The organism is Glutamicibacter sp. JC586, from assembly GCF_009805585.1.
GTDB lineage: Bacteria > Actinomycetota > Actinomycetes > Actinomycetales > Micrococcaceae > Glutamicibacter.
On sequence record NZ_VHIN01000002.1, the window covers coordinates 518354 to 575384 of the forward strand.

General features: G+C 56.7%; 57 protein-coding genes and 4 pseudogenes (1 of these 61 only partly in view). 30 read left to right on the forward strand and 31 right to left on the reverse strand.

Annotation, left to right across the window (positions count from 1 at the left end; genetic code table 11):
- Window positions 1-104 precede the first annotated feature (104 nt).
- The 3 genes from FJV47_RS02575 to FJV47_RS02585 all read right to left on the reverse strand — a co-directional run bounded on the left by FJV47_RS02575 (window position 105) and on the right by FJV47_RS02585 (window position 2235).
- Window positions 105-791 (reverse strand): VOC family protein, encoded by a 687-nt coding sequence (locus FJV47_RS02575; RefSeq protein ID WP_159609734.1) that lies wholly within the window; start codon window positions 789-791, stop codon window positions 105-107.
- 53 nt (window positions 792-844) lie between these two features.
- Window positions 845-1612: an isocitrate lyase/phosphoenolpyruvate mutase family protein gene (locus FJV47_RS02580; RefSeq protein WP_235026306.1), complete on the reverse strand. Its 768-nt coding sequence runs from the start codon at window positions 1610-1612 to the stop codon at window positions 845-847.
- Between the two features lie 83 nt (window positions 1613-1695).
- Window positions 1696-2235: a GNAT family N-acetyltransferase gene (locus FJV47_RS02585; protein ID WP_159609736.1), complete on the reverse strand. Its 540-nt coding sequence runs from the start codon at window positions 2233-2235 to the stop codon at window positions 1696-1698.
- A 187-nt stretch (window positions 2236-2422) separates the two neighbouring features.
- Between FJV47_RS02585 and FJV47_RS02590 the strand changes: the two genes are divergently transcribed.
- From FJV47_RS02590 to FJV47_RS02600, 3 genes are all read left to right on the forward strand, one after another.
- A complete protein-coding gene (locus FJV47_RS02590) occupies window positions 2423-2719 on the forward strand; it encodes a Fe-S cluster assembly protein HesB (protein ID WP_159609738.1) in 297 nt (98 codons plus the stop codon).
- A gap of 116 nt (window positions 2720-2835) precedes the next feature.
- Complete coding sequence (locus FJV47_RS02595; protein WP_159609740.1) at window positions 2836-3936, forward strand: DNA alkylation repair protein; 1101 nt, start codon at window positions 2836-2838, stop codon at window positions 3934-3936.
- A 186-nt stretch (window positions 3937-4122) separates the two neighbouring features.
- On the forward strand, window positions 4123-4656 hold the full coding sequence (locus FJV47_RS02600) for a hypothetical protein (RefSeq protein WP_159609742.1): 534 nt from the start codon (window positions 4123-4125) through the stop codon (window positions 4654-4656).
- On the opposite strand, the gene FJV47_RS02605 is transcribed toward FJV47_RS02600, so the two are convergent.
- Window positions 4653-5180 carry a 2'-5' RNA ligase gene (locus tag FJV47_RS02605; protein WP_159609744.1) on the reverse strand — a complete coding sequence of 176 codons (528 nt, stop codon included), beginning with the start codon at window positions 5178-5180 and terminating at the stop codon, window positions 4653-4655. The genes FJV47_RS02600 and FJV47_RS02605 overlap by 4 nt on opposite strands.
- Before the next feature lie 12 nt (window positions 5181-5192).
- Window positions 5193-5750: a DUF5655 domain-containing protein gene (locus FJV47_RS02610; protein ID WP_159609746.1), complete on the reverse strand. Its 558-nt coding sequence runs from the start codon at window positions 5748-5750 to the stop codon at window positions 5193-5195.
- Window positions 5751-6047: 297 nt separating this feature from the next.
- On the opposite strand from FJV47_RS02610, the gene FJV47_RS02615 reads away from it, so the two are divergent.
- The 4 genes from FJV47_RS02615 (at window position 6048) to FJV47_RS02630 (ending at window position 9647) form a co-directional block, all read left to right on the forward strand.
- Window positions 6048-6659, forward strand: coding sequence for an alpha/beta fold hydrolase (locus FJV47_RS02615; protein ID WP_235026307.1), 612 nt, complete (start codon window positions 6048-6050; stop codon window positions 6657-6659).
- 83 nt (window positions 6660-6742) lie between these two features.
- Complete coding sequence (locus FJV47_RS02620) at window positions 6743-7891, forward strand: acetyl-CoA C-acetyltransferase (protein ID WP_159609748.1); 1149 nt, start codon at window positions 6743-6745, stop codon at window positions 7889-7891.
- 29 nt (window positions 7892-7920) lie between these two features.
- Window positions 7921-9117, forward strand: a complete 1197-nt coding sequence (locus tag FJV47_RS02625) for an acyl-CoA dehydrogenase family protein (protein ID WP_159609750.1) — start codon at window positions 7921-7923, stop codon at window positions 9115-9117.
- A gap of 65 nt (window positions 9118-9182) precedes the next feature.
- Window positions 9183-9647 carry a phage tail protein gene (locus tag FJV47_RS02630; protein ID WP_159609751.1) on the forward strand — a complete coding sequence of 155 codons (465 nt, stop codon included), beginning with the start codon at window positions 9183-9185 and terminating at the stop codon, window positions 9645-9647.
- Between the two features lie 206 nt (window positions 9648-9853).
- Here the strand turns inward: FJV47_RS02630 and FJV47_RS02635 are convergent.
- The 4 genes and pseudogenes from FJV47_RS02635 to FJV47_RS02650 all read right to left on the reverse strand — a co-directional run.
- Window positions 9854-10084: pseudogene (locus tag FJV47_RS02635) on the reverse strand (IS3 family transposase); the annotation flags it as partial.
- A 96-nt stretch (window positions 10085-10180) separates the two neighbouring features.
- Entirely contained in the window at window positions 10181-10870 is a 690-nt protein-coding gene (locus FJV47_RS02640) for a thioredoxin domain-containing protein (protein ID WP_159609753.1), read from the reverse strand.
- A 188-nt stretch (window positions 10871-11058) separates the two neighbouring features.
- On the reverse strand, window positions 11059-12987 hold the full coding sequence (locus FJV47_RS02645; protein ID WP_159609755.1) for a cation-translocating P-type ATPase: 1929 nt from the start codon (window positions 12985-12987) through the stop codon (window positions 11059-11061).
- Complete coding sequence (locus tag FJV47_RS02650; protein WP_159609757.1) at window positions 12984-13352, reverse strand: helix-turn-helix transcriptional regulator; 369 nt, start codon at window positions 13350-13352, stop codon at window positions 12984-12986. Before FJV47_RS02650 ends, FJV47_RS02645 begins: the two co-directional genes overlap by 4 nt.
- A gap of 165 nt (window positions 13353-13517) precedes the next feature.
- Here FJV47_RS02650 and FJV47_RS02655 point away from each other — a divergent pair, with 165 nt between their 5' ends.
- The 4 genes from FJV47_RS02655 (at window position 13518) to FJV47_RS02665 (ending at window position 16444) form a co-directional block, all read left to right on the forward strand.
- Complete coding sequence (locus FJV47_RS02655; RefSeq protein ID WP_159609759.1) at window positions 13518-14078, forward strand: recombinase family protein; 561 nt, start codon at window positions 13518-13520, stop codon at window positions 14076-14078.
- Between the two features lie 225 nt (window positions 14079-14303).
- Window positions 14304-14834 (forward strand): transposase family protein, encoded by a 531-nt coding sequence (locus tag FJV47_RS16530; protein WP_235026308.1) that lies wholly within the window; start codon window positions 14304-14306, stop codon window positions 14832-14834.
- A gap of 130 nt (window positions 14835-14964) precedes the next feature.
- Entirely contained in the window at window positions 14965-15534 is a 570-nt protein-coding gene (locus FJV47_RS16535) for a Mu transposase C-terminal domain-containing protein (RefSeq protein ID WP_235026309.1), read from the forward strand.
- A 28-nt stretch (window positions 15535-15562) separates the two neighbouring features.
- Window positions 15563-16444 carry an AAA family ATPase gene (locus tag FJV47_RS02665; RefSeq protein ID WP_235026310.1) on the forward strand — a complete coding sequence of 294 codons (882 nt, stop codon included), beginning with the start codon at window positions 15563-15565 and terminating at the stop codon, window positions 16442-16444.
- Between the two features lie 26 nt (window positions 16445-16470).
- Here the strand turns inward: FJV47_RS02665 and FJV47_RS02670 are convergent.
- The 3 genes and pseudogenes from FJV47_RS02670 to lhgO all read right to left on the reverse strand — a co-directional run.
- Window positions 16471-17695 (reverse strand): annotated as a pseudogene (locus FJV47_RS02670) (transposase); the annotation flags it as partial.
- Window positions 17696-18025: 330 nt separating this feature from the next.
- Window positions 18026-19090, reverse strand: coding sequence for an IS110 family transposase (locus FJV47_RS02675; RefSeq protein WP_159609763.1), 1065 nt, complete (start codon window positions 19088-19090; stop codon window positions 18026-18028).
- A 1526-nt stretch (window positions 19091-20616) separates the two neighbouring features.
- Entirely contained in the window at window positions 20617-21870 is a 1254-nt protein-coding gene (gene lhgO, locus FJV47_RS02685) for an L-2-hydroxyglutarate oxidase (RefSeq protein WP_159609765.1), read from the reverse strand.
- A gap of 58 nt (window positions 21871-21928) precedes the next feature.
- On the opposite strand from lhgO, the gene FJV47_RS02690 reads away from it, so the two are divergent.
- A complete protein-coding gene (locus FJV47_RS02690) occupies window positions 21929-22657 on the forward strand; it encodes a GntR family transcriptional regulator (RefSeq protein ID WP_159609767.1) in 729 nt (242 codons plus the stop codon).
- A gap of 14 nt (window positions 22658-22671) precedes the next feature.
- Here the strand turns inward: FJV47_RS02690 and FJV47_RS02695 are convergent, their stop codons facing one another.
- On the reverse strand, window positions 22672-24150 hold the full coding sequence (locus FJV47_RS02695; protein ID WP_159609769.1) for an NAD-dependent succinate-semialdehyde dehydrogenase: 1479 nt from the start codon (window positions 24148-24150) through the stop codon (window positions 22672-22674).
- Window positions 24151-24299: 149 nt separating this feature from the next.
- Between FJV47_RS02695 and FJV47_RS02700 the strand changes: the two genes are divergently transcribed.
- The 4 genes from FJV47_RS02700 (at window position 24300) to FJV47_RS02715 (ending at window position 28789) form a co-directional block, all read left to right on the forward strand.
- Entirely contained in the window at window positions 24300-25622 is a 1323-nt protein-coding gene (locus FJV47_RS02700) for an MFS transporter (RefSeq protein ID WP_159609773.1), read from the forward strand.
- 94 nt (window positions 25623-25716) lie between these two features.
- Window positions 25717-26823, forward strand: coding sequence for a zinc-binding dehydrogenase (locus FJV47_RS02705; RefSeq protein ID WP_159609775.1), 1107 nt, complete (start codon window positions 25717-25719; stop codon window positions 26821-26823).
- Window positions 26824-27166: 343 nt separating this feature from the next.
- The gene (locus tag FJV47_RS02710) at window positions 27167-27649 is read left to right on the forward strand and encodes a helix-turn-helix domain-containing protein (protein WP_159609777.1); all 483 of its coding nucleotides are present in this window, start codon (window positions 27167-27169) and stop codon (window positions 27647-27649) included.
- 72 nt (window positions 27650-27721) lie between these two features.
- Window positions 27722-28789, forward strand: coding sequence for an IS30 family transposase (locus FJV47_RS02715; RefSeq protein ID WP_159609779.1), 1068 nt, complete (start codon window positions 27722-27724; stop codon window positions 28787-28789).
- A 41-nt stretch (window positions 28790-28830) separates the two neighbouring features.
- On the opposite strand, the gene FJV47_RS02720 is transcribed toward FJV47_RS02715, so the two are convergent.
- The 3 genes from FJV47_RS02720 to FJV47_RS02730 form a co-directional block, all read right to left on the reverse strand.
- Window positions 28831-29142, reverse strand: coding sequence for a putative quinol monooxygenase (locus tag FJV47_RS02720; protein WP_159609781.1), 312 nt, complete (start codon window positions 29140-29142; stop codon window positions 28831-28833).
- Complete coding sequence (locus FJV47_RS02725; RefSeq protein ID WP_159610075.1) at window positions 29135-29698, reverse strand: type 1 glutamine amidotransferase domain-containing protein; 564 nt, start codon at window positions 29696-29698, stop codon at window positions 29135-29137. Before FJV47_RS02725 ends, FJV47_RS02720 begins: the two co-directional genes overlap by 8 nt.
- A 565-nt stretch (window positions 29699-30263) precedes the next feature.
- Window positions 30264-32909, reverse strand: coding sequence for an excinuclease ABC subunit UvrA (locus FJV47_RS02730; RefSeq protein ID WP_159609783.1), 2646 nt, complete (start codon window positions 32907-32909; stop codon window positions 30264-30266).
- 550 nt (window positions 32910-33459) lie between these two features.
- Between FJV47_RS02730 and FJV47_RS02735 the strand changes: the two genes are divergently transcribed.
- Window positions 33460-34653 carry an alcohol dehydrogenase catalytic domain-containing protein gene (locus tag FJV47_RS02735; RefSeq protein WP_159609785.1) on the forward strand — a complete coding sequence of 398 codons (1194 nt, stop codon included), beginning with the start codon at window positions 33460-33462 and terminating at the stop codon, window positions 34651-34653.
- A gap of 847 nt (window positions 34654-35500) precedes the next feature.
- On the opposite strand, the gene nhaA is transcribed toward FJV47_RS02735, so the two are convergent.
- Window positions 35501-37315: a Na+/H+ antiporter NhaA gene (gene nhaA / locus FJV47_RS02740; RefSeq protein WP_370514908.1), complete on the reverse strand. Its 1815-nt coding sequence runs from the start codon at window positions 37313-37315 to the stop codon at window positions 35501-35503.
- 37 nt (window positions 37316-37352) lie between these two features.
- A complete protein-coding gene (locus FJV47_RS02745; RefSeq protein ID WP_159609789.1) occupies window positions 37353-37706 on the reverse strand; it encodes a hypothetical protein in 354 nt (117 codons plus the stop codon).
- Between the two features lie 163 nt (window positions 37707-37869).
- Between FJV47_RS02745 and FJV47_RS02750 the strand changes: the two are divergent.
- The 5 genes and pseudogenes from FJV47_RS02750 (at window position 37870) to FJV47_RS02770 (ending at window position 40785) form a co-directional block, all read left to right on the forward strand.
- Window positions 37870-38300 (forward strand): annotated as a pseudogene (locus tag FJV47_RS02750) (LexA family protein).
- Window positions 38282-38509, forward strand: a pseudogene (locus tag FJV47_RS02755) (DNA polymerase V subunit UmuC); the annotation flags it as partial. The pseudogenes FJV47_RS02750 and FJV47_RS02755, both read left to right, overlap by 19 nt.
- A gap of 288 nt (window positions 38510-38797) precedes the next feature.
- Window positions 38798-39481, forward strand: coding sequence for an MSMEG_4193 family putative phosphomutase (locus FJV47_RS02760; protein WP_159609791.1), 684 nt, complete (start codon window positions 38798-38800; stop codon window positions 39479-39481).
- Between the two features lie 12 nt (window positions 39482-39493).
- Window positions 39494-40021: a DUF3090 domain-containing protein gene (locus FJV47_RS02765; protein WP_159609793.1), complete on the forward strand. Its 528-nt coding sequence runs from the start codon at window positions 39494-39496 to the stop codon at window positions 40019-40021.
- A complete protein-coding gene (locus tag FJV47_RS02770) occupies window positions 40018-40785 on the forward strand; it encodes an SCO1664 family protein (RefSeq protein WP_159609795.1) in 768 nt (255 codons plus the stop codon). Before FJV47_RS02765 ends, FJV47_RS02770 begins: the two co-directional genes overlap by 4 nt.
- A 20-nt stretch (window positions 40786-40805) precedes the next feature.
- Here FJV47_RS02770 and FJV47_RS02775 read toward each other — a convergent pair whose 3' ends face one another.
- Genes FJV47_RS02775 through FJV47_RS02785 form a run of 3 tightly spaced genes read right to left on the reverse strand, consistent with a single transcriptional unit; the run spans window position 40806 to window position 42436 of the window.
- On the reverse strand, window positions 40806-41312 hold the full coding sequence (locus FJV47_RS02775; protein WP_159609797.1) for a GNAT family N-acetyltransferase: 507 nt from the start codon (window positions 41310-41312) through the stop codon (window positions 40806-40808).
- The gene (locus tag FJV47_RS02780) at window positions 41309-42031 is read right to left on the reverse strand and encodes a bifunctional 2-polyprenyl-6-hydroxyphenol methylase/3-demethylubiquinol 3-O-methyltransferase UbiG (RefSeq protein WP_235026311.1); all 723 of its coding nucleotides are present in this window, start codon (window positions 42029-42031) and stop codon (window positions 41309-41311) included. The genes FJV47_RS02775 and FJV47_RS02780 overlap by 4 nt, the downstream gene beginning before the upstream one ends.
- A gap of 15 nt (window positions 42032-42046) precedes the next feature.
- On the reverse strand, window positions 42047-42436 hold the full coding sequence (locus tag FJV47_RS02785; RefSeq protein WP_159609799.1) for a VOC family protein: 390 nt from the start codon (window positions 42434-42436) through the stop codon (window positions 42047-42049).
- Between the two features lie 112 nt (window positions 42437-42548).
- Here FJV47_RS02785 and FJV47_RS02790 point away from each other — a divergent pair, with 112 nt between their 5' ends.
- Window positions 42549-43052, forward strand: coding sequence for a DinB family protein (locus tag FJV47_RS02790; RefSeq protein ID WP_159609801.1), 504 nt, complete (start codon window positions 42549-42551; stop codon window positions 43050-43052).
- A gap of 31 nt (window positions 43053-43083) precedes the next feature.
- Here FJV47_RS02790 and FJV47_RS02795 read toward each other — a convergent pair whose 3' ends face one another.
- The 7 genes from FJV47_RS02795 to FJV47_RS02830 all read right to left on the reverse strand — a co-directional run bounded on the left by FJV47_RS02795 (window position 43084) and on the right by FJV47_RS02830 (window position 49277).
- Window positions 43084-43272: an RNA-binding protein gene (locus tag FJV47_RS02795; RefSeq protein WP_159609803.1), complete on the reverse strand. Its 189-nt coding sequence runs from the start codon at window positions 43270-43272 to the stop codon at window positions 43084-43086.
- Between the two features lie 9 nt (window positions 43273-43281).
- Window positions 43282-44328, reverse strand: coding sequence for a GNAT family N-acetyltransferase (locus FJV47_RS16540; RefSeq protein ID WP_235026312.1), 1047 nt, complete (start codon window positions 44326-44328; stop codon window positions 43282-43284).
- Between the two features lie 27 nt (window positions 44329-44355).
- Window positions 44356-45660, reverse strand: a complete 1305-nt coding sequence (locus FJV47_RS02810; protein ID WP_159609805.1) for a HAMP domain-containing sensor histidine kinase — start codon at window positions 45658-45660, stop codon at window positions 44356-44358.
- A complete protein-coding gene (locus tag FJV47_RS02815) occupies window positions 45657-46316 on the reverse strand; it encodes a response regulator transcription factor (protein ID WP_200831930.1) in 660 nt (219 codons plus the stop codon). The genes FJV47_RS02810 and FJV47_RS02815 overlap by 4 nt, the downstream gene beginning before the upstream one ends.
- Before the next feature lie 67 nt (window positions 46317-46383).
- The gene (locus FJV47_RS02820) at window positions 46384-47619 is read right to left on the reverse strand and encodes a hypothetical protein (protein WP_200831931.1); all 1236 of its coding nucleotides are present in this window, start codon (window positions 47617-47619) and stop codon (window positions 46384-46386) included.
- 452 nt (window positions 47620-48071) lie between these two features.
- Window positions 48072-48536: an SRPBCC domain-containing protein gene (locus FJV47_RS02825; RefSeq protein ID WP_159609809.1), complete on the reverse strand. Its 465-nt coding sequence runs from the start codon at window positions 48534-48536 to the stop codon at window positions 48072-48074.
- A gap of 108 nt (window positions 48537-48644) precedes the next feature.
- Entirely contained in the window at window positions 48645-49277 is a 633-nt protein-coding gene (locus FJV47_RS02830; RefSeq protein ID WP_159609811.1) for a hypothetical protein, read from the reverse strand.
- Window positions 49278-49680: 403 nt separating this feature from the next.
- On the opposite strand from FJV47_RS02830, the gene FJV47_RS02835 reads away from it, so the two are divergent.
- The 3 genes from FJV47_RS02835 (at window position 49681) to FJV47_RS02845 (ending at window position 52012) form a co-directional block, all read left to right on the forward strand.
- On the forward strand, window positions 49681-50598 hold the full coding sequence (locus tag FJV47_RS02835; protein ID WP_159609813.1) for a DUF2268 domain-containing protein: 918 nt from the start codon (window positions 49681-49683) through the stop codon (window positions 50596-50598).
- A 20-nt stretch (window positions 50599-50618) separates the two neighbouring features.
- On the forward strand, window positions 50619-51413 hold the full coding sequence (locus FJV47_RS02840; RefSeq protein ID WP_159609815.1) for a MerR family transcriptional regulator: 795 nt from the start codon (window positions 50619-50621) through the stop codon (window positions 51411-51413).
- Window positions 51414-51508: 95 nt separating this feature from the next.
- Entirely contained in the window at window positions 51509-52012 is a 504-nt protein-coding gene (locus tag FJV47_RS02845) for a GNAT family N-acetyltransferase (RefSeq protein ID WP_159609817.1), read from the forward strand.
- A 376-nt stretch (window positions 52013-52388) separates the two neighbouring features.
- Here the strand turns inward: FJV47_RS02845 and FJV47_RS02850 are convergent, their stop codons facing one another.
- The 3 genes from FJV47_RS02850 to FJV47_RS02860 form a co-directional block, all read right to left on the reverse strand.
- On the reverse strand, window positions 52389-53546 hold the full coding sequence (locus FJV47_RS02850) for a low temperature requirement protein A (protein ID WP_159609819.1): 1158 nt from the start codon (window positions 53544-53546) through the stop codon (window positions 52389-52391).
- Between the two features lie 102 nt (window positions 53547-53648).
- Complete coding sequence (locus FJV47_RS02855; protein ID WP_159609821.1) at window positions 53649-53978, reverse strand: nuclear transport factor 2 family protein; 330 nt, start codon at window positions 53976-53978, stop codon at window positions 53649-53651.
- Between the two features lie 30 nt (window positions 53979-54008).
- Entirely contained in the window at window positions 54009-54764 is a 756-nt protein-coding gene (locus FJV47_RS02860) for an SDR family oxidoreductase (protein WP_159609823.1), read from the reverse strand.
- Window positions 54765-54828: 64 nt separating this feature from the next.
- Between FJV47_RS02860 and FJV47_RS02865 the strand changes: the two genes are divergently transcribed.
- From FJV47_RS02865 to FJV47_RS02880, 4 genes are all read left to right on the forward strand, one after another.
- On the forward strand, window positions 54829-55521 hold the full coding sequence (locus FJV47_RS02865; protein ID WP_159609825.1) for a TetR/AcrR family transcriptional regulator: 693 nt from the start codon (window positions 54829-54831) through the stop codon (window positions 55519-55521).
- Window positions 55522-56320: 799 nt separating this feature from the next.
- A complete protein-coding gene (locus FJV47_RS02870) occupies window positions 56321-56566 on the forward strand; it encodes a type II toxin-antitoxin system Phd/YefM family antitoxin (RefSeq protein ID WP_159609827.1) in 246 nt (81 codons plus the stop codon).
- 3 nt (window positions 56567-56569) lie between these two features.
- Window positions 56570-56827: a type II toxin-antitoxin system RelE/ParE family toxin gene (locus FJV47_RS02875; RefSeq protein WP_159609829.1), complete on the forward strand. Its 258-nt coding sequence runs from the start codon at window positions 56570-56572 to the stop codon at window positions 56825-56827.
- Window positions 56824-57031 carry the 5' portion of an alpha/beta hydrolase gene (locus FJV47_RS02880; RefSeq protein ID WP_159609831.1) on the forward strand. It continues 707 nt past the right edge of the window, so 208 of the gene's 915 nt are visible here — the first part of the coding sequence; it begins with the start codon at window positions 56824-56826; its stop codon lies off the right edge, out of view. Before FJV47_RS02875 ends, FJV47_RS02880 begins: the two co-directional genes overlap by 4 nt.

The following is a 57031-nucleotide window of genomic DNA, read 5'->3' on the forward strand; positions in this document are numbered from 1 at the left end:
ATTATTTATGTCTTTGATATCCGCTCCAACTGCCGTACTTCTCATTACGGATCGACGTATCCGTGAACGATATTCATTCTACGGAAGCGGAAGATGCGTCGAATCTATTCGGTAGGCGCGATATACGGCAGGATACAGAATTCGTTTCCGGAAGGGTCTTCAAACACCCTCCAGGGCAGTGTTCCCCAGCCGCGTTCCAGCTCTTGGCCTCCCCCGACACGAATCTGTTCGAGAATAAGATTCAGGTCGTCTTCAGCCCCCAAACGAAGATCGAGGTGGACACAGCTCTTCTCAGTGGTCTTCTGGTGCGCTTCTTGCACGATCACTAATTGCGGACCATCACCACCTGGGTGCGCCAAGATGTTGGGGGCCTTAGCGGTAGCACTAAGTCCGGTCACGTTGGACCAAAATTCAGCATCTCGTTGCGGATGGGCGCTGTGAATTTCTACTGCCGCAAGACGAAACTGGCCAGAGCCGTCGCCGGGCTTCAAAACAAAGTAGTCTCGACCGGCGACGTCCTGAAGTTTCTTTCGAGAGCCGGTATAGCTCACCGACTTCATGTAGTCCTCGTGAGCAGACTCGATAACGATGGGGAAAAAACGTTGGTGTGAGCCGCTAGTTTCCTCGACCGTGGGAAAGCACAAATCAAGGTAGCGTTCATCAGAAAACACCAGTCGTGTCTCGAATCCCCCTGAGTTATCGCTCAGGGTTTCACCACGTAGTAGTTCTTCCCAAAAGACTCCGTGCTCATGCGGTGCCGCCGCATCAAAGACCAAGTTCTCCCAGTACACGTTCGCTCCCCGTAGTAGTTACCTAAGGCATCAAGGACCAACCATTTTAGATGCTAGCTTTGACGCCATGAAGCGAGCTGCTGCGAGGAGACTTCAGCTAGCCACTTCTGCCATAACGGACCGAAGCTCACTCGACGAACTCCAAGATCGCGCAAGGCCGCCAAATCACCAGCCGCGTGGGCGGTGACTGGATGCGCGGTGACGTTTACCGGAATCGATACCGCCTGAACTACTTGTTTGACCTGATCTGCGCTGGAAAGTGCTACCGGGTACACGCTGCGCGCGCCGGCTTCTTCTAGCAATTTAATACGCGCGATCGCTTCGGCCAGCGGGTCGGAGAACTGCTCGGTCAGCTTCACTGCATCGGTTCGACCGTTGATGACAAAGTCGACGCCCGCTGCGTCAGCGGCCTGACGAACCCCGTTGATGTAGTCGGCATGCTCTTGACGTTCGCGCACGCGCTTTCCTTCGCCGTGCACAACATCTTCAAGGTTGACGCCCACCGCGCCAGCAGCAAAGACGCGTTCAAAGAGTTCCTTGGGTTCCAGCCCGTAGCCTGATTCCACATCGGCGCTCACTGGAACCTCGACCGAGCCGGTGATCCGCTGAACAACAGCAAGATAATCTGCGAAATCCATTTGCTCGCCATCGGCGCTGCCAATTGAATCTGCAACCGGGTGGCTACCTATGGTCAGAGATTCAAACCCAGCGTCTTGAGCCAGTGAGGCGCTGAACGTGTCCCATACGGTGGGCATGACCAGAAGCTGGCCGGAATCGTGCAGGCGGGCAAGGGTTGTGGCGCGTTCTTCAAATACTGACAAGGTGACCTCCGAGAGAAAGTGGTTCGTGCTCAGTCTACGTAGCCAGTCGATCATTCCAAGGAGCTGAAACAAACTCTCAGCAACTACCTCGGATAAAGGCCGGTTCTCTCACTCTCAACCGCGAACACTAACGTTTCATTCCTACCCTTGGCCGCAGGGGCAGACTCTGGCCTGCGGTCAAACAATTTCAGACCCGCCTTTTCAAGTACTCGAATGGATCCAATGTTCCGAGCATCGCAGGTTGCAAGAATTCGCTGAAGTCCTAATTGGCTGATGCCAAGGTCAACGAGCATCTGGGCAACTTCGGTGCCAATCCCCTGACCCCAATAGTCCTGGTGCAGGGTGTAGCCTAGCTCGCCAATTTGTTGTGCCTCATCAGTGACCCACACCGAAGCAGAGCCAATGACATTCCCGTCAAAGCAGACAGCTAAGAGCAGCCTGTCCTCCCGCCTCATCAGAGCATCAGCCAGAAAGTGGGCAGACTCCTCAAGGCTGTTCGGACCCCAGAGTGAATACCGGCTTACCCGTGGATCGCCAGCGTAGGCGTGTACGGCTTCAAGGTCCGTTTCGGTGAAGTCGGCGAGCGCCAGATGCGAACTGCCTGCCCTGATAACTCGTTTCACAACTCTCCTTTGTTCACACGCTTACCGACAGTTTATGGGTTCGGGTGCGGACCCTATCGGAGAAAGTCTGCGCGAGCGAAGGATATTTCGTAGCTATTAAGCGGGGTTGAGATTCGTGGCAATTTTTGGAATCGTGGCACCCACATGCCCTGACCTTGGTATGTCCGCAACCGGAAGGAGAGCCATCGTGCTCGCACTGACCGATCAAGCTGCATCCATCGTGACCGCAATCGTCACTAACCAGTCCGAAGCCGAAAAAGCTGGCCTACGCATCCATCAGGCTGAGGGAACGAACGCTCCCGAGGAAGCGGCCTTCGCAATTCAGATCGTTCCTGAGCCAGAAGAAACTGACACTGTAGTTACCTCTGAAGGTAGCCCCGTCTACTTGGACGAGCTCGTGGCAGATGACCTAGAAGACAAGGTCCTCGACGCAGCAGTTGACGAGCAGGGTGGCGTCAGCTTCCAAATTTTGGTTCAGAACTAATCCTTCTTAACCACACCCCATAGACTTCCAGTGAGAGTCGCCTTTTTCAGGTGGCTCTCACTGTGCTTAACCACCAAAGATTCGCAGTTGGCTTCGATCCGGTAAAGAATGTCTATATGCCTTTTGCTGATCAACTTATCGGTGTAGACGTCGCCGAAGAACTGGTGCGCGAACTTCACGCGGTGGACCCACACAACGCGTTGCAGAATCTAAAAGCTGCGGTCTCAATTTTGGAACCGTTGAGCCTTCGTGAACGTTCGGACGCTTTGCGAGATGCTCTTCTTGCGGATTACCCATTGTCTTACCTCCAACTGGTTACGCCCATCAAGTCCGCTCAAACTTCGCAGTCTTTTACCGGGTGGATGATCTGGCCAGTAACTTCAGCCGTAGCCACACGGGCAGCCAGCGAGAATAGCGCAGAAGCATTTGACGATGCCATGACGGTGCTGGCCGAGCTCACCTCGCGGCTTACTTCAGAATTCGCCTTACGTGTTTTGCTCAAACATGATCTTGAACGTGCTCTCGCCCTCGTAACTCAGTGGACGTCTTCTCAGGACGAACATGTGCGTCGTCTTGCAAGTGAAGGGACTCGTCCGTTCTTACCGTGGGCGGTGCGTGTGCCCGAAATTATTCAGCATCCTGCGATCACCATTCCCATTCTTGATGCCCTGTACAAGGACGAGAGTGAGTATGTGCGCCGGTCAGTAGCTAATCACCTCAACGATCTGAGTCGCAATGAACCCGAGCTCGTGATTCAGACGGCTGGACGTTGGCTAGACTCCCCTGCCCCGACCACCGAAAAACTGGTGAGGCACGCACTGCGTACGTTGATCAAGCGAGGCAATCCCCAGGCTCTCGCGCTGCTTGGCTTCGGCACACCCACCGTTGAAATCGACGGCCCCGTAGTTCCGGATGCCCACGTACCTTGGGGCGGAACGCTGAACTTCACAGCGAGCATACGCAACAGTGGCTCACAGCCTTCACAGCTTGCGGTGGACTATATTGTGAACCACCTCAAGGCCAACGGTTCGACAACCGCCAAGGTCTTTAAGCTGACCACGCGCACGCTCGCTCCGGGCGAGGTCATGACGATTGAGCGGTCGCACTCGTTCAAGGCGATCACCACCCGGCGCTATTATCCTGGTACGCATTCTGTGGCGCTCCAAGTCAATGGAGTACCGACTACGGCTACTGAGTTCGAGCTACGTGCCGAGTGAACGTACGCTAGCCACGCATTACAAGGAGATTAGATGGCTGAACCAGCCGAAGCGAAGCAATGGACATCGATTAATCGCCGACTGCTCTACATCGCCCTGGGCTGTACCGGGTTAGCGACTGTGGCGATACTGATGTCTGCCGTCAACCTCCTGGCGGCTGGATCGACGGATAATAGACCGTGACCCGTGACCCGTGACGGGTATCTTGCCGGTGTTATGGTGGCCGGCGTTGCAATGATGTATCACTGCCTCGCAGTGAATTTTGAGCGCAACGACTCAGGCCTACCGATAGAGGGTCTGCGACGACTACTGATGACTTCTACAATTTATGCCATCGTGATCCAGCTTGTTTTTATGCTGGTGTGGCCGTTGGCTGTGGACACAAAAACTTTCGGAGAGCCACTTGCCGCGGTCTATCTGTCCGATCCCTATGGCTTCGTTGTCACCGCGCTATTTGTTGTTACTGCTTTCTTTTGGCAGTCTTTGTCGCTCGTGGGATTGAGCTCTCGAAAAACGCTCGGCTTGATCTTGGGGTTTGTGTACCTCTTCGCGATTGCCGGGCTCACAACGTGGCAGGGAGTCGTGAACTTCAGCGCTCCTGCAGATCAGGCGAATCTTGACCTTTGGCTGATTTTGTCCGTGCTTGGTGTGGCCCTTCAGCCGGTCGCTGGAATTCTTGTCAAACGCAATATCGAAAGACATCGGTTAGATCCCTTCTAACCGTTGGCCGTGGTGCTCAGAGAGGTGGAATATGGATGAAATTCTTGGCTGACCGATTTCCAATGGCCTGCCTGACTCGCGGTGAGTTCCCGGCCGACTCGCGCGCTGAGCTCATCGAGGGCACGCACGTACTCGGGAACTATTTCTTTTGGCAGACGAAGACCCATGGTCAGATGTGGAGTCCATCGCGGGCCTCGGCCTTCCGGATTCAGCGCGCTAATCTCACGGGCAGCGATTTCCAGCTCATCAGAAGTCTCCAATAACCAGGCGACGCTCTGTTTGCGCTTGGTTCCGAAAATGACGGTACCGACCCGGGAGAAGTTAGCCGGCACGAGAGCCGGCATAAGTTCAGCGGCACGGTCGGTTACCTGACTCGGGAGTTTCGGTGCAAAAGTGATGCTGATATGAGGAGTTTGATTCTGCCGGGGAAACCCGCGCCGCTCTAGTTCCGTGAAAATCCCGCGAACATTCTCCTCATGTGCGGCGCTCAAGTACAGCAAGATATTTTCGGGTGATCTACTCATCTAGTCCACCACCTACAGGTTGCTTCGATATGCTTGCCCCAGCCAGTCCATTAGTTCGTCATCCAGATCATCGGCGATGTGTCGGCCGACCCTGGTCGTGACACTACTACCTAATCGGCTGCCCGGAGGTAACAACCGGGACGAGGTCGGGGCTTGTTCCCAGCGCAACCCCAGATCCAACCGGTTCTTGGTCACTGGTGCGAGAACTGCGAACGTTCGACGCTGGGCTTGCAGCCCGGTGAAAGTCTTACGGGCCTGAACGACAACATCCCCAATGTCTGAAAGTCTGGACATCAGGGTGTCGTAAATTTCGCGCAGTTGCTGTCGATCAGCGAATTGCGTGTCGACGAGTTCCTGTGCTGTTTTGGTGAAAAAGTCGGGATACCCGAAGCACTCGTGCACCAAGAGCATCTGACTGTACCCGGTGACACCCTGCTCGTTACGGGGATCGATCTCAGCCACCCGGTCATTCCAGGTCTCCAGCTTCTGTCCCTTCTTACTTTCAAGCATCTCCATCTGCCACTGGCGCATTTCTTGCCAAGAGCGTGCTTGCTGATTGCCGGTTCCCATGGTGCGATGATAACAAGCAGTTGCTGACTTGTTTGACGCTCAATGAGGAGTAATCGACAGGGCAATACAAGAAGTTAATGGCGTAAGACTGGGCGTCGAAAGCTTTGGTGACCCATAGCATCCACTCATACTCAGTGTTGGTGGGACCACCATGCTTTCCTGGCCTGATCAGTTATGCGAAAAGTTGGCTGCATTCAACAAACACGTTGTTCGCTACGATTTACGTGACTGTGGAGAATCAACGACCGTGAATCCGATGGACCCCCCTATAATCTGCGCGATCTGGCAAAAGACGCCGTGGCGCTGGCACGGAGTCTGGATGAACGTCCTGCGCATTTGGCCGGCATCGGTATCGGCGGCATGATCGCCCAAGTCGCGGCGTTGGATTTTCCTGACAGCTTCAGCACGTTGACCCTCTATGGGACGCGTCCAGTGGCACCTGGACCGGTGGATGATGATTTACCTGATCATGACCAGCAGATCATGCGAATACTGTTTTCTTCGGCTCTTCCTGACTGGACTGATCGTAAGGCTGTAGCTGAGCACGCCGCTGCGGGTGCGTTAGTCCTCGGCGATGATCCAGACCAAGCGCGAGAACTTGCTGAACGCATGTGGGACCGCACGGCTGAAAACACGCCACCTGCCCATATGGCGAACCAAATGGGCATCGTCTTTTCTAAAATTGACTGTTCTCCACGGTGGCGCGAACGCCTCGGTACGCTCAAGCAACCGACCCTTGTGGTTCACGGTGGTAAAGACCCTTTCTTCCCCGTAGGTAACGGCAAAGCTATAGCACGGGAAATCCCCGATGCGCAGCTACTTGTTTTGGAGAACGCATCGACGGCTATCCCTAGTGATCACACCGATCGCATTGCTGCAGCCATGATGGAACGAGAAATTTCCGAGTGATCAAACTCTAGACAACAGCCTCGGATTTGGGCATTGTTGGTCAAACTCAGACTTATTGCACGTGAACAATTTGGAGGAACCTCATGGGCGAGGCCTACATCATCGACGCACTTCGAACTCCCGTAGGACGACGGGGAAAGTCTTTGGCCCAGCTCCATCCACTAGATCTTGCCACTGCGCCACTGGCTGAACTGGTGGAACGCAACAACATTGATTCCGAAGAATATGACGAGATCATTCTCGGATGCATCGATCAGCTAGGCCCACAATCCATGGATGTCGCGCGCAATGCCTGGTTAGCTGCCGGATTATCGGACCACGTCCCGGGAACCACTATTGAACGCCAGTGCGGATCCGGACAGCAGGCCGTGTCCTATGCCGCCCAGGCGGTGATGAGCGGAACTAGTGATCTTGTAGTAGCCGGCGGTATTCAATCAATGTCCAGCATTCCGCTGTCCTATTCGAATAGTGCTGCCAAGGACTTCGGCTTCCCCGACCCCTACCAGGGATCCACGCGGTGGGCCGGCAGCTATGGGAATCAAGAAATTTCCCAATTTCGGGGCGCCGAAATGATGGCCCAGCGCTGGGAGCTTTCTCGCGAACAATTAGAGGACTTTGCCACGACGTCTCATGAGCGGGCCCTACATGCTCAAGCTCATGGCTATTTTGACCGCGAAATTATTGCTCTGGACGAGCTGGCCGTGGATGAGGGGCCCCGCACCGTCGACCGTTCCAAGATGTCTAGCCTTGCGCCCATCGTTGAGGGTGGACTACATACAGCGGCCACCGCGTCCCAAACGTCAGATGGTGCGGCCATGCTACTGGTCGCGTCCGAAGCTGCCGTAAAGCGCTATGGGTTAAAGCCTCGCGCGCGTATCCACCATGTCTCAGCCCGCGGTGATGATCCGATCATGATGCTCTCCGCGCCGATTCGCGCCACCAAGTTCGCGCTTGAACGATCCGGCATGTCATTGAAGGATATGGACCGGATTGAAATCAATGAGGCTTTCGCAGCTGTGGTGCTGGCGTGGCAGCGAGAACTGGGCGCAAACATGTCCAAGGTCAATGTCAACGGAGGAGCTATTGCACTAGGTCATCCCATCGGGGCTACCGGTGCCCGGCTGATGACCTCGTTGCTCCACGAATTGGAACGCAGTGATACCCGTTGGGGATTGCAAACCATGTGTGAAGGCGGCGGTCAGGCCAACGTCACCATCATTGAACGACTCTAAGTTTACTGCGCCGGGACGAAGGATAACCGATGAGTGATCCATGGGAACCCTACAGGCTAGAGACAGCTCTGGACATTGACTATCTTCAAGCCTTCTCCATGCTCACGCAGAAAGATCGTGAGCACTGGTTGCGTGCGCGGTCGTTGACCGCAGAGATCCTTCCGGTAATCAATGAGCACTGGGAAAACGCGCGTTATCCCGTCGACTTGGTGCGACGGGTCGGCGAATTGGATTTGCTGACCGATGGGCTGACCATTCCTGGCCATGAGGTTCTTTCACCACTAGCGGCCGGGCTGGTAGCCATGGAGATCTCACGAGCTGACGGATCCATAGCCGCAGCTGCGGCGGTCCAAGGCGGGTTGGTCTTACGGACCCTTAGCCTCTTCGCCAGCCAAGAACAACGAGATAAGTACCTTCAACCCGTTGCCAGTGGGCAGCTCTTGGGTGGTTTTGCCCTGACAGAACCGCACCATGGTTCAGATTCGGTAAGTCTGGAAACCAGCGCACAAAAGGATGGTCAATCTTGGATTCTGAACGGAAATAAGAAATGGATCGGTAACGGGGCTGCCGGAGGGATCACCCTTGTCTGGGCGCGCGATGTAGCAGACTGTGGAATCAAAGCGTTCATCGTTGATCAGCAAACTCCGGGATACGAAGCTTCGCCGGTGCGGGGTAAAGGAGTTCTGCGAGCTATCGAACAAGCCGAAATTCGGCTAAACAATGTACGGGTACCTGAGAGCGCTCGACTTCCTCATGTAAATAGCTTCAAAGATGTCTCCCGAGCATTGATTGCTACCAGGATTAATGTCGGCTGGTCTGCTTTGGGACATGCCCAGTTCCTCTTTGAAGCAGCACTGACCTATGCAAAAACTCGGGAACAGTTTGGCAAGCCACTGGGGGCACATCAAATGGTTCAGGAACGCCTGGCGCAAATGCTTGCCGAGCTAACCAATATGCAATTGCAATGTGTCGCGGTGGCATCTCAACAAGCTGCGGGAGCATTGAAAGACACTCAAGCTTCCCTGTTGAAGTATCACAACACTCGTGCAGCGAGGCGAATCGCTTCCACATCCAGGGACATGCTCGGCGGGAATGGCATCCTGCTGGAAAACCACGTGATCAGGCATGTTGGCGACATTGAGGCTTTGCATACCTATGAAGGCACCGAATCCATTCAGGCACTCATTCTTGGTCGTGATCTCACTGGATTCAGTGCGTTTAGCTAAGACCGACAAAAGCATTACTATACGAATGAATACTCACTTTTGCCGGGGAAGGCACAGATACAGGCATGTCATATTTGGTTGATTTCAAAGACGTCTCCACCGACGGCTTGGAGACCTCTCCAGTTGCGCAGGCGCTGGCCGGGTTACGAGCCAATGAGGCTCGTTACCTGAAAAACAAGTTCGATCACGATCTTGTACTCGAAGATGCTGGAGCAGCCGCGGACGTCGTCGACTGGGTTCACAAGATCTTGGTTGAAGAGCGAGAACTTCGCATTGATTCCCGCCCCTTGCAGGCCTGTGTTTTTGAAGCCGATGGCGCTAAGAGAGCTTACGTTTTCTATGAGTCCGGGCTATCCATCAACGTCTTGTACGGCATTGATGAAGGCGAGAAACGAGCTGTCGGTTTTAAGTTGTCCGACGGTATGGAGGTTCCTGTTGAGCTTGCGGATAAGTTCAAGTTTGCGCGACAGAAATCTAAGCTCGCCGGAACGATTCGTGGCTCCTACTTCGTAATCAAGAACGAGTACTAATCCCCCAGCTGCCCGAAACCATCTTGGGCTGCTTCTTTCAGAAAATCCTCGGGCCACATCTCCCAGAGTCTGGGTGGGAACACGATCTGATCTATCGGGGTTTGCTGTTGGTGCGCGATTTGGATCTCGCGTGCCAACAGTTCAAAGTATGTCTGCTGCCTGACAATGAACTCGGAAATTTTCAAGTCAAGTGAGACCAACGGGTGCTAAACAGCGGTCACTTCTTCACGCTCCTCCAGCTTCATTGGCTCGTTGATCCACGCCGCTTCAGGCACCTGCAGCTTCTTCGGCAGGCTACGCTGACCGAACCGTTCAGGATGCGCGCCCCACGCAGCCTGCAGCGCGGCAAGCCGTTGGTCCTCAACATGCCCGGTCATCCCGAAATGCACGTCCGCCGGCGTATGGAAGCCGATCTCCGAATGCCGGTGATGCCCGTTTGTGAATCGCGGAGTTAAATGTCGCTCTTTTCTCGGTCTACGATGACGACCTCAGCAAATAAGTATTTGCTGAGGTCGCGGCATCATCAGTAGGACTTACTTCGAGATCGCTGATTTGATCGCGGTCTCGAACTGCTCGGCAGTTTGAATTGGCAGTGGTTGACCATCGAGGAAGAACGTTGGGGTGCCGGTGATTCCTAGAGCTTGCCCATCGGTGAGATCCTGAGAAACGCGTTGTTGAGTTTTGGGGTTGGCGATGGCTGCGTCGTAGGCCTTCATATCTAATCCCAACTCTTTGGCATAGTCACGGAATAGTTCGCTGTAGTCATCTTGCGATTCACCCCATTGTTTTTGGGTGTCAAACATTTTTTGATACATCTGCTCGTACTTCTCCTGTTGCGCCGCAGCCTCGACAGCGACAGCAGCGTTCATTGAGTTACGGTGACCTGGAAGTGGGAAGTAGCGCTGAACGAAGGTGACGTTCTGCCCGTATTCTTTCCTCAGTTCTTCAACGAAGGGATATATGGAGCCACAAGCTTCGCACTCAAAGTCCAGGAACTCCACCAGGACCGCTTTCTCTTCTGGAGCCTTGGACAATACGTGGCTGTTAGGGCGGACGACTTGACCTTGAGCTGCTTCTGGCCCCGGTGCGGCGGCGAGGCCGGTTTTATTTTGGGCGGAATTCTTGGCGATCAAGATTCCGGTCAGTGTTCCAAGTATCAGGACGGTAATCACGATCCAGGCGATCGTTGTAGATTTGGTTCGTTTCCGTACGGTGGTATTCACTACGCAACTTCCTTTGGTGGTTCAGCTCAAACTTATTGACGACTCAACCGTGAGAATCAGCCTTCGGAGTCGTTCTTCTTTCTTCGAAGCCGATACGGGCGAGGGTGTTCAGGACTTCCTTGTAGCGGGATAAACTACTCTTTGATGCTGGCCATCTTTTTCCGTACTGCTCCAGCGGAAGTACGCATTTACTGGCTGTCACCGGTGCGTTTAGCCCGTGCAGCACGCAACCCATTGCCAATCACCACGACTTCAGCAACCTCATGAACCAACACCACAGCGGCTAACCCGAGGGTCCCGGTGATCGCCAGCGGCAAAAGCACTGCAATGATCGCCAAGGACAGGACGATGTTCTGGTTCATGATGTTGCGCCCGCGCCGCGCATGAGCCAACGCTTGCGGGATGAGCCTGAGGTCGTGGCCAGTGAAGGCCACCTCGGCGGACTCTATCGCTGCATCCGATCCGCTAGCGCCCATCGCGATGCCTACGGTTGCGGTAGCGAGGGCGGGCGCGTCATTGATGCCATCGCCGATCATTCCCGTGGGGCGGCGCTTGACCGATTCAGCGATCAATGTGGCCTTATCTTCAGGTCGCAGCTGCGCATGCACTTCGGTAATCCCGGCCAGCGCCGCCAATGCCTGGGCAGTGCGCTGGTTATCGCCGGTCAGCATGGCCACGTCCACACCCTGAGCTTGGAGCTGCCCGATGGCTTCCTTCGCTTCGGGGCGCAGTTCATCGCGAACACTAATAGCACCGATGATGCGGGAATTGCGGGTCACCAGGACACACGTCTGCCCCTGGTTCTCCATGGATTCCACTGCCTGAACCAGTGGCCCAGGGGTGATCCACCGGGGGCTGCCCACAGCGATTTCCGCGCCATCGACCCACCCCTTCACCCCATGGCCTGGTTCCTCGGTAACGTTCAATGCCGGAGGGATGTTGGTTGCGGCGTAGCTGATGGCCCGCGCGAGAGGATGCGTGCTGTGCTCTTCCAAGGCTGCGGCCAGGGACAGCACTTCCGCCTTCGAGACGTCGCCTATTGTGTGTACGGAGGCGACTGTTGGTTCATTGCGCGTGAGCGTTCCGGTTTTATCCACGGCCACGCGGCGCAGCGTGCCGAGTTGTTCGAAAGCGGCTCCGCTCTTAATGATGACCCCGAATTTGCTAGCCGCACCAATCGCTGAAACAACCGTCACAGGCACCGCAATGGCCAAGGCGCAGGGAGACGCGGCGACAAGTACGACCAACGCGCGGGTGATCCATGTTTCCGGATCGCCGAAAATTGAGCCGAGGACACCAACTAGGACGGCAAGAATCATAACCCCTGGGACGAGTGGCCGGGCGATGCGGTCCGCCAGACGGGCCCGTTGACCACGATCATTCTGGGCCTGCTCGACCAGGGAAACTAAGGTTGTCAACGAGTTGTCAGACCCTGCCGCCGTGGCGGTCACTTCCAACGCGCTGGAGGTGTTGATGGCTCCTGCCGCCACTTGATCACCCGTGGTGACTGCCACAGGTATTGATTCACCGGTGATGGCCGAAGTATCAAGGCTACTGCTGCCGGCGGACACCACGCCGTCGGTGGCAATCCGCTCACCGGGACGCACCCGAAGGATATCGCCAGCACGGATTTCGTTGGCAGATACTTCTACCGCTTGCTGATTGCGAAGGACCGTAGCTGTATCCGGAACAAGCTTCAGTAACGCGCGCAGCCCGGTGCGGGCTCGGTCCATGGCTTTGTCTTCCAAAGCTTCGGCGATGGAGTACAGGAATGCCAACGCAGCGGCTTCCTCCACGTAGCCAAGGATTACCGCTCCGGTAGCGCTGATAGTCATCAGTAGCGCAATGCCCAGCTTGCCCTGGGTGAAAAGCCTTCGAATTGCTCTTGGAACAAAAGTCGAAGCACCCAGCAACAGGCCAACCCAGAACAAGACGAGCGCGACTGCATGCGCGCTGCTTGCATTCGCACTGCTCCACTCAGTAATCAACCCCACAAGGAAAAAGGCCCCGGAGCCTAAGGGGATGAGAAGTGCTGGATCACGCCACCAGGGACGTTCGATCTCATTCTCTTCAACGTCTGTCGAAGTGGTCGCTTCGCAGCCGCATGCTGAACTCATGATGCATTCTCCGTGGTGGAAGTGGCGCAGCACCCAGGCACAGTGCAGGTGGAGTCGATGCAGGGTACCTGTTTGTCCACAGCCAAAGTCACGTTCACCAGAGCCAGTAGCGCTGCACTTAGATGGGGATCGGCGATCTTATATCGGGTTTTGCGACCTTCTGGTTCAGGGACGATAATGCCGCATCCACGCAGGCAGGTCAGGTGGTTAGAAACGTTGGTGCGTGAAATCCCAAGATCACTAGCCAGCTCGGCTGGATACCCCGGGGCGTTGAGCAGGGACAGGAGAATTTTGGAGCGGGTGGGATCGGCCATGGCTCGGCCCAGCCGGTTCATCACGTCGATCCGCGTATCAATGGTCATCATGTAGTGAACTATACAGCAATCGATGAACTATTGATCGTGTATCACCAATGAACGTTTACGAGACAGCTTCAATGAGTGAGGGTGAATCCGGCATGTCGTGTCTCGTAACCCGTGTCCGCAAACTATGTAACATCAGCACCGTTTGATTTACACTGAAGCAGGGCTTTGATTGGATACGCCCGCGTGAGCACGAACGATCAGAACCCTGCGAGCCAGGTCGACGCGCTGAAAGCAGCGAACTGCGTCAAGATTTTCACCGAGCACGCGTCCGGAACCCTCGCAACCCGGCCTGCGTTGACCGAGGCGCTGAACTACTTGCGTGACGGAGATACCCTCGTCGTGACCGAACTCGACCGCTTAGGCCGATCGGTGCGGCACCTCAAACACATTGCTGAGGATTTACAGCAGCGCGGCATCGGACTCAAAGCCCTCTCGCAAGGAATCGACACCACCACCCCAGGCGGCCGGCTGTTCTTTCACGTGCTGGCAGCCATTGCCGAGTTCGAGCATGACCTGATCGTGGAACGAACCAAAGACGGACTGGAAGCAGCCCGCGCTCGACGTCGTAAGGGCGGGCCACGCTTCAAGATGACACCAACGAAGATTCAGCAGGCCCGCTCCATGTATGACCAGGGCGAACATACTGTTCAGGAAATTGCCGATACTTTCGGCGTGTCCCGCCCTACTATTTATCGTCATCTCGCGCTTCAAGTCGAACAGGTCTAGTGCGGTGACATGATGGTACAGCTCACCTCGCAGCAGAAGATCGAACTGCTCCACCAACATGCAGATGGTGTTCCGTGGGCTCGTTTGTCGAGGCACAGCGCGGTGAGCGTGAGAACGCTGCAGCGGTGGGAAAAGCAAGGTGCCGCAGGCTCTCTGAGCAGAAAGCCTCGACGGGATTAGGGAACGCTGAGAACCGACCGTGATCTAGTACAGATCATCGAGGCTTTGTGTTTACGTACCCCTGCCCCCAGCTATGCCTATATCCATCGGCGGATCTCTGACATTGCCTTTGATCGAGGACTTCACGCTCCTGGGTACACCACTATCCGTTCTGTCGCTCGCAACATCGATCCTGGGCTACTTGCACTCGCCGCAGGCGGAAACCGCGAATACCGAGACAAGTTTGAACTTGTTTACCGACGCACCACCCAGGCTCCTAACGAACAATGGCAAATGGATCACACACTACTTGATGTGATGATCCTCGACGAGCAACAACGCCCCATCCGCCCATGGCTCAGCATCGTCCTCGATGATTACTCGCGCGCCATAGTGGGTTACTCCCTTAATGCTAAAGCGCCGAGTGCGCAACAATCAGCCCTTGCCCTGCATCATGCGATCAGCCGAAAAGACAATCCTTTGTGGCCGATTTACGGCCTGCCAAATGTCCTCTATACCGATCACGGGACCGACTTCACCTCCTCCCGAATTGATGAATTGTGTTTGGCTTTGCACATCCAGCTGATTCATTCATGAGTCGCGGTACCGCAGGGGCGCGGCAAAATCGAACGCTTCTATCGAACAATTACCACCAAGCTCTCGCCTCACCTGCCTGGCTACATACCGCACGGAACCAGCGGACAACCCATCAACCAACCAACTTTCATTGAATTTGCGCCAGCTCGACGCAATCATGGAGCGGTTCATCGTTCACGAGTACAACGAAAGACCACACTCCTCAACGGGCGACGCTCCTCACACCCGGTGGAAGGCTCAGGGATTTATCCCGCGCACCACAGAACATCCCGAAGATATCGACCTGCTATTGCTCACGGCGACTGCTCATCGAAGAGTACAGCGAGACGGCATCCGGTTCGCCTCAACCCGGTATATCTCGCCGGTACTGGCCGCCTATGTGGGTGAAGAAGTCACAGTGCGATACGACCCGAGAGATCTTGGGGAAATCCGCCTGTACTTCAACAACGAATTCCTTTGCCGTGCTATTGCTCCCGAGCGTGCGTCAATGGCCGTTACTTTCGAGGAACTGCGGCAGGCAAGGAACCACCAGCGTCGCTCCTTGAAACGACAATTGAAACAGTACGAAGAAATCCGTCAAACGATTCCCCAGGATCCGCGCTATCGTCCCGAGGAATCACCGACGACATCGCCTGAAGATCCGACACCAGGTCCTTCCTCGCAACGTCATGGATTAAAAACTTATGCCTCCGACGAATGAAAGTCCCAACCGGCCTCGTCACTCACTGTTGACTCCGGGAGATGACGGGCGACGTTTCCTCAACGGCCATTTCGACGAGTTCACTAATGCAGCGTCGCCCGTGGCCAGGAATAGACCAAGATTTGTCAGTACCCGCGAGCATCGCCGCTTTGTTGAGTTCGCGGATACAGTCCGGGCTCATCGATATATCGGGCTGTGTTATGGCGCTCCGGGAATCGGCAAGACACTCTCAGCTCGCAACTATGCCGGTACTGATGACTGGAAACTTTGGTTTCCATTAGCTGGGGAGGATGGGCCACTTCCAGCAGTTCCAGAACGCGCACTGGAGAGCCGAACCGCGTTCTTCACGCCTACCGTAGCCGCAACAATCAAGCAAATTGATCTTGGTCTACCGCGTGCTTGCCAACAAATTTCCTGGGGTGTTGAGTATGCAACGTACAGCCATGTTGACCCACTGGTTCACACCGATTCTCAGCACAGCGGTCACACGGAATTGCTGATTATTGATGAAACCGACCGTCTCAAAGCAACAGGACTCGAACAAGTTCGAGACTTCTATGATCGGCATGCCATGGGAGTCATTCTGATAGGTATGCCTGGAATTGAGAAGCGACTGGCACGCTACCCGCAACTCTATAGTCGCATCGGATTCTCCCATGAATACCGGCCTCTTCAACCAGGCGAGGTATCAGCGGTATTGGCCGGATATTTCCCAAATCCAGATCCACATGGCGACAGTATTGCTCATGCTGCCGCGCTGGCGTCTATCCTGCGAGTGACTAACGGAAACTTCCGCCTCCTTGACCGGATAACGACACAGATCAAAAGAATAATGAACATCAATCATCAAGAGCAATTGAATCCTGAAGTGGTGGATGCGGCGCAACAATCTCTTCTCATAGGTCATTAAGCGCCGCGAGATTTACGACATTTATCGCTGCGATTCACATGCCCGTTGCACGCCTGAACAAACCGGTCCATAAAATCCCGGGCATCAGCCAGCGAACCGAACCGCTCCGGAAACACCGGAAGATACTTTAAGGTCTTGAACCAAGCCTCTAAATAGGGATTATCATTGCTGACCTTCGGCTGCGAATGCGACTTCAGCACATCCAAGTCCGCCAGCAATGCAGCGACCGGCTTCGAGGTCATCGAGGTCCCACGATCGGCATGAACTACCTTGGGGATCTGGTTGGTGGCGAACACCCGCGCCATGAACTCCCTAGCCAGCTCACCGGATTCTCGGGCATGGACCTGACAACCGACAATATAGCGCGAGTAAATATCGATCATCACGTAGGCATCTAAATAGGTGCCCTTGGCTGGGCCAGCCGATTTCGTGATGTCCCACGTGAACGCCTCACCTGGCTGGTACGCGACCAGTTCCGGGACTTTCCGGCTTGGTGGCGGGCCTGCTGGCGGCGTTCGGCCACTTGCTTCTCAGGGCGCAGCAGCCGATACATGGTGGACACCGAGCACAAATACGTGCCCTCAGACAAGAGGACCGCGTAGATCTGTTCGGGTGCCTGATCGATGAACCGCTCGCTGTTCAAGGTTGCCAGGATCAGAGCTTCTTCGCTCGTGGTGAGCTTGTTCGCCGGTGCTGGACGCGGCGCTGCAACAACCGGCTGTGGTGCTCGCGTAGCTTGCTGGTGGCGCTGCATCATGGCCCGGTTGTCCCCTGCCAGCGTGCTGGCCCACCGCGTGGAAACGTCGCTGTCGATCAGCTACTGGTAGGCATCAGCAAGTATGTCTTGTGCTGCTATTTGGAATCCGCGCTCTTTGAGATTTGTTCCAAGAGCGCATGTGCTTTTCCCATGATGTCCAAGGCGGTCTGCGTGGTGGCGGGCTGCTGCTCGCTGGCTACGAGCTGCTTTTTCAACCGGGCGATTTCGGCTTGTTCCTTGCTCAGCTTCCCGCCACCCTTGGTGCTGTTGGCGGGGTTGTTTCCGTCGAGCATTCCCGCATCGCGGAGCCTGCGCCACTCGACGATCTGCGAAGAATATAGTCCGTTGGCGCGCAGGTAGCCGCGGCTCTGCCCGCTTTGGATCGCGTTTTCGTAGCCTTGCAGGTGAGCGAGTTTCTGGGCCGGGATGAAGGTACGGCGTCGTGGCTGGTGCGGGCGGGGCTAGGTGGAATCCATGGTCCCATTCTCCGGCATGGAGCTGGCCAGTGGGTGGATGAAGGCGATGCTCATGGTGGTGATTAGTCCTGTTCTCGCCCTGTCAGAGTAGGGTAACTGGCTATGGATCGGTGGTCTCACTCAAGCCTGACAGACAGGGATCCGCCGGGGTATCTGCGCAGAGTTTCTGCTCCTATGCACAACTTGGGTACGAGCTCCTGGCAGGCACCGTAGACCGATCTGTATCAATCTAACCGGTGCAAGACGTAGGTTAGTGCGCGCGTCTTGACTTTAGCGATGTACTGCTTGGGCATGCTTTTCATTCTCTGGATAGAAAGCGTCATGAGACCCGGGATGCTTCTATGTTTGTCAAGTAACCGATAGAGGCGGGTTTGTGGTCAGGACCCGATGGATTTGCCTGGTGATGTAGCGCTTGAGACTCCGCATGATTTCGCGTTTGCTTCGTCCTTCGGCGATCTTGCGTTGGACATATTCTCGGGTGGCTTTGTCGGTGCGCATTCGTGTCAACGCGATGGTGTTGATAGCCCGGTTCAGTCGCCGGTCACCACCGCGGTTGAGCCGGTGCCGGACCGTGTTTCCCGAGGACGCCGGGATCGGGCAGGTGCCCGCGATCATCGCGAATGCAGATTCGGATCGGATGCGTCCCGGGTGTGACCAGACGGCCATAATGATCGCAGCGGTCACCGCTCCCACTCCGTGCATGTCCAGCAGTGACGGCACATGTTCAGTGGTCAGTTTGGTGAGCTGGACCTGGTTGGCCTTCAAGTCGCCATCCAGGCCAGTGATCTGCTTGGCCAGGCGCACGGCCTCGCCGCGGGCAACAGTGGCACCGAGGGCCTCATCGCGTGTGCGCCATGCCGCGATGGTCTTGATTTGGGATGCGGTCAACGGTTTGCGCGCATCAAGGCCCAGGTCGTGGGCGCGTACCAGTGCTGTCAGGGCATTGATGGCACGTAGCCGATCGGCGTTCATCTGCTCACGTCCAACGCTGAGCAGTTTCAGGGCGGTCTGAACCTCGCCCGCCCGGCGGTCCCGCAGCTTGTCCAAGTCCATGACGAGAGTCGATCTGGCAGCCGTGATCGCGTCCAAGGTATCGGTTTTGCCTTTGCCCCGCAGGCGTTTGGTTGAAGGCGTGGGGGCTTCAACTACGCGATAGCCGACCTGCGCAAAACGGTCGGACATCACGGCCCCGTAGGAGCCGGTGCACTCGGCCGAGATGAGGGCACTCTCGATGTCACCTTCGGTGCGGCGCCCAATCCAGGCTGCCGCGCGTTCCAAGCCGGCGCTCGTGGTTGGAAAGGTTTCCTGCGCCCGAAGTTTGCCCGAGGGCGACTCCAAGATCGCATAGGTATGAGTTGCGGCGTGTGTATCCACGCCGATGACGAATCGATAGTGATCTGCCACAATTGACATGCGATGTCTCCTTCTAACGTGCGGACGTCGTGACCGGCGTCGGCCCGGGAGAAGATCACTACGAGGCATGCCTGTAAGGGGCCACAATCCCCAGGGATTGGGCAGGCTTCTAATCAAGCCATCGCGATGGGCCGGGGCGGCGCCGGCCCTTCCAACCAAGTGGACAGATCCCGGGAATGACACCCCGCAGGGGTCAGACGATTCATGAGTCACACCTGGTCGGAGGAACCAGTACCACTCTGCCAGCTAGCCCCAGGCCAGCCACTACCAACACTTACAGACGATTTAGGGTCCCGCACCAGGCGGCTGAGGAGATGAGCTTGTCCGGATTCGCCATCCGGTCCCCTGTCGAACACTCCAAGGAAGCACCGGGTTATCACGAATTTGGCTGTAGCTCAAGGTTCCAACCACGATAACTGAGAGGTTTGTGGAAGAGGAGTGCTCAGGGCGGTATTACAGCCAAGGCTCCGAAGCGTTCAACGGAGACCTGCACTTCTACTCCGTTGACCACGACCTGCGCGGGAAGATCGGAGAAATCGACACTGACCGGTGTGCTGTCGTACTTATGACCGGGGGTACGACTACCTCACCACTCCCGAAAATGGGGCCAGGACTGCCAGTGAGATCCGCAATGCGGAATTCATAGAGATGAAGGAAATCGGTCATTTTCCAATGAGCGAGAACTACCCCGTGTTTGGGTCATATCTCATGCAGGCCCTTGAAATCGTGAAGCAAAAGAAGGCCGTGATCAAAGGCTGATTGCGACTGCGCAAACCAAGAATCGCCTCTGACTCGACTGCGCGCCCATCGCGTGTCGTCGGTTATTCGGAATCGAGTCGCGGATTTCCTACATGGGAGATCCGCGACTCGCTCAGTGCCAACCGCGTTGTGATCGTGGAAACCAACTTCCGCAATAACGGCAGAGCCTGCACAGCGCCAACGTTATCCATGCCTACCGAGACATCGCGAAGAATAACAGCACTGCCTCGCAATGCCCTTGGGTGAATTCGTTGTTGGCCCTGCCCCAGACAAACATCCAATTCAGTTGACGAAGGCCGCTAGGCATACATCGGGGAATACCCCAACACCAAATACTTCATATTGCCTGGATGATCTCCCCTCAATCGCCGAAGTAGTCTTTCTGACTACAAAGCGGTCCAAGCAATATGAAGCTGATGGTCAGCGATTACCACCAGAACGCATATCCAGCGACCTGCACTGTTCCGTTCGTGGTGTTTCTTCCCTCGCAAATAATTCATTAGAAACTAGCCCGGCCACTCTTCGGCGTGCGATTCCGGTTCCTCGCCCCACATACGTCAACCACTGATACGTGGGCTGAACGTTGGTCAGGGAACAAATTCTCCGGCGGAGTCGAAAAGGGAATTAACTACCCTTTCTGGACTTCTTTTCGCCGACGTCCGCTGCCGAGAAAGTGCGTCTCGTAAGCCAGCTACTAGATTCATGTTTGCGCTGTCTCCCCATCTGCCACGAGGGTGTTGAGCAGATCCGGTTATGGCTATCTTGCGTTATTGTTTGCTATCCGATCCCGGAGCGTGATTGTTAACCTCTTTCAAGTTTTGCCCAAGATTTTCAACGAGATGCTCGGCGATTGCCAGTGAGGAGGTAGCCCCAGGAGAAGGTGCATTTCGTAGGACAGTAACTCGGTCCAAATGCTCGATGACAAAATCGTCAACCAGGTGTCCCTTCTCGTCCATTGCCTGCGCGCGTATTCCGCGTGTGATTGGCGTTGAAACTGCTCCGTCTAACTCTGGAGCGTAGGCTGCGGCACCTGCAAGGAATTTCTTCCGGGAAATCACGGCGCCGACTTCGTGGATGGCTGCTTTGATGTTTCCGGAAGCAAATTTCCAGAAGGCTCTGCTGAATGTTACATCAAGGGTGTCTTTAATGCTGATGCGCCATCCATTGTAGTTCTCGCGTCCGAAGGAGAGGAACGCGTTGGGCCCGACCAGCATTTCTCCGTCCACACGTTTAGTCAGATGTACACCGAGAAATGGATAATCAGGGTCGGGAACCGGGTATACCAATCCGTTCAAGATGTTGCGATGTTCCGGGGCGAGCTTCGAATACTGGCCGAAGAATGGAACTATCTTGGGGTAGGGAGATCCGCCTGCCAATCGAGCCATTCGGTCAGATTGTAGACCTGCACAGACGATCAGGTAGTCGAACTGGTGGGTGGCGCTCTGCCCGTCACGATCGACGGTTACGGTGCAGCGGTCCTCAAAATTAGAGATTCCCGTAACCTCGGTGTTCAATAGGAGATTTGCTCCGCCCGCTGTCACTTCCTCGATCAGCGCTCGAGTCACAGCTGCATAGTCGATGATCGCGGTGTGGGGCGAGTGCAGGGCGAGCCGGCCAACCGCATTTGGCTCAATTTTCCGCATCTCGTCTGGCCCGATGAGTGCCACGTCGGGAACGCCGTTAGCCTTAGCCCGCTTGTAGATATCCCGGACCCGGTTCTCTTCTTCCTCAGTGAGGGCAACAACAAGCTTTCCGCACTCTTCGTAGGGAACGTTCTTGGAGATCGCGTAGTCTCGCAGCAGGTCAACACCACGTCGGCACAGGCGGGCCTTCAGACTTCCCGGCTGATAATATAAGCCTGCGTGCACAACACCGGAATTATGTCCGGTCTGGTGTGCCGCAACTTCGTTGGACTTCTCTATGATGGTGATCTGAGCACCAGGATGAACATGCATCAGTTCTCGTGCCACCGCCGCTCCGATGATGCCTGCGCCCACGACGCCAAAAGAATAGTTAGACATGGGTATGCTTCTCCTTAGGAATTTTCTTTACTCTTACTTGAACTGGAACAATAGGTAAATGGAATCTGTTAACCGCAATGCCACCCTGACTGAACAGGCTGTCGACTCGATCCGGTTGGAGATCATCAAGGGTTCCCTTATCCCTGGGCAGCTATATACAGGTTCAGAGGTAGCTCGGAAGCTCGGCGTGTCCCGTACCCCCGTCCGTGAAGCCCTGATGGAACTCGCACGTCGTGGCATGGTACGTATTGAAGACAAAAGAGGATTCCGAGTCCTCAAGACCTCGCTAGATGCGCTGCTTCAGGTATTTCAGGTCCGCATCATGCTTGAGGTTCCGTTGTCCCGACTGGCAACGCTGAATAAGAACGATTCCACTTCGGCTGAATTCGAATCTGCAGTTGCACAATTTTTGACAGCTGCGGAATCTGGTGACCCTAACGCGGTGTTGCGTGCTGACAGGGACTTCCATCAAACGTTGCTGTCCGGTTCTGGGAACGAAAAAGCTTTAGTCATCCTTCAGGAACAACGCGATTTCGTCCTCAGTACGGGTGTAGGCACCGTTCCCACCTCCCGTTCGGCCATGGAATGCTTCAACGACCACGCCGATATCATCAGTGGATATCGAGACGGTGATCCACAGGCGGTCGGTCGTGCGGTCTTCCGACACATTGCCAATACGGCACAAGTTCTGATCCAACAGGAAACTCTGAACTGTCCCGAATTTGCGACGGCCGATGTGGAGCAATCTTTTGCTTGGTTGTCCGCGCCTAGCGAGGGCGTCCTTTAGAACCGCATTGCAGATCACATGCTCAGAGCGATGTACTTTTCAATCTGATATTCCTTGATCCCGGCGTGACCTCCTTCCTTGCCGAACCCGGATGCCTTAATCCCTCCGAAGGGTGCGGCAGGATCGGCCACGACAGCGCGATTGACTGCGACCATTCCGCTGTCGAGTTTCTCAGCAGCCTTCAGAGCTTGACTTACATCGCGTGTGTAAACGTAGGAGACCAATCCGAATGGCGTTTGGTTGGCAAGATCCAGCGCTGCTTCATCGCCTTCAACTTCATAGATGGAAGCGACTGGGCCAAAGATCTCACTGGTGGCGATCGCCGAGTCCGTTGAAGCGTTGGTTACCACAGTGGGATTGACGAAGAATCCTGGACCTTCGAAGGCGCCACCGCCAAAGAGAATTTCTGCGCCTTCCTCCACAGCCTCGCCAAGCAACTGCTGGACGCTACGACGCTGTTTTTCATCTACCAGAGGACCGATATTAACCGAAGCGTCAGTGCCAGATCCCACTCTGAGTTCTGCGACCTTGGCGACAAATCGTTCTTTGAACGCAGTAGCCACAGACTTCTCAACAATGATGCGGTTGGCAGCGACGCAGACCTGACCGGCATTACGGAATTTAGCGACCACTGCTCCCTCTGCGGCGGCATCCAAATCGGCATCGGAAAGAACAACAAATGGCCCATTGCCGCCTAGCTCCATTGAAGTGGCCATGACGTTGTCAGCGGCTTGCTTCAGTAGAGTCACACCCACGGCAGTGGAGCCGGTGAAACTAACCTTCTTCAGTTCAGAGCGTGACATGAGAACCTTCGACTGCGCGGATGAGGAGCTAGTCGTTACAAGGTTGACCACACCCTGTGGCAGCCCCGCTTCGTGCAGAACCTGTACGAACATATGGGTTACCAAAGGAGTCAACGCTGCTGGCTTGATAATGATGGTGCATCCTGCGGCTAAAGCCGCCGCGGCCTTGCGAGCCCCCATGAAGAGCGGGAAATTCCACGGTGTTACCAAGTAGGACGGACCAACTGGCTGATGGGTGGTGATGATCTTGAATTCACCAGTCGGTGACTCAGTGTAGGTTCCCTGTTGCTGGGTGACTACCTCTGAAAACCACTGAAAGTAGTCTGCCGAGATCTGAACCTCACCGCGCGCTTCGGCCAGCGGCTTACCCATTTCAAGGGACATGACCCATGCAATTTCTTCCTTGCGTTCCTTGAGTAATTCGTAAACGGAACGAAGGACGTTGGAACGGTGGCGTGCTGTGGTCTTACCCCATCCGCCCTGAGCCGCTGTCGCCGCGGAGAGCGCCTCGAGACTGTCTTCGGTGCCTGCATCTGCCACGGCCGCGATCACGGTTTCATCAGCGGGGTTCTGTACGGAAAAGACCTTACCTCCCTGCGCTGCCCGCCACTCTCCATCGATATAAATCCCTAGTGGGAGTTCGATTTCCCCTTCATTCCAGGATATTTTTTTCCAAATTTCGGTACTCATTTGCCACCCTCGTATTTCTGAAACTAGGACATTTTCACATTAGCCTGGGCAATGCTTCTTGACATACATGTTACATGCAAGCAAGGATTAGTGTGACTTATGATACTTACCTGATGGCAATGTCACAGGAATTCGAGAGGGAGCAAAGCATGTCCACCGTTGCACATTCGCATCTACCGCCGGCCAGGCGCGTCGCCGCGGCATCAATGATCGGCACCACAATCGAGTGGTACGACTACTACATCTTTGGCACCGCCGCAGTACTCGTGCTGAACGACCAGTTCTTCCCTGCGCTTTCTCCAGCAGCAGGGACCTTGGCGGCGCTCGCAACATTCGCGGTAGCCTTTATCGCCCGTCCATTCGGCGGTATCATCTTCGGCCACTTCGGAGACAAGGTAAGCCGCAAGACTATTCTGGTGTGGTCATTGATGCTGATGGGCATGTCCACTTTCATTGTGGGTTTCCTGCCAAACTACGACGCCATCGGCATTTGGGCCCCTATTTTGCTAGTGGCCCTGCGCTTCCTCCAAGGCTTGGCGGTAGGCGGCGAATGGGGCGGTGCAGTACTCATGGCCTTAGAACACGCACCGGAAAAGAAGAAGGCTTTCTACGCTTCGTGGACGCAGTCAGGCGTACCCGCCGCTCTGGTACTTTCCTCCACCATCTTCTTGCTGATGCAACAGATGGACGAGGCCTCCTTCCATGCGTGGGGCTGGCGTGTGCCGTTTTGGATCTCAGCACTACTAATCGTCGTCGGGTTGTTCATTCGCCTGCGCATCACTGAATCACCTGAATTTCTCAAGATGAAGTCCGAGAAGCGTGAAGTCCGTGTTCCACTGTTCGAGCTCATCCGCACCGCATGGTGGCCACTGATTCTAGGTACCTTGACGCTGGCATCACCAAACATCATCTTCTACATCTCTTCCGTTTACCTGCTCAGCTACGGACCAACCCACGTGGGACTAAACCGTGAGTCTGTATTCATGGCGTTGATCATCGCTGCATTCATTCAAGTTTTCACTATTCCAATGGTTGCAATGCTTGCTGATCGATTGGGCAAGAAGAAGATTATGCTCGTTGGGGCCGCCATGGTCGCTCTGCTAATTTATCCAGTGTTCTGGCTTGTAAATACCGGCCAGCCCATGCTGGCCCTCGGCGCTATGATCATTGCCCTTCCTATCACCCACGCCACTGCCTATGCAGTCGTTGCGAGCTTCATCCCCGAACTGTTCCAGCCTGAGGTTCGCTTCACCGGCAGTTCGTTGGCCTACCAGATCGGTGGCATCATCACCTCTGCGCCAGCACCATTTATCGCTGAATACCTAATGCAGAACACCGGCTCCTCTATGGCCGTAGCCACCTACATCGCGGTGGCTGCTGCAGTAGGTTTCACTGCAATCGCCCTAAGCCGCCCGGCAAAGAAGCGGATCGATCGCCCCGAAGCACGTGCATCTTCCAGCGTGACGCCATGACGACTCGGCCGAATTACTGCCACCCAAAAAATCAATAACACCCTTTTCTCTTTAGGAAAGGCGCCCGGGCAAAAACCACAACAGGAGGACTTCCATGCCTAAATTAGCAGTATTGACAGAATTCAATACCTCGGTTGAATTACACGAATTCCCAATGCCAGAGGTGGAACCGGGAGGTGCCCTGGTAGATGTAGCCCTTGGCGGGATCTGCGGCACCGATGTTCACCTTCGAACCGGTCATCTTTCCGTCCCGCTCCCAATAGCCATGGGACATGAAGGAGTAGGGCGAATCCGTGCCTTGGGCAAAGGTTTAGACACCGATGTCGAAGGCGAGCCTCTTGCCGTAGGAGACCGCGTGGTATGGGCAAACAACATCCCCTGCGGCACTTGCTACGAATGCCTTGTCCTTAAAGAGCCAACACTTTGCCAGAACCGTAAGATCTATGGAATCAATCGGAAGGCCACAGACGCCCCACACCTACAGGGCGGATGGGCAGAGACAATCTCTCTCGAAGCTGGAACAACTATCATCAAGTTACCCGATACGGTCAGCTTTGAAGAGGCCATTACCCTTGGCTGTGCCGGTCCGACGGCGATCCATGGGGTGGTCGAGAATCTCAGTATCGAGCCGGGTTCGGTCGTGGCAGTTCAGGGAGCAGGGCCTGTTGGGCTGGCCTCTGCCATGTACGCGAAAGCCATGGGCGCGGCCCAAGTCATTCTGCTCGGCGGCCCCTCCTCGCGTATCGAGGTCGCGTTGAAGATCGGCGCGGCGGACGTCGCTATCGATATGGATACCTACCCGAGCGCTGAAGAACGTTTAGCCGCATTCCAAAAAATCGCAGCTCGAGGCGCTGACGTCGTTATCGAATGTGCGGGCGTTCCGTCTGCTGTAGCTGAAGCCATCGACTTGGCCCGACCGAACGCGCAGGTCTTGGTCCTCGGACAGTACACGGATCACGGTCCCACTGCGATAAACCCACATAAGATCACCAAGAAACAACTAAAGATGTTCGGTTCCTGGGGCTTCTCTCCAGCCCACTACGTCAAGTACATCAAGTCCCTGCCACATCTGGTGAAGAACCACGACTTAGCCTCGATTCTTTCCACCTACGATTTGGAGAACGTTAACGACGCGCTCAATGACGTAGCAGCTGGCCGGGTCACCAAAGCCGCACTTCGCCCACAAACCAGCACCGACTAACAAGGCTCAGTCACAACGTATTGGCTCTTCATGATTTGGAGTACAACCACCTAAACCGATGCCCCGGGGAGAGTCTGTCAATGTGTTATTAGGACGACGCTTTTACGAGGGATGGAAGTTTCTACACCAGCCATCTTGCAAAGAGCCCGACGTTGTTTGTCTAAACCTTCTGATACCAGCCCATTCAGACCTGGTATCAGAAGGTAGTGCACGTCTACCGGAAGCTAAAACCAGCTGTTGAGCATCTGAACAGCAAGACCGGGGCGATGACCTCTACGGGATGAAAAGGGGCGGGTTCTAACGGTCGGTGCAACACCCTGAACAACCAGGAGTTGCACCGACCGTGCCTCATTTAACCGAAAACTCAACACCCACCACCCCACCACAAGCTCCAAGGGCAAGGCTCACGGCAAGCGAGAAACAACGCTTCAACGAAGTCCTCGACCAAACCCAGCGCGTCAAGGACGCTGCCCAAGCCATGGGCATCGCACTGCCAACCGCGGAGCAGCTCGCCAAAGTATACGGATGGAAATCACCTCGAAAAGGTCCCACTGCAGCATGTGGAAAGCCTAAAGCTAAATACACGCAAGAACAGAAGAACGCGTTCTTCACTGCTTTCGCCAAGCATCAGAGCGTCAGTAAAGCAGCTCAGGAAGTTAACATTCCGGCGCCTACGTGCTACCAATGGGCTGTCAAAGCGGGGCTAGAAACCTCGAAACCCCGCATGGGCCGACGCGAAGAGTTCCTACGCCTACGTGCCCAAGGGATGAGCCGTAAGGAAGCCGCCAAACAGGTGGGCATCCATGAGGAAACCAGCCGAGAGTAGTACAACGGCATCCACAAAAGCGGAAACAAACGGTTCTATCCTGATGGTCGGGTGGTGGACTATAACAGTGGCATGACCACTCACACCACCTCATCCGGTAAGCAACAGACCACCGCGAATCCGAGCATTCTCGCGTTGGACAAACAGATTGACTCACGGTTTTTATCTGTGATGGAACGTGAAGAAATCTACGCACTGAACGTTGCCGGTCACTCGATACGCCAGATCGCTACGAAGCTGGACCGTGCAGCGTCCACGATCAGCCGGGAACTGCGACGAAACCTTACAGCCCACGGGGATTACTATCCTTACGCGGCGCATCGGCGGGCCGTGGCCCGTAGGGCACGGCCTAAGACCGCGAAGCTTGCTTGCCACGGACCGTTGCGTGATTACGTTGCCCATGGTTTGCGTCTAGGGTGGTCACCGGAACAAGCCTGTTCCCGTATGGTGGCTGATCACCCTGATGATTTGGAGATGCGAGTGTGCCAGGAAACGGTGTATCAATCAATCTTTCTGAAAGCCCGTGGTGGTTTGAAACGCGAAGTTGCCCAAACCTTGCGTTCGGGCAGGGTGCACCGTAAACCTCAGAAGAAAACTGATCAGCGCCGGCCACGTTTCCGTGATGAGATGATCAACATCAGTGAGCGTCCTGCCGAGGTCCAGGACCGTGCGGTACCAGGACACTGGGAAGGTGACTTGATTATGGGTGCGGGGAATCAGTCAGCGATTGGCACGTTAGTGGAACGTGCCACCATGTTTGTGATGTTGGTGCACCTGCCAGAGGATCACACGGCAGAAACGGTGCGTGACGGGCTGATCGCAACGATGGCGAAGTTGCCGGAGGCGTTGCGTGGTTCTTTGACGTGGGATCAGGGTATTGAGATGGCGTTGCATAAGTCGTTTAGTGCGGCGACGGATATGGATGTGTATTTCTGTGATCCGCACAGTCCTTGGCAGCGCGGCTCGAACGAGAACACTAATGGGTTGCTTCGCCAGTATTTTCCGAAGGGTACTGATTTGAGTAAGTATGGTCCGGAGGATTTGGAGCAGGTGGCGGTGGTGTTTAATGGGCGTCCATGCAAAACGCTCGGCTGGAAAACTCCAGCCGAGCGTATGCATGAATTATTGTTGGAAGCCTAGACCGTCGGTGTTGCGACGACCGCTAGAACCCGCCTAGTCCTCTACACGCCTTCACCGGGCAGCTTGTATGCCAGCACATCGACGTTCTCAATGTTCGGGTCTACGCTGAACAGATCTGCACCCTGGGCAGCGAGCGCCTGACCAACGCCTCCAGACAAGTGAGTCTGGCGGGCCTCGTCATCTGGGAACACGTCAAAGATCCCGAAGGTCGATGCATCGAACTTCAAGGCGAACCAGGCTCTCGTGCCTTCTTCTTGCTCGACAATGGAGCGAGCGCTACGGAGAAACTCCGCGACTTCCTCTTCTTTGCCTGGCTTGGCTCGCAGTACTACTGACAACGCAACCTCAATCATGGTCGCCTCCCTTGGCCTCGCTGAGCTGTTCTACGATCGCAGAGCTAAAAGCCGGAAGATCGTCAGGCCAGCGACTGGTGATGAGATTCCCATCAACTGCTACCTCCTGATCCACGACATTCGCACCTGCGTTGCGCAAGTCGGTACGGATGCTCGGGTAGGAAGTCAGCGTCCGACCCTTCGCGACACCGGCTTCGATCAGCGTCCATGGGCCGTGGCAGATCGCGGCGACCAGCTTGCCGGTGGCCACGAAATCGCGTACAAAACCTACCGCATCGGCATCCAACCGAAGCTGGTCCGGGTTGACCGTGCCACCAGGAAGCAGCAGTGCATCATAGTCATCGACCGAAACTGATTTCACTAGGGCATCTACCGAGAATGTCCCCGCTTCATCCAGGTCATTCTTTCGGGCTTTGATCTCGCCCTCGTGCAGTGACAGCAACTCAGTCGTGGCGCCGGCATCAAGTAGTGCCTGTCTCGGCTGTTCCAGCTCGACGCGCTCCACGCCGTCTGCGGCAAGGATCGCGACCCGCTTGCCTTTCAATTCGTCTGCCATTTTGTGCTCCGTTCTGTAAGAGGCGGTGGCCTGCTTCTGTAGGAGGGTCATCAGCTGTCCATAAAGGACAACGTAATCTAGCTGCAACACTACCTTGGGCCAGTCGTCAGTGTACTCATCGAAGTTCCAATAGGCATCAGCCCGCCTGCCCAAGGGCGGAGCCTAGGTGACTACCAGATGCGGCGTTGTCTTGTCGCCAACGATGAGATCCGTGTGTCGACTGTTTTACTTTTATATCAGGGCCAAACTTGCGATAACGGCTGGCCCTTAAATGAGTGTATACCGTCAAAGAACCATTGCATATGGCAATCCCGGGTGCCTTGACTTCCCTTTCTCATCTGATCCGTCCCAGGGTTTTGAGGCATAAAACGCCTGGCATCTGATGCCACCAGTGAACTGCATCAACCGCCCCAGACGATTCAGGGAGTTTCGTCCGAACATCCCCCGGCTCATCGTCAATGACTGCGCCACAAGCACGCAACCTGGTTTACATATCAGGCACAGCACATATCCTTTTGATGTGCTCACCAGTCGGCCCAGCTCCCTCCGCGAAGCCCACCGGCACTCACCCGCGGGAGACAGCCTCGTGCAATGCCGTCTTGAGGTACGGTGCCGACGCGCCGACTCCGCGCGAGGCGACTTCCTCGGGAGTTCCTTTGGATACCACTGTGCCACCGTCCTCACCCGCGCCCGGCCCGAGGTCGATGACGAAGTCGGCCGCTGCGACAACGCGCATGTCGAGCTCGACCGCGACAACAGTATTTCCTGCTTCAACGAGTGTCTGTAGGTGAGCCACAAGCCGGTCGGAATCTGCACAGTGGAGCCCTGAGGTAGGTTCGTCAAGTACATAAAGAGTGTCTCCACGCTGGGATCGTTGAAGCTCAGAAGCAAGCTTGACTCGTTGCGCCTCACCTCCGGACAGCTCGGTAGCCGGCTGTCCGAGCCGCAGGTACCCGAGACCGACGTCGATCAGCGCCTTGAGCGAGCGCATGATATCGAACTCCCCATGGAAGAAATCGTGGGCCTCCTCAACACTCATGGCGAGAATCTGCGCGATGTTGCAGCCGCGCCAGATGATCTCCAACGTGCTGGATTGGTAGCGGGTACCGTGGCAGTCAGGGCATTCGGTGTAGACCGAGGGCAGGAATAGCAGTTCTACCATCACCGATCCTTCTCCCTTGCAGGTTGGACAACGGCCACCAGCGACGTTGAAGGAGAATCGACCCGGTTTGTACCCGCGTGCACGAGCCTCGGGCGTTTCGGAGAACCTCCGTCTCACATGATCAAACAGCCCGGTGTAGGTGGCGACGTTCGAACGCGGGGTACGTCCAATAGGCCTCTGGTCAATGCTTACGACGCGGCGCACCGCAGAGAGGTCTCCACGGACCGATCCTTTGACCTCCTCGGGTTCATCCGACAGCAAAAGCTCGTCATCTTCGGGCGTGTCAGTATCCTCCGCCTGCGCAGTCCGACCCAGTCGTTCGCCGATCAGCGCCGGTAGCGCCTGGCTGACTAGGCTCGACTTGCCTGATCCTGAAACTCCGGTGACCGCGGTGAACACCCCGAGCGGGACGGATAACGACACATTGTGCAGATTGTTACGGGTGACTTGCTCGAGGCGCAGCCATCCCTGTGGCTGGCGGCGCGTCCGCTGAAGCAGTCCACTACCCTCGAACAGATACCGGCGGGTGACGGATTCCTCCACCTCTGCGAGCCCTTCGGTAGGCCCGCTGTAGACGACGCGACCACCGCGCTCACCCGCGCCGGGTCCGATGTCAACCAGCCAGTCAGCATGGCGCATCACGTCCACCGAATGTTCGACGACGAAAAGACTGTTGCCTCGTTGCTTGAGCCCGTCCAGAATGCCGAGCAGCGCGCTGACATCCTGCGGATGCAATCCAGCGGAAGGTTCATCGAGAACGTATACCACCCCGAAGAGTTCAGAGGTCAGTTGGGTCGCCAGACGCAGTCGTTGCAATTCTCCGCCGGAGAGTGTGGGAGTGGTTCGCCCCAGGGAAAGATACCCCAGCCCTAAGTCAATGATGGGCCGTAGCCTATTGACGAGTTCTGCGCCAAGCCGGGCTGTGGCGGCCAGCCTTCCCGCTGAGTGGTTCGCTTCCCTGACATCGACGCGCTGCTGCGCTGCATCTGGTCGGACTGCGTCGTCTGTTGTGTGACTTGCTGTCTCGATCCTGTCCAGATCGGCGGTGGCCCGCTCGACGGCTTTTTCGATCAGCACCGAGAGTTGTGCCAGCGGCAGGCTGGAGAGATCTGAGACATCGAGGCCTTCGAACGTCACCGATAGGGCCTCCGGCTTCAGCCGTTTACCATGGCAAGCAGGGCAAGGAGCGACCGTAAGGAACTGCGCCGCGCGTCGCTTCATCGCGTCACTCTTGGTATTCGCGAACGTGTCGAGCACATACCGGCGAGCACCCACGAACGTTCCCGAGTAACTAGGTTCGACACCCTCAGCGATTGCGGCCCGGGCCTCGGCGAGAGTCAGCCGCGAGTGGACCGGGACATACGGTGTCTGATCTGTATAAAGGATCCAGTCACGCTCTTCCTTCGGCAGATCCTTCCAGGGGACGTCCACGTCGTACCCGAGGGCGACAAGCACATCGCGCAACTGATGACCGTGCCAGGCCTTTGGCCACGAAGCGATAGCCCGCTCGCGAATCGTTAGCGAGGGGTCGGGCACCATCTTGTCTTCAGGGACTTCGTACACCCGGCCTATGCCGTGACACTCCGGGCAGGCTCCCTGCACAGTGTTGGCAGAGAAGTCTTCGGCGTAGAGCATCGGCTGATCATCAGGATAGTGACCGGCCCGGGAATAGAGCATGCGCACTAGCGAAGACACCGTAGTGATGCTACCGACCGAAGAGCGGGTGCTCCGGCCTCCACGTTGCTGCTGAAGAGCAACGGCCGGCGGCATACCCGTAATCGAATCGACGTCCGGAACGCCAGCCTGGTCAATCAGACGACGCGCATATGGAGCGACCGACTCTAGGTAGCGGCGCTGGGACTCTGCAAACAGCGTTCCGAAAGCCAGAGAGGACTTCCCCGAGCCAGAGACCCCAGTGAAAACCACCAGAGCATCACGGGGCACCGTGAGATCGATATTTTGAAGGTTGTGTTCACGAGCGCCTAAAACACTCACGTTTGGCTGAACGGGCAAGGACTGCGCTGACGCGGGCACGGATGCTTTGACCATATTCGCGATATTAGCAACTACTAGCGACTCGTTTCACCAATCTCGCAGGCTCGGGTACTAAATTTCTGACGGTTCACGTGTCTGTGGCACGCTTTGTGAGCGCGAGGACCGTCCGACCCGCTGGGCGTGGCGTTTACCTTAAGTCTGTCCTCACGTAATTCAAGAACAGACCACCGAGGTCTCTTCGCAAAAGGTATTCACACAATGCTTATGTCCATGTTATTCGCCCGATTCATTTCTTGCCCGGCCAGCGTGGCTAAGGGACCGAAACCCATGGATTTCTGGGTTTCACACCGAGCAATCAGCCTCTGACACGCGTCGCACGAACTTGCAACGGTACCAAACCGAAAGAGAACACCACCGCCAATCCTGGTTTCCAGCGCCTAAGCGACCTGTAAGTCACCTAGCAACGTGCCACAGCAATCCAATAACTCTTGATCTGAATTTCTTGCAGGTCTAGGCTCGGCAATAGCTGGAGTCGCGGAGCACGGGCTCCTAAATAATTGGGGCACCGTCGCGCTCAGGCCATCCACAAATAAAGGAGATCGTCATGGCAAGTAGCAATCGCGCCGTCGTGTTTGACGGCGTTGGGAACATGCGCGTCGAATCCCTTGACTTCCCGAAGCTCGAAATGCCGAATGGCAAGAAAGCGCCTCACGGAGTCATCCTCAAAATCGTCGCCACTAATATCTGCGGATCCGACCTGCACATATACCGTGGTTCCTTCCCCGTCCCGCAGGGCATGGTGATGGGTCACGAAATGACCGGGGAAGTCATCGAAGTCGGCGCCGACGTCGAGTTCCTCTCCGAGGGTGACCTCGTCTCAGTCCCCTTCAACGTCGCCTGCGGTCGCTGCCGCAACTGTCGCGCCCGTCGAACCGAGGTGTGCGAAACCGTAAACCCCGACACTGCCTGCGGCGCCTACGGGTTCAACCTGGGTAACTGGCAGGGTGGACAGGCTGAGTACATGTTCGTCCCCTATGCAGACTTCCAGCTGCTCCGCTTCCCCGACAAGGACCAGGCTATGGAGAAGATCCGTGACCTCGCCCTGCTCTCGGACATCCTGCCAACCGCGTTCCATGGCCTCATGGAAGCCGGCGCCAAGCCCGGCTCGACCGTCTACATCGCCGGCGCAGGACCCGTCGGCCGTTGCGGGGCAGCAGCAGCACGGCTATTAGGTGCCTCATGCATCATCGTCGGTGACTACCATCAGGACCGTCTGGACCTAATGAAGAACAACGGCTGCGAGACCATCAACCTCAACGAAGATGTGCCCTTGACCGACCAGATCGAGGCTATCCTCGGCGAACCCATGGTGGACTGCGCTGTCGACTACGTTGGTTCTGAAGCCCATGGCATTGGCCGTGAGTCAAAGGATATGAACCCTGCGTACGCCATCAACCAGGTCATCGACGCTACCCGTGCCGGCGGCGCCACCGGCATCATCGGCGTCTACGGCCCAGACCCGTTGGCCACGTCCAAAGCCGAACAGGAAGGTACATTCTCTCTCGACTTCGGCAAAGCATGGATCAAGTCCCCTAGAATTTCCGGCGGCCAAGCCCCGATCATGCACTACAACCGCGACCTGATGATGTCGATCCTCTGGGATCGGATGCCCTATCTGAGCAGCATGCTCAACACCAAGGTCATCAGCCTCGACGAAGCTCCGGAGGCCTATGCCACCTTCGATAGTGGCGTCTCGGAGAAGTTCATCATCGATCCCCACGGTATGATCCCATCCTGATCCAGGGCAGTGGTCCCCGCTCGGAGCTGTTCTAAAATCAGGTCCGTGCGGGGTCGACCCCACTGCTGCTAGTCTGATGCATCGCTCACCTTGGAATACCACACGGGTCGATGAGTTTGATTACTGGCGACAGACCCGCCCAGAACCGTGCGTCTTGTTCAGGATAGATCCCATCGGCGCCGGACTCGGAAGGGTGAACTGACGAGGCTAGAACGCAGACTTTTATCTATCCACCAAACGGAGTTGCTCGCAGGATGTACTGCGCTACCGTTTCGACAACGATCCGGCGATGTTCAAGGCGATTTCCATTTCCTGTTTCAGATCTCCGCGATCTGCTCGGCGGTCAACTCTGACGCGAAGAACTTATTTTCTCGGGCTTGCTCGTCATCTAGGACAGCGCGATCCCGTCACCGTTGCAGCCCGGGGTTACTACTAACAGGTACTGTTCGTTCTCCCGACGACGCGTTCACTCGAGTCGTCGTGGGCAGCAACAACTTTGGTTGGGCGAAGCATTTCGGCTTGGTGGCGTGAGGGGATCAGTCGCTGCTTTCTCCACGAGCCTCGCCCCCCCCAGATCCAGGGTGGCGATTCCTCCGGAGCGAACCTACGCCCTCAGACGCTGTCAGGCACTGGCGTTGGCCCGCTCCCCCGATCATCGACTTTCACTCTAAAAAGATTGTCGACGAGTGTCTCACGCCGCCCACCCTAGAAGGGTAGACGACAGACCCCTGAGAGGTGGCACCGTCTTCCAGCGCCGGCCCGCGTCGCGGGCATCTGCAGTCGAAAGCCGGGCAGGGAAATCGATCGAACTCCCCGCCCTACCTTGTTTCAGGCTTGATGGTCAGCATCAAGCCTGGCTCTCCTTGGTGCGTGCCCCGCGACGGCTGGATTCCAATGTCGCGGTCAATGTGCGTGCATCATAGCTTCCCGTCAGCCGGCAACCGTCAACGAAAAACGTCGGGGTCGCATGGGCCCCACTTGCCGTTGCGCTTGCCATATCCCGCTCGACCCTCGCGGCAACTTCAGCGCTGTCCAGGTCCCTAATGAACGCCTCGACATCGAGACCGAGCTCAGCCGCATAACCGATAAGATCCTCGCGTTCGAGAGCATGCTGACGAGCGAAGACGAAATCAAGCCAAGGCCAGAACATGTCCTGCTTCGCAGCCGCTTCTGCTGCCCGTGCCGCAAGCGGGCCGTGAGGATGATGAGGAAGATGCCTCACGACATAGCGCAAATCGTCTCCGAAACGCTTGTGCAGATCCTCCCACGAACCGGTGGCATGCGCACAGTACGAACACTCGAAGTCCACGAACTCCACCAAGGTGAGCTGGGCGTCCTCGGAGCCGCGGATATGGTCCACCTCGGGATCCACTGGAGAGTCAAGTGTCATCGGCAGATCCGCGGTCTCTTCTCCCCACCGACGGGCCGCGACCTTGAAGATCGTCCAGCCCAGAACGGTGGCGAGCGCCATCGCCACAAGGACACCCACAGTCGCCTGACGCCCAAGATCTGAGGAGGCATCGAAAGCAAGGCCAATGATCAGCAACGACATGGTAAAACCGATCCCAGAAAGAGCTGCCCCGCCAAACACGCTACCCATACCGACTCCCTCCGGAAGTCGGCCTGCACCCATCCGAACAGCGAGGAACGTCGCGATCCCGACTCCGAGGAACTTGCCCAGCACGAGCCCCGCGATAACACCCCACGTCACCGACGAGCCGAGGGCTTCGGCCATCACGCCACCGCGCAGGTCAACCCCGGCATTTGCCAAGGCGAAGATTGGCACGACCACCAACGCCGTGGGTAAGCGAAGATACTCGTGCAACCGCTCATTGACTGACACGCCCTTAGACAACCCCCGTCCCACAGCACGCGCCGAGGCAGCGCTAGGAGACTGCCAAAAGTCGCGAAACAGCTGACGAGCGGCGACCACTTTATGCCGCCGTGTCGGGTAAGCCGGGACGAGAAGCCCAGCAATCATGCCCGCCAACGAAGCATGGATGCCAGAAGACAGCGTCGCTAGCCACAGCACAATGACTATCCCTACGTACGGGGCGGCGCTCCACTGCCGAGAACGATCCAGTAGCCACAATGCAAAAAGACAGCCTAGAGCAATCAGCAGCGGGACGAGCCGAATCTCATCGCTATAGAACACACCAATGATGGACACCGCAAGGAAATCATCGACCACCGTAAGGGTCAAAAGGAAAACGCGTAACTGCCCTGAAAGTCTAGGGCCAACGATCGCAAAAGCCCCGAGCATGAACGCCGTATCCGTGCCGACAACCGCTCCCCAACCCTGGAGCCCGTCGCCACCGGAGGAGCCCACGACTAGAACATACACCACCGCGGGTACCGCAACACCTGAAATGCCCGCGATCGCAGCCAGACGAGCGCGACTGCTATCCCGCAGGGCCCCATGTGCAAATTCCTGGCGCACCTCGAGACCCACGACAAAGAAAAACACGACCATCAGTCCGTCGTTAATCCAGTGGTGTAGATCCAGGTGCAGTCCAAACGGGCCGACGTCGATGCCCATGCTCTGGCGCCACAGGTCGAAGTATGAAGAGGACAACGGCGAATTCGCCCAGATGAGGGCGATGGACGTGACGACGATGAGAAGCACGGCCGAGCCAGACTCCGTGCGCAGTCTTCCGGCTATGCCGCGCGGGGGCGAGGTTGATTGTGACACAGGTTAACTATGCATGAATGTACTCGTCTCCTGCAATTACGCATCGGACAGATCCCTTCGTATTCTCGCCCTTACCTCGGGCGGATTCAGCATCACCCGCCACCTGCGAGAGAAAACTGCACTTCCCAGCGGTCCTGCTCGGCACCTGGTGGCGGGTGTCTTGAAATACCAGGACTTCATTGAGGCATGGCCACCCCGTGGAAGGCAGATCCGGACCGCACTCCGCCAAGACGGTGGCGTGGGCGGCATGTAGCCCCGGCGCATGTTCCTCTCTGAGGCGTAGATGTGGGTGGATAGCGGCCACGTTGGCATGGCATGGGTAGGCGATTTCACGCACCTTCAACCCAGCGGCATACATCATGTCCTATTCCTGGGTGCCGCGAGATGTCTCAACCTGTCATGACGCTTAGCTGCGCCAAGCTTTTACACCTTCAACGGCATGCATCAAAGTAGGGTCCTTTTCCGTCGGCGCCCTCCCCCTACACTCAAGCTTTAGAGTATATATTCTAAGAAAATGTACAGATATGAAAATTGATCGAATACAATTATGCGCACTGGCATTCCCTCCTCAGCGGGTCATCGCCGTCGCGCTGGACCGCGTCCCGGCCGGCTACCCCTCCCCCGCCCAAGACTACTCAGACACGAAGATCGATCTGTCAGAGACGCTGATCCGTGACCACCTCTCCCCTTTATCGTGCGAGTCTCCGGTGAATCCATGCAAGGAGCTGGCATCAGCGACGGGGATGAGGTGATAGCGGACCGCTCGGTAAAGCCTAGAGATGAGCATGTAGTGATTGCCGTGATCGACGGGGAAATGACCGTCAAGCGGCTCTCTACCGGCCCCGGCGGAGTGGTGCTGAAAGCTGAGAACCCAGACTACCCTGATATACGGGCGGCCGAGCTTAGTGATTTTCGGTTGTGGGGTGTGGCCACCACATGCCTACACCACCTCTAGAACCACGCCAGAGCTATATTGCTCATGTCGATGTGAACGGCTTCTATGTCTCGTGCGAGCGGGCTTTTGATCCGACACTGGAAGTCCGGCCGGTGATCGTGCTTTCTAACAATGACGGCTGCGCGGTCGCCCGCAGCAGCGAGGCCAAAGCACTGGGCATTGAAATGAGCGCACCGTGGTTCAAGCTCGCTGCCGACGCTGACCGATACCGGTAGATAGTGTTATTGGTTTTGTCGTTATTCTTCCCGCGATAGGAGCCAACAATCGCTCCCACAGAGACATCCACGGGCTCATGGCGCCGAAGAAAAACGCCAGGTCCCACGTGAACCCAAGGATTATCGGGCAAGGAGTCTCCTAGTTGTTAGATCGACCGGTCGATTTCTTTGTTTCGTCGCTGATCTGGATATTACCTTGAATGATCACGCGCGTCCCCTGACAATTGGGCAAGTATCCAGCAATGCCTCGCACGCCTTGACTCAGGTGACTAGGCTAGCTTTATGGCCACAGTAATTCTTGTGCGGCATGGCCGCACCACAGCGAACGCCACCGGTATCCTTGCTGGTCGCGCCGAAGGCGTAAGTCTGGACGAAACTGGCACGCGCCAAGCCGCGCACACCGCTGAACGCCTAGCATCTGTGCCATTGGCCAAAATCGTTTCAAGCCCTTTGGAACGTTGCCAGCAAACGGCGCAGTACATTTCCGATCAGCAAGCTTCACCATCCCCCATCCTTACCGCCGAAGACATCACCGAGTGTGATTACGGGGCGTGGCAGGGAAATAAACTTTCAGATCTTGCTGTTCAAGAATTGTGGTCAAAGGTTCAGTCCACCCCCTCAGCGGTTACCTTCCCGGAAGGTGAATCGATGGCTGGGATGCAGGCCCGCGCTGTTGCCGAGATTCGCCGGCTCGATGCGCAAGTTGAGTCCGAGCATGGTGTGCAAGCGGTCTGGGTAGCTGTGAGCCACGGAGACATCATCAAGTCCGTGCTTGCCGATGCCTTGGGCATGCATTTGGATTTGTTCCAACGAATCAACGTGGGACCAGCGTCCGTATCCATCATCCATTACGGATCCGGGGCGCCACGGGTACATTCGGTCAATACCGATGACGGAGACTTGTCCTGGTTAGCACCGGGACTGACAACTACCGACGCCCCTGTGGGCGGCGGAGCAGGAAACTAAGGAAGTACACCAATGGTTGCAACAGTTCACGAATTCAACTGGCCAGATCGTGTTGTCATCGGCACCATCGGTGAACCGGGCGCGAGAACCTTCTACTTACAGGCTCGTACCGGGACACAAATCGCCAGCATTGCTTTGGAGAAGCAACAGGCCGCCGTGGTCGCGGAGATGATTGATGAGATCCTGGACCAGGTAGCCACGGTTGCTGGTAATCCATTCAGCGTCCCCACCCACACTCCAGTGGAGTTGGTGGATAATGATCCGCTCGAAGAGGTCGTTGAATCTTTCCGCGCAGGTACCATGAACCTTGGCTGGGATGCCACAGTTGCTCAGGTGGTGCTGGAAGCCTACTCACTGGTTGAGGACGATTCCGATGAGAACCCTGATGCGGTGATGCGGGTTCGCATGCCCGTCGGTACCGCGCGTGCTTTTGCCATGCGAACCCATGAAATTGTCGCCGCGGGCCGTCCGGTCTGTTCAAGCTGTGGCTACCCGATGGACCCTGACGGCCACCAGTGCCAGGGCCCGGAACTTTCATGACCACGGTTGATCTGCTCCCCGGTGATTTGGAGCTGACTGGTCGAATCACCACAGCTTCCAACGCCACCTTCTTGGGTACCATCGGTGAGCAAAGCGTTGTCTACAAACCGGTCAAGGGCGAAAAACCACTCTGGGATTTCCCGCATCAGACTCTAGCTAACCGCGAGGTGGCTGCGTACTTGGTGTCGCAAGCGCTGGGCTGGAACATTGTTCCTCGTTCTTGGCTACGTGATGGCCCATTCGGTACTGGTATGGTCCAGTTATGGCAGGACGTTGATATCAACCAGCACCCGGTTGACCTCGTCATGACCAAAGATGCGCCGAGCAGCGGATGGAAGAACGTGCTAACCGGCGAAGACGAGAATGGACAAGAAGTCAGCCTGCTCCACGAAGACACCGAGCAACTGCGACGCATGGCAGTCTTTGACGTTCTGGTAAACAACGCTGACCGCAAAGGCGACCATGTTCTGGCCATGGAAGACGGCCACCGTTTCGGTGTAGATCACGGATTATGCTTCCATGAGGAGCACAAGCTGCGTACGGTGTTATGGGGCTGGATAGGCCAGCCGCTCATGGAGGAAGAACTCCAAGAAATTGACCGCCTAGTAGAGGCCCTGAATTCGACCCTTGGCACAGAACTCGCCGAACTACTCAGCGAGCCAGAGATCCAGGCATTCGCCACACGCTGTCAGGTGTTGCGAGGTGAAGGACATTTCCCCGCCCACAGTGGTGATATGCCCGCAGTACCGTGGCCACTGTTCTAGTGCAACAGTGAGCGTCCGCGTTATTCTTCACTAAGTCTGCGACGCCAGATTCGTGTATGCGCTGTGACCGCTCCATGCTGATATGGCACCACGTTATTCGTTGGTTCGTAGCCCAACGCGATCCAGAACGGTTCCGCAAATTCGGCATTCGTATCCACGATCGAAATGCGAAGCCAAACGAAACGTTGTGCTTTGCCTAATTCATGGACAACGTGCTTGTGCAGTCGACGGCCAAGACCTTCGCCGCGGCGGCTCCGGTCGGTCATGAGTAACCCGATATGAGCTGAGTCCGGCGCCGGCCACCCCTGAATGATGTCAGCGTAAGCAAGCAATTTACCTGCTTCCCATAAACCGAAGCCGATTTTTTGCTGTCTCATGGTGTTGGAAGGTAGCGCCGTCAAGGCTTGGGACGCGGCGTCTTTAGCTACCGCAGATCCTTGGATACGCATCGTATAGTCGGCATTTGATTCCATCAGTAGTTGGAGAGCTTCAGAGTCGTGAAGAGCGACGGGGCGAAAATGGATCATATTGCTCGTGCTTCAAAAATCATGATGTCTTGGCTACCGTCGAACGGTGTCTTGTTCCAGTCGCCCCAAACGGTAGTAACCTCAAACCCGGCGTCGCGTAATCCCTTGCAGACTTGTTGTTGCGTACGGAAAGTGAGGATCAGTTCTTCTTGTATATGTTCGCCGGTCCTGGTGAACTCAGTAAATGTTTTCAACAACACCCTACCTTCGCCCAGTTCTTCTGTCCTGTTCCACTCGATCAGTGGACCGAGTGGTGTGTCTATGCTTCGTGGATCTTGCTCATTCCAGGACTCCCACGCCCGTTGTAATGGGTTTCTCGATTCAAAAGCCAGCAACGCTCCCTTGGGCATATTTTTGCGAATATCCGCTAAAGTCTGTGCCCAATGTGGGTCTGGAATGTGTTGAGCGACGTTGCCGGTCAGCACCGCAAGATCAAATAACCCATGTTCCAGAACGCTTGAGTTTCCTTGAACCCAAGACACATTTTCGGCGTATTGACGCTGACGTGCGTAGGCCAACATCGTTGGCGAGGGATCAACCCCGAACACTTCCTTGTTTCCAACTGTCAGGGTTACGGTGAGAATTCCGGTTCCGCACCCCAGGTCTAGGATTCGGTGCACGTCTGTCCGGTTCGCTAACGAACGGTAATAGTCGTGGTCTGCACCATCTGGATTCATGAGGTCGTAGAGGGCGACGATTTTAGGATCGTAGTCAGTCAATGTTCCTCCTAGGAACTAGAGATGATCCGGAGTCATGATCTCGATCCGATTACCAAAACCGTCCCGGGCATGGAATCGAACAAATCCTTCAAAGGTATCCCGTTCCGCCCAAGAGATTTCATACCCGCCATCCTGGATCCGTTGCGCCACCGCTTCCAGCTCAGTTATCGACTCGCAAACCAACCCAGGATGAGCCTTACGAGCCGCCCGAAATGGCTCATCAATGCCGAGGTGGATCTCGGCAATGACCGTGTCCCCGTCAAAGGCGCGGAACCAGCAGCCACCGCGCCCTTTCAGGGCCGCAGGTTTGGCCACTTCTTTGAGGCCAAGAGCTAGCGAATAGAATCGGTGCGCTTCTGCTTCCTCACCTCTGGGCATAGAAAGCTGAACGTGGTGAAGCTCCATTATGCTCTCCTTCAATGATCAGTTAAGGCTCAATCTAGCAGTCCTTGATCTTGAACATTTTTGCTGCGCACGATCCATCACAAATCGTCGGCTTCTGGGGCAGAATGAAATCATGAACGCTCATGATGTATTTGCTGATTTCATTCAACGTCCCATCGACGCTACCGGGTATCTCCCCAGCCTAGAACCAGAACAGTTGAATGCTCACCCTGCAGGTCACCCAAACTCTGTGGCCTGGTTGCTGTGGCACACCGGTCGTGAGATCGACGTGCAGCTCTCGGACCTATCGGGCAAACCGCAAGTTTGGGAAGAATTCCGGGACCGCTTTGAACTAGGCGAGTTAGGAGAATCCGTAGGCTACGGTCATACCAGTGAACAGGCCGAACAGATCAAGGTTGACGACCAGAAGCTACTGATGGACTACGTTAATTCTTCCGTCCGGGCCCTGGGCGAATACGTCGCTTCCCTTTCCGAACAGGATCTCGATGTAGTCATCGATGATCGGTGGGAAACTCCTGTAACCCGCGGAGTTCGCTTGGTTTCCATCGTTGATGACGCCACCCAACATATCGGCCAGGCCGCCTATGCAGCCGGAGCAATCTTGGCTTCGAGGTAGTTAAAAATCAGGCGCCAAGGAATCGGGCTCCCTATGGCTCTACGCGAACGTTCTTGGCCAGAGTCTTAAAACGAACACCGTCGTCCTGTTGAACAGTGATCGTCACTGCGCCCGTCTTACTGATGTTCTTATCCGCCGCAATTCCCGACTTCCCCTTATGAGTTCCGGCAATAACCGTGCAGCGCTGACCATTAGCTACTTCGAGCGTGTTCTCGTCCATGGCTCTATCCTATTTCAGCGCCTTGACCATAATCAGGCATGGCGTACTTTCTCCCCAGATTTCGGTTTCTTCCAACGCCAAAAATCCACAGCGCTCATAAAAGTGTCGTGTTCTGGCATATCCTGCGTCAGGATGTGAAGCACCAAGCGTTTTTACCTCCAGCAAACGCACTGCCCTCGCACGGGCATCGGCTTCTATGGCTTTGATCATCGCGGTGCCCACTCCCCGACCCTGCGCGCCGCGTTCAACAACCATCAAATGAATTTCTGCCGCATGCGGGAAATGACGATCAATCAAAGTCACCCCAATGACGCGCCCCGCGTCGTCGCGTACAGACCATGTTTCTTTGGTTTTGGCTGCTTGAATATATTCTTCATTCGCCTCGGGCTGGCCGAACCATTCGGGGACTGACGCCAATAAATTCGCAACTTCAACCGGGATTTGTTCATCTCTTTCAGCTTGAAGTTTCGAGTCACCTAAACCCATGGTGTTTCTCGACTGCCAGTCACTGCGCAGTAGGCCGTAGACCCACGAGTCGGAGGTAACCAGGTTGACCGTGCAGTCCTGCCGCAATGTTCCTTCGCGTTGAAAACCCAGCTTTTGAAGTACGCGTACTGAGGCGGCATTCCTCGTGTCGACTTCGGCTTGAACACGATTCAGGTCGAGCGTTTCAAAAGCCCATGCCAACAGGCTTTGGGCGGCTTCTGTGGCATAGCCTTGACCCCAGGATCGTTCAGTGAGGCAGTACCCCAAAGAGGCACTACGGAATTCTGGATTCCACGAGTTGAATGTGCACCATCCCAGGAACGCTCCGTCCGAGTTTCGTTCAATCACCACTCGGATGCCGGTTCCCTCACGTTCTCGGCGCAAGTTGCCGTCCATGAACCGCGCGATAGCCGACCGATCTGTCCACGGCGGACTGTCCCAAAATTCAAGGACCTTGGCATCACTCTGAAGCTCAAACAGATCCTGAGCATCGGACTGTTCGAAAGGCCGCAGCGTGAGCCTTGGTGTATGAAGCGTCGGGGCGCGCCATGCATTACTGAGCTGGGTCATGACTGCATCATGCCACGTTCGGCAAGATTAGTCAGTGAGGATTGTTCTCGCCGACGGGATAAAAACGGTAGCGATGGCGCCGGAGTCACCAGGAGCGTTCGAAAGCTGCAGTGTTCCGCCGAATCGTGTGAGTGTTCGCTGGGTAATGGCCAGCCCAAGCCCCGTTCCGGCAACATCTTGTCCGGCTTCCCGATGGAAGGGATCCACGACCCTTTCCGGCTGGCGGAGACCAGGCCCATGGTCAATAACGTCAACGCGGGTTCCGTCAGCTTCACGAGCCGCCCGCACAAAAATCGGCCCAGCATGACCTGCATACAGCACTGCGTTGCGCACCAAATTCTGTAGCACGATTTGCATCCCTGATTCCGGAACCAAGTCCGCTGCCGCATCCTCGATTTCCCAAGCCAGGTCGGCCCCGGTGCTCAGTTCCAGATCCATGAGATTACTGGCCACAACGCGAGCCACTTGTTCCAAAGGGACCAAGGGGTCATCGGGGGCCGTGGCATCTGAGAGAACGAGGAGTTGATCGCATAAAGAGCGCAACCTCGCCAGTCCGTCACGCAGGGCATTCTCGCGGTGCTCACGCTGTTCGATGGTTTTGGCTGAGATCAGGTGCTCTGCTTGAAGTGATACCGCGGTGACTGGAGTTCGTAGTTCGTGGGCGGCCTCCGCGGCAAATCGTCGTTGCCCCTCGAGGACTTCGGCAGCTCGTTGATGATGGGCATCGAGGGCTTGAACAAATCCGGCGAGTTCCGCCGGAATTCGCATAGGTGGCAAGGGGTCCAACGACCCATCATCACGTCGTTCGAATTCGCGGCGCAGTATCTTCAGCGGCTTGAGCCCCCACATAATCACCAGCCACGCGGCCAGGATCAACAGTGGTGCCCCTAGGACAATCGGGATCACCGTAGAAATCATGGTCTCGTGCACCGCATCATCGCGCACGGCGATTGGCTGAAGCACCGCGATACGACGTGAATCGCTAAGGGTCCGAACTATCGCTCGCTGCTGCTGTTGACCTGCTTCAATGGTGGAAAGACCATCGGAAACTGGTCCTTGAAGTCCTTTGGGCCCATTGGTCCCGTTCAACGCGATCACGTCTAGACCGGAAGCATTCTGCACGTTGGTGGGCTGTGAGAAGGAGAATTCGTCGCTACGACTATCCACAATCTCGGCAAAGCCGATGAGCAAACTATCTTGGGCTTCTGTAGCTTCGGTCAAGGCTCGCTGGTAGGCCCAAAAAGTGGTTGCCGCCGTGGCCAACAAGACCAGCACCACCAGTGCAGCTGCGAGCCTAAACTGTAGCGAGGCCGTGCGCTGATGAGTGCTCATTGTCCCCTCGGAATCATCCAGCCCAAGCCGCGAACGTTTCGTATGACCTCGGCACCAAGTTTTGTACGCAGCCGCTTGATCAAAAAGTCGATGGCATTAGATTCAATCTCGATGTCGCTTTCATACACTCGCGATTCAAGTTGTCCCCGTGAGAGGACCACACCTGGGTGCATCATGAGCGACCTGAGTAGGGCGAGCTCGCGGCGAGTAAGCTCCACGGGTGTTCCTGATGGGCTGGTGGCCAACGCCGAGGCTTCGTCGAGGCTGATATTGCCGGCTTTGAGCTGCACGGAATTATGGGGTGTTCCCCGCCTTCCGACCGCGCTCAGTCGTGCGCGCAGTTCTTCATAGGCGAATGGTTTCACCAGGTAGTCATCCGCTCCAGCATCGAGTCCAGTAACCTTTTGCTCGACCGTGCCTCGTGCGGTCATGACGATAACTGCTGGTCCACCCTCCGCTTGCTCGGCGCGGAGGGTCTGCAGCACCTGAATTCCATCGATATCAGGCAAACCCAAGTCCAGCAGGACCACATCAAAATCGCCGAGGCGAGCGTATTGCTGTGCCGAGGCACCGTCGCTGACCACTTCCACGACGTGGGAGTCATCGCTCAGCCGTTGTGCCAGCACGGAGGCAATCATCGTGTCATCCTCAGCCATCAGGATCCTCATAGTTGCCTTTCTCGATAACTCGTCAAGATCAATCATGGGATACTGTTTGGCGAAATCACAATGATGCTAGCAACGACTGCAAATGTTGCGCGGCCTTCAAGCTTGAGGCCTGATCTGGATTGTTAGCGCGCAAGGCGGTCAGCTCCTCATCGATGGCCTTGTCCAAAGTGCCCCAGTCAGATGGTGAGCGAGGCTTAAGCCCGGCTTCCGCGCTGTCCCACGCAGTTTCCAAATCCTTCACGCGCGTCTTGCCACCGGCGAGATCCCCCGCTTTGACTTTGGCAGTGACATCATCATTGATTTGGGCAAAGCTGGAAAGATCTCCCAGCGGTCCGTGGCTGGCCTTCGACGACGAGGCATTGGCCGCATTAGCTGGTGCGTGAGCGACTTGAACCGCCGTGATCGAGCCTGCAGCGATGATGATTGCTAGTGCCCCGGCACCTGCCCAGAGCAAGTCACGAACCTTTCCTCCATGAGCTTTCTGGCCTTTGACCAATACCCCGTGACGGTTCACCAAGAGCTGTTCGCGAATCACCAGCACGATGATCACGACCAGGAAGAGGATGCTGGTTGCTTGAGCACCCAGCCCCATGCCACCGTAGCTTCGATCTTGCGTCAATAGGTCACCGATTGAAGCGCCCAACGGACGGGTGAGCACGTAGGCAATCCAGAATGCAGCCACGGTAGAAACACCAATTCGCGTGGCCAGGCCGCTGAGGATAATGAGAACTGCAAAGATGACCGATCCCCACATGAATCCCAAGCCTAGGGCTTCGGTGGCCAAATCGCCGGCAGCAGTACCTAGGGCAAAGGCGGTCAAGATTGCTGCCCAGTAGAAGGCCTCACGACGGAATGTATCAATCGAAGTAATGGCCAAGGTTCGTTCCTGGAGGTACCACGCGGTGAATACGACGATGAGCAGAACGCTGAAGACTGCTGTAGAAACGTAGAGGCTGACTCCTAATGTGTCGGTGAAGAAGTCAGTGATTTGGGTGCCGACGATGCTCACGAGCACCACGGTGAGCCAGTAGATCCACGGAGTGTATTGCCGAGTGCGGAATTGAATGACCAGTGCCACTGCAAGCAAGAAGACCATCATGCCGGTGGTCACTATAGAACCGAGTCCAACGTTGACTGCGAGGTAGTCGGCAAACGTCTCGCCAACAGTGGTGGACAAGATCTTGATGATCCAGAAGGTTGCGGTAATGACCGGGACCTTCATCCACCGAGAATTCCCTTGGCTCAATAAGCCTTGCCGAGTTGGACCTTCAACGGGATAAGCCATGCTCATCTGTTGCTCCTTTGTGAAAATCGGTCGGCTTTCGCCGCTCTCGCACTAGTGTGCCGATACTAAATGAGCTGAAAATGAGCTGACTCGAAATGCGCTGGGCCCGGTGGCATTCGACCATGTGCACCATGGCCTCAGCATTGAGCTCAGCCGTTGGCCGTGTCGCAAAGGCGCTCGCACAGGAGTACCCCATTCGGCCCTGCACTTTGGCCCATCTTCGCTGGTCGGGAGACAACAGTTTGAGCTACGCGTCGAGATTCCAACTGACGAAACGAACTGAACTACGAAGTCGTGATCGAAGCCGCTGCCATTGACGACATCGCCCCTAATGGCAGTATCGGCGGACGAGTCGCTTCCTAGCCTTGAGCGAATCGGCCGGATGGAACATGTCACCCAAAAATGGTGACCACGATGAGTCACAAAATGTCTGAACCGTCGGAACTCACAGCGATACGTTAGCCCTCCACGAGTTTGGCTAGTTGTTCGGTGACGAAGGTCCAGCCCTCGCGAAGGCCGAGCTCGTCGTGAGTGGCCCTTGCCTGAGCATCACCATGTCGGACAACAATACGGTACAAGGTGCCTTCGGAGTGATCACTCAAGGTGACGTCGCCGGTTACGCATACCGGCATAGGCTGTGCTGGGCGCAATGTGGAATCTACGGCGTTGGTGAAGACCAGTCGTTCCTCGTGGTCGACCACCAAAAATGCGGCATCCATGTGAGGCCCGAAATTAGATCCGTCCTCGCTCATTTGCGTGACAAATCCGCCGCCGGCCTTGGCCTCAAAGAATTCAACTCGGCATGTGTAGGGTTCTGGAATCCACCACTTTGCGAAGAGCTCAGGATCGGTCCACGCGTTCCAGACGATCGAGCGCGGTGCCCGAATAACGTGCTCGATGACGAGGTCTAGTTCTGGATTCATGGGTGTACTCCATTTCGCGCTGTGCCGTTGGAACCTACTGCTCCGCCCCACTAATCCTAGGCGGTTCACGAACGAGGCACACCTGTTCTCGTCTTTAGCTGATTCCGGCTAACGCCCTTGGAAAAACTTCCGGGCGGAATTGATCAGCCACATCACGTCTTTGAGCTTCATCCCTTCAACCCCGGGTACGTAAATGTTCCGATACGCGCGGTCAAAAGGAATGCCAGCAACCGGCGCAATCCTGTCACGCAATTCAGCTGCAAGCACCTGGTTGACGATATGGAATCCTGACTGTGTCAAAGGCAAAACCGCCCGCCACACAGACTCCGAATCATGTTCAGCGCGAACGATTTGGCGTTGAGCCATGCCAAAATCATGCCACGGAATCGGTCCGAGTCCGCGCAACGTCAGCCCAGCAGCTTCGAGGACCACCGGTTGCTCTTCATACTCTCGATACGTTGAGCGTTGTCGGTGCCACCGACCGTATACCAACCCGCCTAGCAAGACCGGCAGTATTAGCCCTCCGGCGAATCCAGCGATGCTAGCAGCAGAATCAACAGCGCCGGAGGCGACAGCAATGAAGAATCCGGCAATGACGAGAACAAAGAGCAAACCCACAAAGACGAACAGGACCTTGATCAACACCGACATCGATTTGGACCAGAAGGCCGGCGCACCTTGCAAACTAACACGACCCGTGGCTTGTAATGTCGCCCAAGCTTGGTTGACATCGTATTGCATTCGAGCACTCCACTGCTGATTGATTCCGTTACCTATACAACCTGTCTGCAATTAATCTATAGCATAGTCAGAACAGGTTGTGCTTGAAGATTCCACGAGCATTAATTGGGTGCAACCTGCTTCATGAGCGCCCATCACTAACCCATTAGTACGCGCCCAGCTAGACGAAAAGTACGCACACCTTGATCACGATTATTCCGCCGATCAACAAGCTACCTGCCCGCACTGCCATTCCAACATTCATCGTTGGAGTCGGCCCAAGGTCCTGGAAGGCACCGCGTTGGGCGCGACAAAGCGGAACCGAGTTTTCTTGTGTCCAACGTGAAGTACGGAAGCTAGCGAATAAGTTAGGCGGCCCCTGAAATTTGACCTTGTCGCAACGTCAAGGTTTACCTTCGTGGCTATGACTATTTCAGTAATTGACACCGCGCCGAGCATGCGCGGAATTCTCGCCGCGGCGCCCGAGGACCGAGCCGATCTTGTCCGTGAAATGTGGTCTGCCGTAGCCGGCCTGTACCACTTCATCCCGGACGGCGTGGACATGGCGATGGTGCACCGTCAGAGCTTCGGCTTCGACGTGCACGGCACAACCGAACCGATCAGGCAAGCTCTCGATCGGCTCGTCAAGGCCAAGGCTTGGCACCGAATCAAGACCGCCATCGAGTCCGGACTTACTGCGTTGCAAGTGGCAGCCCCAGAAATTCAGGTGCCTGATCTGACGGTCCTCCTGGTCCTGGGCAATCCAACTGACAAGCACTTCATTGACGAGATCCAAGGGCTGTCTGCATTCGGCGGAATCAGCGGCTACATCACCATCACCATTTGGCCGACTCCTCAGGTTCTGGAACGTCTCGAAGCCATTGCCGTACATGAACTGCACCATAATGTGCGGTATTCACCAGGCGGCCTTCTCTGGGATCCGATGACGGTCACGGTTGGTGAACAGGTGATCTCCGAGGGCCTCGCCGACGTGTTTGCTACTGAAATGTACGGGGAACTCGGGTACACACACTTCGTCAGTGCGAGCACTCGTACTGACGACGACGTGCTTCTGAAGGTCGCAGATGGGCTGCACATCACCGGCATGCAGAACTTCACCGCCTGGATTCACGGGGATGCTAGCGCTCGCCAATTTGGAGCGGCACCGGTGGGCCTGCCCACGGGTGCAGGTTATGCAGCTGGAACACGACTAGTTCGAGCTTATCTCGATCTGACTGAGTCCACTGCAGCACAATGCGTTGCCACGCCTGCACACGAAATACTGCGCGTCGCGGCCCCTAAACTGGGGTTGCACCTCAAAAATGAGAACTGGGATCAATAGCGAGCAGGAGGTAGTAGCACGTGGAATGGACAGTGCAAGAGCTCGCAGAGCGTGCGGGCATCAGCGGGCGTACCCTGCGTCATTACCACCAGATCGGACTGCTCGAACCAGACCGCGTCGGATCCAACGGCTACCGCTACTACGGGGCCGACGCGGTCTCCCGCCTGCAACGGATCCTGCTCCTGCGGGACACGGGCATGCCGCTGGCTGACATCGCGGCCGTGTTGAATGCACCCAGGACACCTGAGGTGGAAATCGAAGCGCTTGCTGGGCACTTGGAAAGTCTCGCCCAGGAGCGCGAGTCATTGGATCGACGCATCAGGGCCGTAGAGCACACACTGTCGATGCGCCGCCAAGGCCGCGAACCTCGCATGGATGTCATGCTCGAGGGATTCAATGACCGATACGAGGAAGAGGTTGTCGAACGCTGGGGTCGGGACGCATTCGACGCATCGAATCGGTGGTGGCACGGGAAATCGGTCCAGCAGCAGAAGGATTGGAAAGCCCGAGCCGAAGGCCTACTCGCCCGGTGGCGTGTGATCCAGCAGGAGGGGCATGAGTTGGACTCCGCCATAGCGCAGGAGCACGCGGCCGTTCACGTGGAGTGGTTGAAGGAGATTCCAGGAACCCCTACCCACGCAGGCGATACCGCAAAGTCCGTCGACATGATTCGAGGTCTCGCGGACCAGTACGAAACGAACCCCGACTTCCACGTCGCCTTCGGGACCCCGAGGGCCGCACGGTTCGCCGCAAACACGTTGCGACTCCACGTGGGAAGAATAGAGTCCTCTTTTACGGATGACCTCGGGGGTTAGTTAGAAAATCTAAACTCCACCGAGTTCCGGCGGATACCAACCTCTAACCTCAGCCAACTTTTGGACCGAGGCCTCCCCGCAACTACGCTGAACCAGTGACTCCGCCAAATACCCAACGCCTCCGCTTCCGCCGCATGCGGCCTGCTGACATCGATCTCATGGCCGACATGCTCGGGGATCCTGAAGTGATGCGTTTCTACCCCTCCGCAAAAACACGCGAGCAGGCAGCCAGGTGGATCACTTGGAATGAAGAGAACTACGCGGAGCACGGCTACGGCCTATGGATCGTCGAGACGATCCACGGCGAGTTCGTTGGCGACTGCGGCCTCACCTGGCAAGAGGTGAATGGCGCACCCAAGCTCGAGGTCGGCTACCACGTCGTCACCGCAAGGCAGGGCCTCGGTTACGCGACCGAAGCCGCCATTGCATGCCGCGACTACGCACGCGACGTTGTAGGCTCACCCGAGTTGGTCGCCATCATCCACCCCGAGAACGAAGCTTCGGAACGCGTCGCCCGAAAGCTCGGTATGCATCGACTGGCAGACGACCATGGTGGAAACATTCCCGTCCGGACGGTTCTCGGGATGACGTTTGAGTAGTAGCGAACTGAGAACACAAGCGCCGGCTCCTTTCAGGGGCCGACGCTTGTGCAAGAGGTTGAACCGGAACGCGACTACACGTTGAAGCGGAACTCCACCGAGTTCCGGCACATACCAATCTCTCGCGATCAGTAGCCAGGCTTCAAGAGCTAATCATTCCGCGGGCCAGAGCGTTGCACTGACTCATCTCGTACTGTGCACGACAGAGACCAGGTGCGCATAGCCACCGGCCATGCTCCGGAGCATGTTCGCCGGGATGCGGTCGGCCAGTTATTGCAGGGGATCGATGCCGCAAAGTCAAACGCTTCCCACGCTCCTGAGCACCCTGATGGGGCGCAGAAGAATCTCAGATAAAGGTATGCCAAGTCATCGCCAGCTATTCGGACGCCGACTGTTTCGCTGTCGTGTACGCGGTGTGGGCGGCGAGAACAGCCGTCACGGCGAGCACGGCGACGCTTAACGCAATCACCGGCAGGTAGTTGATCAGCAGCAGCGCGGCGATCGTGATCACCAACAGCACGGCCACTGCGATGAACCGGGATCGCGCAAGTCGTCCGAAGCGGGACCGGAGGAACAACAAGTTCCCTGCCAGGTAGACGAGCGGACCTGATGCAGTCACAAGAACGACTGCGGGCGTGAGGTGGTCGTGGGAGAGCCTCAGCTCTATGGAGACGGCAACGAGGATCGCACCCATGACCATGAAGGCATGCGCATAAGCATAGGCCGATCGGAGAGCCCCAGTTGAAGAGTCCCCACCGTGAGTATTCGGGCCAGCAAGGGCGAAGTAGTTCCACCAGAGCACGAACAGGGATGCGAAGCCGACGAGCATGCTCAGGGCGAGCGCCGGGGTGAGTTGGCCGTGGGAGACGATGCTGCCGCCCATGAGCAGGATGGACTCGCCGAGGGCGATGATGAAGACGAGACGGTTTCGCTCAGCCAGGTGCTCGGCGTCCGTGTCCCACTGATACATGGGGGCTGCGCCGATGCCGGGGATCCGGTAGTGGGCCAGCGGGGCTGCATAGTCGATGAGCACCGCGATCAGCCAAAGACCCAGCCGCCACTCGAAGGGCAGCGCCGCACCGAGTACCCAGAAGATGCCGGCCAGCGCGGTCCACAGCAGCAACATGCGGTAGTTGGCTGCGAGCTGGTGCCCACGGTACGCGATCATCATGAACACTGGACGAAGGAGGCCCATGAACAGGTAGCACCCGACGAACAGCCAGGCTCCGTCGCCGAAGGCGCTCGGAATGGCGATCGACATGCCCAATGCGGCAAGCATGAGCACCCCGGAGAGCAGCTGCACCGGTGTACGGCTCGGATTCAGCCAGTTCATCGCCCAGGCGGTGTAGTTCCAGCCCCACCACACCGCGGCGAACACCACGATGGTCTGGGCAGCACCCTCCCAGGAGAGGTGGTCGATGAGCAGGTGCGAGAGCTGGATGATGGCGAAGACGTAGACCAAGTCGAAGAAGAGTTCGACGGGGCCGACCTCGGATCGACGGTGCCCGGTGCGGGCGAGCGGGACGGCAGTCATGGTTGGCGAACCTCGTGTGTGTTGTTGTGCGGGGCTTCGAGGGCGACAGCAACGAGCGGACATCCATTTGGCTGGACGCCCGCTCAAGATGCCAGTGTCGGCTCAGCCTTCGCGGATCGTCATCTTCGCGAGCTTGTCGCCGTCGATGTCGAAGACGAACTTCGAGCGGCCGTTGGCGTGGTTGGAGCGCCAGTCGCCGATGACGGTGACCGTTCTACCGGCGACGTCGACCTCCTCAACCGCGAGGGTGCCGCGCGAACCGATGAACTCTTTGTCACTCCAGGTTTTGATCTGCCCGCGTCCAATGAAGTCGCGTCCCCAGTCGTCCACGGCCCCGTCAGGAGCGAAGGCGTCGAGGAAGGCTTGTTCGTCGTGGTCGTTGACTGCGGCGATGAACGAGGCCACGGGTTCGGGGATGGTGGGTGCTGCCATGGGGGTGCTCCTCTTTTCGTAGGGTCTAGCTCAGCGGGTGGTGTAGCCGCCGTTGGCGAAGATTGTCTGGCCGGTGATCCACCAGCCCTCGGAGGCGAGAAAGCGGACGATTGGGGCGATGTCCTCGATTTGAGTGAGTTGGTTGCCCATGCCCTGTGACTTGTGGAACTCGACCCGCTCAGGGGTCTCCTGACCGTAGAAGAACGGGGTGTCCATGGGGCCGGGTGCTATCGCGGTTACGGAGATGCCGCGATCGGCAAACTCTTTGGCCGCAGCGCGCGTGAAGTGCTCCACCGGACTCTTGCCTCCGGCGTAGGTGGAATAGCCGTCAGTGAAGGCCGCCAACAGGGCGGTGACGATGGTGATGATCTTGCCACCGTCAGCGAGGTTCTTGCCGGCCTCCTGAATGAAGAAGTAGGCGGCCTTGGAGTTGACGTCGAACATCGAGTCGTACTCGTCCTCGGTGGTCTCCACGATCGGCTTGCGCAAGACCTTGCCGACAGTGTTCACCGCGATGTCGATCGTGCCCAGCGCCGCTTCCGAATCGGCGAACAGGCGGGTCACGTTCGCCGGGACTGTGAGGTCTGCCTGGAACATAACGCCCTTGCCTCCTGCGGCTTCGATAGCGGCGAGCGTCTGCTCGGCGTCGGCGCGGCTGGAGTCAGAGTTGTAGTGGATCGCTACGTTCGCGCCGGCCTCGGCCGCCTGGCGGGCGATCAACCCGCCGAGGTTCTTCGCGCCGCCCGCGATCAGAACGTTCTTGCCCTTGAGTGTGTGCTCAGCCATGATGCTCCTTCTGTATCATCAGTATGCAACAGTATCATCCCGCTACATCAGCTAACATAGCATCATGACAGTAACGCCGACAAGCCATACACGGGAGCGATTGATTTCGGCGGCTGCCGACCTCATCGCTGCCGCCCCCGGGGAGGAGTTCTCGCTACGTGCGGTGTGCGAGACCGTCGGTGTGAAGATGCCGACGCTGTACCACTTCTTCGGCTCCAAGCAGGGGCTGATCAACGCGGTCATTAAACATGGATTTGACCTGTACCTGGGCGAGAAGTCTTCGATGGAGTCGTCCGGCGACCCCATCCAGGACATCCGCGTCGGATGGGACGCCCACGTCGCCTTCGGCCTGGCCAACCCCGGCTTCTACTCACTCATGTACGGCAAAGTTCAACCAGGCTACTCCCCTGAAGCGCAGTCGCGGCCAAGCAAAATCCTGCTCGGCCTCATGACGCGTGCAGCCACACAGGGCCGGCTCGCCGTTCCTGCGCAGCAGGCTGCGGCACACATCCTCGTGACAAATATCGGTGTCACCCTGCGGCAGATCGTCTTGGCAGCGCCGGACCCTGCCCTCTCTCAGGCTGTCCGTGAAGGTGCTATCTCAGCGATCACCGGTGCGGGAACACGGGCCGACAACCCGATCACCACCACCATCGAGCTCGCCGCAGCACAACCAGACGTCCTTGGCAGGGCAGAGACCCAGCTCCTCATCAAATGGCTCGGCGAGCTGAGCAGGGATAACGAGAAGCTGCAGTAGGCGAGTGCCACGAACTTCGGAGAGGCACAGCGGTCCCGGAGGGAGACAAGAGACCTTCTTCCATCACGCAACCGAGTTCCGGTACAGAGCAACCTCACGTCAGTCACGCGAACAGCGGCCGCGGGTCGAAGGTCACCCTCACGGAGACAATCTTTCCGTATTCGACGTGCGTCCAGTTCGCGACCTGCAAGGGGGCTCTGTCCCCCATCCGCAGTTCGGACCAGGTAATGACGTCGTCCTCAGATGCGAGACGGAGAAGAACCTTGTTCGACGTCGTGGCAACGAACATCCCGCCTAGACCCTCGATGAATTCGTCTGCCCGTTATGTTGTTGACAGCTCCTGAACACCGAAAAACATAGGAAAAAACATAGGAGCTGTCGGCCGACCAATCTCGGCATGGTGTCTTGCCCCTGCTTATCCAATAGTCCGGGGGTGTTGCCACCGAGAATGGGATGGCAGCGTGGTGATTGCTGATTAGGGTCGCGACGCCAAGGGTGGCGAGGACTTGTCGCATGGCCGCTGCGTCCAGTCCAGAAGTTCCTGGTGTGGATCACCCTGTTCCAGACCGGCAGCGCGATCAGCCGAACATTTCGCTAGTCCCAGGCGCGGCGACTCGCCTGCTTGTCGCTCATAAATCGAATGCCCGGCTCTCCATTGGGAGATCCGGGCACTCGAGCGGGACATTGAAGCGGAACGCGACTACACGTTGAAGCGGAACTCCACGACGTCGCCGCACGTACCAACCTCTGGGGACTCAGCACCATTGCCGTCATCTTGTACAAGATGTACCATTAGGCCATGACTTCCGTGACCCTCTCCGACTTCCGCAACCGTCAGGCCGACCTCATCGCGACGGCGCAGCGCGAGCCCGTCGAGATCACGTCCCGCGGCGCTGGTCGACGTGCAGTCGTCGTATCCCCGGAGTTCTACGATCGTGCGCTCCAGGCGCTGGAAGATCAAGCCGACATTCGCACCGCGGCGGCCGCACGTCAGGAGACTGAGCGCGTCTCCCAAGAGGATCTGGCCGCTGAACTCGGATTCTGATCCGTGACGTACCGGATCACCTACGTCGCATCGGCGGCGAAGGCTCTCCGCAAGCTCGATCGACAGGCCGCTCGGCGAATCTTCGAGGCGATCACCAGCCTGGCGGACGACCCTCGACCGCCAGGCTGCATCACGCTCCAGGGCGGCGACGGCGAACTGCGCATCAGGGGCGGCGACTACCGAGTCATCTACGACATCGTGGACGACGAGCTGATCGTGCTGATCCTCCGGGTCGGCCACCGACGAGAGATCTACCGATGAACGGTGACGTATTGCCCAGGATCGCCGATTCTGAGCTGGAGGCCTGGCTCACCGCCATCGCAGAACAGGGGCACAGCGCGCCATCGATAGCGCAACTCCGTGCGAAGCGGGCTCGACCAGGCGGGCCCGACATCCCGGTCGTGAATGACCTGGTCATTGCTGCCGACGGTGGCACCCGCATCCCGGTCCGCACCTACCGACACG

Excerpts from the sequence above, each read along its gene's own strand:
- FJV47_RS02595 (WP_159609740.1), top strand. The coding sequence starts at position 2,836 with ATGCCTTTTGCTGATCAACTTATCGGTGTAGACGTCGCCGAAGAACTG.
- FJV47_RS02605 (WP_159609744.1), bottom strand. The coding sequence starts at position 5,180 with ATGAGTAGATCACCCGAAAATATCTTGCTGTACTTGAGCGCCGCACAT.
- FJV47_RS02610 (WP_159609746.1), bottom strand. The coding sequence starts at position 5,750 with ATGGGAACCGGCAATCAGCAAGCACGCTCTTGGCAAGAAATGCGCCAG.
- FJV47_RS02620 (WP_159609748.1), top strand. The coding sequence starts at position 6,743 with ATGGGCGAGGCCTACATCATCGACGCACTTCGAACTCCCGTAGGACGA.
- FJV47_RS02625 (WP_159609750.1), top strand. The coding sequence starts at position 7,921 with ATGAGTGATCCATGGGAACCCTACAGGCTAGAGACAGCTCTGGACATT.
- FJV47_RS02630 (WP_159609751.1), top strand. The coding sequence starts at position 9,183 with ATGTCATATTTGGTTGATTTCAAAGACGTCTCCACCGACGGCTTGGAG.
- FJV47_RS02645 (WP_159609755.1), bottom strand. The coding sequence starts at position 12,987 with ATGAGTTCAGCATGCGGCTGCGAAGCGACCACTTCGACAGACGTTGAA.
- FJV47_RS02650 (WP_159609757.1), bottom strand. The coding sequence starts at position 13,352 with ATGATGACCATTGATACGCGGATCGACGTGATGAACCGGCTGGGCCGA.
- FJV47_RS02675 (WP_159609763.1), bottom strand. The coding sequence starts at position 19,090 with ATGTCAATTGTGGCAGATCACTATCGATTCGTCATCGGCGTGGATACA.
- lhgO (WP_159609765.1), bottom strand. The coding sequence starts at position 21,870 with ATGTCTAACTATTCTTTTGGCGTCGTGGGCGCAGGCATCATCGGAGCG.
- FJV47_RS02690 (WP_159609767.1), top strand. The coding sequence starts at position 21,929 with ATGGAATCTGTTAACCGCAATGCCACCCTGACTGAACAGGCTGTCGAC.
- FJV47_RS02695 (WP_159609769.1), bottom strand. The coding sequence starts at position 24,150 with ATGAGTACCGAAATTTGGAAAAAAATATCCTGGAATGAAGGGGAAATC.
- FJV47_RS02700 (WP_159609773.1), top strand. The coding sequence starts at position 24,300 with ATGTCCACCGTTGCACATTCGCATCTACCGCCGGCCAGGCGCGTCGCC.
- FJV47_RS02705 (WP_159609775.1), top strand. The coding sequence starts at position 25,717 with ATGCCTAAATTAGCAGTATTGACAGAATTCAATACCTCGGTTGAATTA.
- FJV47_RS02715 (WP_159609779.1), top strand. The coding sequence starts at position 27,722 with ATGACCACTCACACCACCTCATCCGGTAAGCAACAGACCACCGCGAAT.
- FJV47_RS02720 (WP_159609781.1), bottom strand. The coding sequence starts at position 29,142 with ATGATTGAGGTTGCGTTGTCAGTAGTACTGCGAGCCAAGCCAGGCAAA.
- FJV47_RS02725 (WP_159610075.1), bottom strand. The coding sequence starts at position 29,698 with ATGGCAGACGAATTGAAAGGCAAGCGGGTCGCGATCCTTGCCGCAGAC.
- FJV47_RS02730 (WP_159609783.1), bottom strand. The coding sequence starts at position 32,909 with ATGGTCAAAGCATCCGTGCCCGCGTCAGCGCAGTCCTTGCCCGTTCAG.
- FJV47_RS02735 (WP_159609785.1), top strand. The coding sequence starts at position 33,460 with ATGGCAAGTAGCAATCGCGCCGTCGTGTTTGACGGCGTTGGGAACATG.
- FJV47_RS02745 (WP_159609789.1), bottom strand. The coding sequence starts at position 37,706 with ATGATGTATGCCGCTGGGTTGAAGGTGCGTGAAATCGCCTACCCATGC.
- FJV47_RS02760 (WP_159609791.1), top strand. The coding sequence starts at position 38,798 with ATGGCCACAGTAATTCTTGTGCGGCATGGCCGCACCACAGCGAACGCC.
- FJV47_RS02765 (WP_159609793.1), top strand. The coding sequence starts at position 39,494 with ATGGTTGCAACAGTTCACGAATTCAACTGGCCAGATCGTGTTGTCATC.
- FJV47_RS02770 (WP_159609795.1), top strand. The coding sequence starts at position 40,018 with ATGACCACGGTTGATCTGCTCCCCGGTGATTTGGAGCTGACTGGTCGA.
- FJV47_RS02775 (WP_159609797.1), bottom strand. The coding sequence starts at position 41,312 with ATGATCCATTTTCGCCCCGTCGCTCTTCACGACTCTGAAGCTCTCCAA.
- FJV47_RS02785 (WP_159609799.1), bottom strand. The coding sequence starts at position 42,436 with ATGGAGCTTCACCACGTTCAGCTTTCTATGCCCAGAGGTGAGGAAGCA.
- FJV47_RS02790 (WP_159609801.1), top strand. The coding sequence starts at position 42,549 with ATGAACGCTCATGATGTATTTGCTGATTTCATTCAACGTCCCATCGAC.
- FJV47_RS02795 (WP_159609803.1), bottom strand. The coding sequence starts at position 43,272 with ATGGACGAGAACACGCTCGAAGTAGCTAATGGTCAGCGCTGCACGGTT.
- FJV47_RS16540 (WP_235026312.1), bottom strand. The coding sequence starts at position 44,328 with ATGACCCAGCTCAGTAATGCATGGCGCGCCCCGACGCTTCATACACCA.
- FJV47_RS02810 (WP_159609805.1), bottom strand. The coding sequence starts at position 45,660 with ATGAGCACTCATCAGCGCACGGCCTCGCTACAGTTTAGGCTCGCAGCT.
- FJV47_RS02815 (WP_200831930.1), bottom strand. The coding sequence starts at position 46,316 with ATGGCTGAGGATGACACGATGATTGCCTCCGTGCTGGCACAACGGCTG.
- FJV47_RS02820 (WP_200831931.1), bottom strand. The coding sequence starts at position 47,619 with ATGAGCATGGCTTATCCCGTTGAAGGTCCAACTCGGCAAGGCTTATTG.
- FJV47_RS02825 (WP_159609809.1), bottom strand. The coding sequence starts at position 48,536 with ATGAATCCAGAACTAGACCTCGTCATCGAGCACGTTATTCGGGCACCG.
- FJV47_RS02830 (WP_159609811.1), bottom strand. The coding sequence starts at position 49,277 with ATGCAATACGATGTCAACCAAGCTTGGGCGACATTACAAGCCACGGGT.
- FJV47_RS02835 (WP_159609813.1), top strand. The coding sequence starts at position 49,681 with ATGACTATTTCAGTAATTGACACCGCGCCGAGCATGCGCGGAATTCTC.
- FJV47_RS02850 (WP_159609819.1), bottom strand. The coding sequence starts at position 53,546 with ATGACTGCCGTCCCGCTCGCCCGCACCGGGCACCGTCGATCCGAGGTC.
- FJV47_RS02855 (WP_159609821.1), bottom strand. The coding sequence starts at position 53,978 with ATGGCAGCACCCACCATCCCCGAACCCGTGGCCTCGTTCATCGCCGCA.
- FJV47_RS02860 (WP_159609823.1), bottom strand. The coding sequence starts at position 54,764 with ATGGCTGAGCACACACTCAAGGGCAAGAACGTTCTGATCGCGGGCGGC.
- FJV47_RS02865 (WP_159609825.1), top strand. The coding sequence starts at position 54,829 with ATGACAGTAACGCCGACAAGCCATACACGGGAGCGATTGATTTCGGCG.
- FJV47_RS02870 (WP_159609827.1), top strand. The coding sequence starts at position 56,321 with ATGACTTCCGTGACCCTCTCCGACTTCCGCAACCGTCAGGCCGACCTC.